We start from the raw sequence: 55,295 nt of genomic DNA, 5'->3' as shown, positions 1-55,295 counted from the left end.
ATGGGGGACCCCCAGAAGGGCCTGGAGTTCATCCACGTCACCGGCACCAACGGCAAGGGCTCCACCTGTGCCATGATGGCCAGCATCCTCCAGGCGGCGGGCTATCGCACGGGCCTGTACACCTCGCCCTTCCTGATCCGGTTCAACGAGCGCATGCAGGTGGACGGCCGGCAGATCACCGACGACGAGCTGTGCGAAATCACGGCCCAGGTCCGCCCTCTGGCGGACTCCCTGGACCCTCACCCCACGGAGTTTGAGATGGTCACGGCCATCGCCTTCGCCTATTTCGCCCGGCACAACTGCGATATCGTGGTGTGCGAGGTGGGCATGGGCGGCGAATTTGACGCCACCAACGTGATCCCCGCCCCGGAGGCCGCCGTGTTCTGCAACATCGGTCTGGATCACACCCAGTATCTGGGGGACACCATTGAAAAAATCGCCGCCACCAAGGCCGGGATCATCAAGCCCGGCTGTGACGCGGTGCTGTACCGCCAGACGGCCTCTGCGGAGGAGATCATCCGCCAGCGGTGCGAGCGTCTGGGTGTTCCCCTGCACCTGGCGGATTTCGACGGCATCCGTCTGGAAAGCGCCGGGTTGGAGGGCCAGGTTTTCGATTGGGAGGAGCTTACCGGCCTGCGCCTGCCGCTGCTGGGACGGCACCAGCTGTGCAACGCCGCCGTGGCCCTGACGGCCATCCGGGTGCTTCAGGCCCGGGGCTGGGCCATTACCGACTCCCATATCCGCCGGGGGCTGGCCTCCACCGACTGGCCCGGCCGGTTCCAGATCATCGGCCATGATCCTCTGTTCATCATCGACGGCGGCCACAATCCCCAGTGCATCCAGGCCCTGGAGCAGAACATCCGGGACTATCTGCCCGGGCGGCCCCTGACGGTGCTGACCGGGGTCATGCAGGACAAGGACTACCACTGCATGTACCGGGGCGTGGCGCCCTACGCCAACTCCTTCATCACGGTGACGCCGGATAACCCCCGGTCCCTGCCTGCCGGTGAGCTGGCGGCCTATATCCGGGAGCTGGGCTGTTCTGCCACGGCCTGCGGCACCATCCGGGAGGGGGTGGCCCTGGCCCTGGAGCAGGCAGGGCCTGACGGCACGGTGCTGTGCTACGGGTCCTTGTACCTCATCGGAGACGTGGAGCTTCAGCTGCGGGAGCTGAGAAAATAAAGGAAATGAGCGTGCATCCGCCCTCTTTACCCGGATGCACGCTCACTTCATAGGCACGGGAGGTAAGACCCTCTCCACTCATGATTATATTTGATTTTCATATTTTCGTCAAGTGTAAAATTCGAATAATTGTAAGCTATCTACTGATAAGTATTTTTGAGACTGTCAAAAGAAGACTTCATGACAAGCTGGTTATTGACGCAGCACCCCCGATGGACGTATAATCATCCTGACGAAAGGAGGCCCGGCACATGACCCAGTGCGAAGCCTGCTGCTTTTATAACTACGACGAGGAATACGACGAATACATCTGCGACGTGGACCTGGACGAGGACGAGATGGTGCGGTTCCTGTCCGGACGGGGGGACTGCCCCTACTGGCGGCCCGGCGACGAATACCGCACCGCCCGGCGTCAATAGGCGGAAATATAGGTGGATTTTTCCACCGCCCTGTGATACAATGGCCCTGCCGCATACGCGGCGCAAAGGGAGAGTGAGAAAATGGATAAGCTATGCGACCTGCTGGACATCCGGCCCGGCGTCACCGCCCTGATCGGCGGCGGCGGCAAGACCACCCTGATGTATCACCTGGCCCGGGAGCTGCGGGAGCGGGGCACCGTGGCGGTGACCACCACCACCAAGATCTGGCCCCCCACCGGCATCGCCGTGGCCCAGGACCCGGATACCGCCCGGGAAATTCTGGCCCGGGAGGGCCTGGTGTGTCTGGGGGTCCCGTCGGCCCAGGGCAAGCTGGTGTCCCCGGGCTTTGAGGGCTGGGACGCCCTGGCGGACTATACCCTGGTGGAGGCGGACGGCTCCGCCGGAAAGCCCTTCAAGGGCCACGAAAAACACGAGCCGGTGCTGCCGCCCCGGCGCAGCACCACCATTCTGGTGCTGGGAGCCGACGGCTTCGGCCGTCCCATCAGCGTTGCGGCCCATCGTCCGGCCCTGTATGCCCGGCTGGCCGGTGTGCCGGAAAACCGGCCCGTGACCCCGGCCATCGCAGCCCGGGTGGCCGCCCGGGAGGGATTTCATGACCAGGTTTTCGTGAACCAGGTGGACCAGGAGGAGGAGCGTCCCCTGGCCCGGCAGCTGGCGGAGCGGCTGGACTGCCCGGTGGCTGCCGGTTCCCTGCGGTCCGGCTGCTGGGAAAAGATCAAATAACAGGAGGATTCAACTATGGAACGTACCTATGCGGAATATGCCGCCCACCAGGCGGTGGAGCTGCTGGCCATCGACAGCCCCACGGGCTTCACCCGGCAGGCGGCGGAGTGGGTGCTGAACGCCTTCCGGTCCCTGGGCTATGAGGCCCGGACCACCGTCAAGGGCGGCGTTCTTATCGACCTGGGCGGCAGCGACGAGAATGACGGCCTGCTGCTGGAGGCCCATGCCGACACCCTGGGCGGCATGGTGGCGGAGATCAAGGGAAATGGCCGCCTGCAGCTGACGGCTCTGGGCGGTATGCGTCCGGAAAACGGCGAGGCGGAGAACGTCCGGGTCTACACCCGCGGCGGCCGGGTCATCGAGGGCACCTTCCAGCTGTGCAACGCCTCCGTCCACGTCAACGGCGAATATGCCAACGCCAAGCGCAGCTATGACACCTGCGAGGTGGTGCTGGACGAGGACGTGAAGTCCGCCGATGATACCCGCGCTTTGGGTGTGGAGGTGGGCGACATCGTCTGCTTCGAGCCCCGGACCCGGATCACCGGCTCCGGCTATATCAAGAGCCGCTTCCTGGACGACAAGCTGTCCGTGGGCATTCTGCTGGGCCTGGCCAAGTTCATGAAGGACAAGGACCTCACGCCCCGCCGCCGGGTATATGCCCATGTGACGGTGTATGAGGAGGTGGGCCACGGCGGTGCGGCCAACGTGCCCCAGGGCGTTACCGAGGCCATCAGTGTGGATATGGGCTGCGTAGGCGACGGCCTGCGCTGCACCGAGCGCCAGGTGTCCATCTGCGCCAAGGATTCCGGCGGGCCGTACAGCTATGAGGTGGTGGGAAAGCTCATTGACGCTGCCCAGCGGGAAAAGGCCGACTACGCCGTGGATGTATATCCCCACTACGGCTCCGATGTAGAGGCCACCCTGTCTGCCGGAAACGACCTGCGCCACGGGCTTATCGGCGCCGGCGTCTACGCCAGCCACGGCTATGAGCGCAGCCATATCGATGGCGTGTGGAACACCCTGAAGGTGCTCAAGGGATATCTTGAAATTTAAAAACTGCCCCTTATGTTAGACAGCCCCTGCGGGAAAATCCCGCAGGGGCTGTTGTTCGATTTGGGATGCTTTACCGGCCGACAGACTCCTCAGCGATCTTTCTGGCGACTTCCTCGTCAGTCAGATAGGCGCTGGGGGCGGGGGCCACGCCGCGGCCCCACTCGATCCAGTTGACCACAAAGAAGGAGATGGTGCTCACCAGGCATCCGGCCACCACCGGCATCAGGAACATCCAGGTGCCGCCGCCGCCCACGATCTGCCACACCACAAAGGCGATGGTGCCGCAGATGATGGAGATGATACCGGAGTTCTTGGTGGCCTTGGGCACTGCCAGGCCCAGGCCATATGCGGCGAAGGGACCGGCGCAGCGAATGCCGAAGGCGAAGGTGTTCATGGCCACGATAGACACGCCGAACAGAGAGATCAGCATGGCCACAACGGCGGACAGCACGTTGCAGGCCCGGGTATAGAAGATGGTCTGCTTGTCCGTCAGCTGCTTCTTGCCGCCCAGACCGGTGTACAGGTCGTTGATGATCATGGTGGACATGCACAGCAGGTTGGAGTCGGCGGAGGACATGGTGGCGCAGATGATGGCGGCGGAGATCAGGCCCGTCACCACACCGGGGGCATAATGACCGGTGACGATCATCATGGCGTTGCTGCCGTTCTCGGCCAGGCCGGGCAGCTGATCCTGCAGAGCGAAGGCAGCCAGACCCAGCAGGGTGGGGAAGATGGACATGGCGGCCATGAGGATAGCGGAGACAAACGCAGCGTTCTTGGCGGTCTTTTCGTCCTTGGCGGTCTCAAAGCGGGAGACCATCTCGGGACCGGCCAGGAAGGTGCAGAAGTAGTTGAAAATGTAGCCGATGATGGAAGCCCAGCCGATCTGGGTCAGGTTCAGCTTCTCACCGGGCAGAGCCGCAGAGATGGCGCTCCAGCCGCCGGCATGGTTCAGCACGATGGGAGTGGCGATGGCCAGGCCCACCAGGATGATGCCGAACTGCACCAGGTCGGAGATCTGGTCGGCGATCATGCCGCCCATGGTGGTGTACAGAATGATGACGATGCCCGCGAAGATCAGGCACACATTCAGGGGAATGGAGGGGATCAGGGCGTTGATGACGCCGCCGGAGGCGGCGATCTGGGAGGAGGTCAGGCAGAACAGCGACAGCACGGACAGGATACCCGTGAAGTTGCTGGAGAACTTGCCGAACCGGCGGCCCACCACCTCGGGGATGGTCACGGCCATGGTCTTGCGGATCTTGGGAGCGAAGTAGGCCAGGGGGATCATGGCGATGGAAGCCGCCAGGACGTACCACACGGCGCTGAGGCCCCAGTCGCCGAAGGCCTTCTGGGCCAGGCCCGTGGTGCAGCCGCCGCCGATGTTGTTGGCGGACAGGGAGAACGCCACCATGAACAGGCCCATGCGGCGTCCGGCCACCATGTAGTCCTTGGCGTTCTTGATCTGGACCTTGCTGACCACGGCGCCCACGGTCAGCATGCCCACCAGATATGCGACAACGATAATCAGGGGCAGAATTTGAATTTCCATATGCTTTTCTCCTTCTTTTTTTCCCGGATTCCTGCTGGGTACTTCACTACTTTACTCGCAAATATTGCACCATGCAACAAAAATTTGATCAATTTGTTAGCTTTCTGTGAATTCAACAAAACATACCGTTTATAATCGTCTATAATGCATAAAAACGCAGAATTGCGCTAAATTATGTCATTATCGACAAACATCCCTGCCATTTGCTGGAATTATACCGGCATGATGCACTCCTCCGCCGGGCGAAAAAATCCCCCGGTTCAATGTGAACCGGGGGACAGGCAGCTTGTCAAAAAGTCTTTTTGACAAGCTGCTTGCGGTTTTTCAGAACTTAGAAAGTTCTGAAAAACCTGTGATTGCAAGCGAAAGACACCCCTGATGGGTTTCTTTCGTAACTATCTTCCTTTCCGATGGCGAAAGATTTCCGGATTTTTTGACAGTCTCAGGTCTTACTTCTCCTTATAATACAGACGGCAGTGGCAGTACCCCTCAAAGTCGGGGTCTGCGATCTGGTCTTTGAATTCCTTGCACATGCAGCGGGTTTCCTCCGTCCGGGCCAGGCGGCACGGGCAGTACCCGCCGGTGCGCTTTAACCCCTCCCGGATGGCGTCCACCACCTGCCGGTCCTCGTTGAGCCGAACCTTCATGGCGCGCCTCCTTTCTGATTTGTACACTCACTATAACATGTACAGGCCCCGTCCGCAATATGCAAATGCAACACTTTGTCCCGGGCTGATTTTCATGTGCCGAAATTTATTGCATTTATACGAAACAATTTTCGTCACAATCTTGGCAATGGAGTGGGAAACGTTCCCGGTTTTCCGCCGTTTCCGAAGATTTCAAAATTTCAGGCCGCCCTATGGTTCCGTGAATTTTTCTGCAATGTTTTCTCATCAATTATGAAAATTTCTCATCGGATAGACAACTTTTCTGAAACAATTGACTTTTGAAATCAATTGTGGCATTCTGTAGCTGTAACCAATATCAGTCCGTCTGCGGCGCACAGCCAAACGCCGCAAGCGGACGGAAGGAGTGGAACTGTTTTGAGCAGACTTGACATCAAAACCCCCAGCAGGGCTCAGACCGTGGTAGAGGGTCTTTACCGCGATGTGGAGCGCCGGATCGCCGCCAGCCCTCCGGGCCTGTGCCCGGTGGAAATGTCTCTGTCGTTTCTGCAGCTGTGCCACGCCCAGACCTGCGGCAAGTGCGTTCCCTGCCGCATCGGCCTGGGCCAGCTGACCAAACTCATTTCCCAGGTGCTGGACGGCACCGCCAACATGGACACCGTCCGCATCATCGAGAAAACCGCCCGCAGCATCGTGGACACCGCTGACTGCGCCATCGGCCGGGACGCCGCCCGCCTGGTGGTGGATGGCCTGGAGGGCTTCCGGGACGACTATGAGGAGCACGTGCAGCACCACCGGTGCCTGGCAAGCCTCCAGAATCCCGTGCCCTGCGTTGCCCTGTGTCCGGCGGGGGTGGATATCCCGGGCTACATGGCCCTGGTGGGGGTCGGGCGCTACGCCGACGCCGTGCGCCTGATCCGCAAGGACAACCCCATGCCCACCGCCTGCGCCTACATCTGTGAGCATCCCTGCGAGGCCCGCTGCCGCCGGAATATGATCGACGATCCCATCAACATCCGGGGCCTGAAGCGGTATGCCGTGGACCACGCAGGCGTGGTGCCCAATCCCCCCTGCGCCCCGGCCACCGGCAAGACCGTGGCCATCGTGGGCGGCGGCCCCAGCGGCCTCAGCTGCGCCTATTACCTGGCCCTGATGGGCCATAAGGTCACCATTTTCGAGGAGTGCAGCAAGCTGGGCGGCATGCTGCGCTACGGCATCCCCAGCTACCGCTTCCCCCGGGAGAAGCTGGACGCCGAGATCGACTCCATCCTGTCCCTGGGCATCGAGGTCCGCACCAACGTCCGCATCGGCCGGGACATCTGGCTGGAGGAGCTGGAAAAGCAGTTTGACTGCATCTACATCGCCATCGGCGCCCACCAGGACAAGAAAACCGGCATTCCCGGCGAGGACAGCAGGAACGTCATGTCCGCCGTGGAGATGCTCAAGGCCATCGGCGACGACGTGATGCCCGACTTCACCGGCAAGCAGGTGGTGGTCATCGGCGGCGGCAACGTGGCCATGGACGTCACCCGCAGCTCCATCCGCCTGGGGGCCGGCAAGGTCACCTGTGTGTACCGCCGCCGCCTGGAGGATATGACGGCCCTGCCTGACGAGGTGGCAGGAGCCACCGCCGAGGGGGCGGAGATGATGACCCTGGCAGCTCCCGTCCGCATCGAGGCCGACGAGGACGGCGTGGCCCGGGCTCTGTGGGTCCAGCCCCAGATCATCGGCGACGTGGACGGCTCCGGACGTCCCAAGCCCAACAAGGCCGCTCTGGACCAGGTGCGCATCCCGGCGGATATCATCGTGGTGGCCATCGGCCAGGGCATCGAGATCCAGGGCTTTGACCAGGCCGGCGTGCCCATTACCCGCGGCGGACGGCTGGTGGCCGCCCTGTCCGGTCAGGTCAACGATATGGACAACATCTTTGCCGGCGGCGACTGCGTCACCGGCCCCGCCACCGCCATCCGGGCCATTGCCGCCGGAAAGGTGGCTGCCGCCAACATCGACGAGCACCTGGGCTTCCACCATGAGATCCGGGTGGACGTGGACATCCCGGCTCCCCGGCTGAACAACCGCCCGCCCCACGGGCGCATCAACACCACCGAGCGCCAGGCCTGTGAGCGCAAGTGCGACTTTGAGGACATCGAGTGCGGTCTCACCGAGGAGGGCGCCGTCACCGAGGCCTCCCGCTGCCTGCGGTGCGATCACTTTGGCTACGGCATTTTCAGAGGAGGTCGAGATATCAAATGGTAACGCTGACCATCGACAACAGAACCGTCACCGTGCCGGAGGGCACCACCATTTTAGAGGCCGCCCGCTCCGTGCGCCTGGATATTCCCACCCTGTGCTACCTGAAGGACATCAACGAGATCGGCGCCTGCCGCATCTGTATGGTGGAGGTGGAGGGGGAGCAGCGCCTGGTGGCCGCCTGCGACACCCAGGTGGCCGAGGGCATCGTGGTCCACACCAACTCTCCCCGGGTCCGTGAGGCCCGCCGGGTGAATCTGCGGCTGCTGCTGGCCCAGCACGACATCCGCTGTCCCAAGTGCACCCGCAGCGGCAACTGCAAGCTCCAGCAGCTCACCAACGACTATAACCTGCTGGGCAACCACTATATCAAGGACCTGCGGCCCATTGAGCCGGATTTCAGCACCCCCGTGGTGCGGTTTGAAAACCGCTGCATCCGCTGTATGCGCTGCATCCAGGTCTGCGACAAGATCCAGGGTATGCACATCTGGGACCTGATGGGCACCGGTACCCGCACTACCATCGGTGTGTCCGGGGCCAGGACGTTGGCAGACTCCGACTGCACCTTCTGCGGCCAGTGCATGACCCACTGTCCCGTGGGCGGTTTGCAGGAGCACGACGACACCGGCCGGGTGTTCGACGCCCTGGCCAACCCCAAGAAGATCACCGTGGTCCAGATGGCCCCGGCGGTCCGGGCCGCCTGGGCGGAATACTACCACCTGAAGCCCGAGTACGCCACTGCCCAGCGCATGGTCACCGCCCTGAAGCAAATGGGCTTTGACTATGTATTCGACACCAATTTCACCGCCGACCTGACCATCATGGAGGAGGGCAGCGAGTTTGTGGAGCGCTTTACCCACCGGGATCAGTACACCTGGCCTATGTTTACCTCCTGCTGCCCCGGCTGGGTGCGGTTCGTCAAAACCCAGTTCCCCAAGTATGTCAGCCATCTGTCCACTGCCAAGAGTCCCCAGCAGATGTTCGGTGCCGTGGCCAAGAGCTACTTCGCCAAGAAGCTGGGGGTGGACCCCCACGACATCTTCGTGGTGTCCATCATGCCCTGCACCGCCAAAAAGAGCGAGGCGGCCCTGCCCACCATGCGGGACGCCTGCGGCGACCCGGACGTGGACGTGGTGCTGACCACCCGTGAGATCGTCCGGATGTTCCGGGGTGAGCAGATCAACCCCGCCGTCCTGGATGAGACGCCCTTTGACAGCCCTCTGGGCAGCGGCACCGGCGCGGCGGTGATCTTCGGCGCCACCGGCGGCGTCATGGACGCGGCCCTGCGCAGCGCCTACTACCTTGTCACCGGCCAAAATCCCGATCCCGACGCCTTCCGTGACGTCCGGGGCATGGACGGCTGGAAGGAAGCCAAGTTCGATATCCCCGGGGCCGGACCGGTGTCCGTGGCGGTGGCCAGCGGCCTGCTGAACACCCGCAAGCTCATGACCGCCCTGGAGCGGGGCGAGGTGCGCTATGACTTCGTGGAGATCATGGCCTGTCCCGGCGGCTGCGCCGGCGGCGGCGGTCAGCCCATCCACGACGGCGTGGAGCTGGCGGAAAAGCGCGGCAGCGTCCTGTGGAACATCGACAAGGCCGCCCCCTCCCGGTTCTCCCACGAGAACCCCGAGGTCCACGAGCTGTATCGGGAGTTCATGAAAAAGCCCCTCAGCGATGTATCCCACCATCTGCTTCACACCGACCATCAAGCCTGGAAAATGCCCAGCCAAAAGTAATATTCCGTCAAAAGTGACAGCCGCTTGTCTGCAAGTGGCTGTCATTTTATAATTTTTTCATATATTTTTTATGGTTTGTTCTTACATTGTTCACATTTATATATTGTATTTATGGTAATATAATAGCAACATATATCATATGATGGAAAGTATAAAGCATAATGAGCAAGAGGAGGTACCTACCATGAAATGTCCCTGCTGTGGAAACGAGATGCAGTCCGGCTTTGTCCGGGCTATGGGCCGAGGCGGCGTGTGCTGGGTGACGGAGAACCGGCCCATGGGCGCGGCCGTGGGCTGCCCGGGCTTCCTGCTTCTGGGAAAGGCCCCCCACTCGGAAACGGACCACGTTCCGGCCCAGCGGTGCGCCGCCTGCCGGATGGTAACCATTGCCTACGACCCGGAATAACCGGTTTGCTGTACGGATAGCGGCACGGCGTAAGCCGTGCCGCTTTTCTGCAAATTTATGCAAATTCAACGAAGGCTCTTGTATTTTCCGGGAAAATTCGGTAGACTAATAGAAAAAATCAGGAGGTTTTTCATGAAATTGGAAACCAAGCGCAGATTATCCATGCTCCTACTGGCCGTAGCCGTGATCTTCTGGCTGCTGCGGCAGCTGGCGGTGGTGTATATCCCCGGTGTCTCGGCTCTGGCTCTGGCGGGGGCCATGCTCCTGCTGGCCTCCGGCATGGACCGCAGCCGCTCCAGCCAGAAGGCCGCCGTGACCCTGATCTTCGCCTTCGGCCTGCTGAACATCCTTTTCGCCATCATCGAGCTGTACGGCTATTTCCGCGCATGACCCCGGCTTGTCCCGGTTTGTCCCGGCTTGTCTCAGCCTGTCCCAGCCTGTCCCAGTTTGTGACATTTTCATGAATTCACTTGACGGACTCTTTACATAGCCCGGAAAACCCGGTATAATAACTCGGATATGCAGAAAGAGGGTGGACCCTTGCAAGTGAATCAAGTGCGGCTGGGAGCGGTGCTGTCCTATGTGTCCATGGGCCTGAGCACGCTGATCTCGCTGATCTATACGCCCATTATGCTGGGCCGGCTGGGCGAAACGGAATACGGTGTATACGGCGCGGTGGGGCCCATCATCTCCTACCTGCTGCTGCTGAGCATGGGCCTGGGCAGCGCCTATATCCGCTACTATTCCCAGGCCAAGGTGGCCAAGGACCGGCGGGAAATGGCAAAGCTCAACGGCATGTTCCTGGTGACCCTGTCGCTGCTGGGACTGGTGCTGCTGGCCCTGGGCTTCTTTCTGGCCGCCCATCCCCAGATGGTGTTCGGCACCAAGTGGGCCCCGGAGGAACTGGCCCTGGGCGCAAAGCTCCTGCGGATCATGACCCTAAACGCGGCTCTGTCCTTCCCCTTCAGCGTTTTTGAGTCCCATGTGAACATCCACGAGCGGTATCTGTTCCTGAAGGCTGTCACCATGGCCAAATCCGTGCTCAGTCCGCTGATCTCCATTCCCCTGCTGCTGTTGGGCTTCCGCTCCCCGGCCATTGCCACGCTTTCGCTGGTGCTGACCATCGTGTGCGGCCTGACGTATATGGCCTACTGCTTCGCGGTGCTGAAAATGCCGGTGTCCTTCCGGACTTACGACCTGCCGCTGATGAAGAACATGATGGGCTTCACGTTCTACATTTTCCTGGCGGTGGTGGTGGACCAGCTGAACTACGGCATCGGCACCCTGATGACCACCTGGATCCATGGCGCGGAGCTGTCCGGCGTATACTACAGCGCCAACCAGCTGAACGTGTACTATCTGTCCTTTGCCATGGCCATCTCCAATGTGCTGATCCCCCGGGTCCATCGGATGGTGGCGGAGGGCGACTCCAACCGGGAGCTGACCCGGCTGATGACCAAGGCCGGACGCCTGCAGTTCATCATGCTGATGGCGGTGTTCCTGGGCTTTGTGGCGGTGGGCCGTCCCTTTGTGATCCTGTGGGCCGGCGGCAAGGAGCAGTTTGCCGTGGACTATCCCGTGGCCCTGCTGCTGTTTGCCAGCACCATCGTCTCCGCCATCCAGTTTGTGGGGCTGGAGATCCTCCGGGCCAAGAATATGCACCGGTTCCGGGCCTGGGTCTATCTGGCCGCCGCCGCCGTCAATGTGGGGCTGATGATCCCCCTGTGCAAATACGGCGGCCTGGTGGGCGTGGCCGGGTCCATCCTGTTTATCACGGTGGTGGGGAACGTCCTTCCCATCAACTGGTATTTCCGCCGCCATGTGGGCCTGGATGTCCGCTGGTTCTGGGTCCGCATCGCCCGGCTGCTGCCGTCCATGCTGGTACCCGCCATCGTGGCGGTGCTTATCGCCGTGCTGGCCCCGGTGTCCGGGTATCTGGATATTCTCATCTGGGGCTGCGTATTCGTTGCTGTCTACGCCGCCAGCCTGTGGCTGTTCGGCATGAACCGCTACGAGCGGGGCATCGTCACCGGCGTGCTGGACAAGTTCCGCCGCAAGCGCCGCAGAAGGGCATAATATCGTTCAAGCAGCCAAAAGGGCTTGCCGTCTGCAAAGTGCAGGCAGCAGGCCCTTTTGATATTCCTGCGGCAGATGGACTGCCGGGCAGGGCAGGGGAGACGGTATGCGCTACAGCTCCTTCTTGATGGCGCGGATGGCACCCTTTTCCAGGCGGCTCACCTGGGCCTGGGATATGCCGATCTGCGCCGAAACCTCCATCTGGGTCTTTCCCTGGTTGAAGCGCATCATCAGAATGCTGCGCTCCCGGGGCGTCAGGCGGCTGATGGCGTCCTTCAGGGCAATGCGTTGGATCCAGCTCTCGTCGGTGCAGCGGCGGTCGCTGACCTGGTCCATGACGCATACCGTGTCGCCGCCCTCGGAGTATATGGGCTCGTACAGGGACACCGGGTCCACGATGGCATCCATGGCCAGCACCACCTCCTCCCGGGGGATGGCCAGCTCCTGGGCCAGCTGCTCCACGGTAGGCTCCCGCTGACTCTGGCGCAGCAGACGCTCCCGGGCCTGGAGGACCTTATACGCCGTGTCCCGCAGGCTTCGGGACACCCGGATGGCGCTGTTGTCCCGGAGATACCGCCGGATCTCCCCCACGATCATGGGAACGCCGTAGGTAGAAAAGCGCACCGGCTGGTTGATATCGAAGTTGTCAACGGCCTTGATGAGGCCGATACAGCCCACCTGGAACAGGTCGTCCATGTTCTCACCCCGGCTGGCAAATCGCTGGAGCACCGACAGCACCAGCCGCAGGTTGCCCCGGATGAGCTTCTCCCGGGCGGCCATGTCTCCCTCCTTGGTCCGCCGCAGAAGCTCCGTCATTTCGTCATTTTTCAGAACCTCCAGCTTGGCGGTGTTGATGCCGCAGATCTCCACTTTTCCCTGCATTCCACTACTGCCTCCGTCACTTGGATAAAAACAGTATTCCCGGGGAAAAGTTCCTTATACGGCGCCACAGAATCCCATCAGCTTTCGCTGAACAAGCCATCCAAAAAATTTTTTGGATTTTTTGAAAAAAAGACTTGCATTTTCTGGGAGACCGTGGTATTATAGCAAAGTCGTCAAGAGACACGCGCCGTTAGCTCAGCTGGATAGAGCGTCTGGCTACGGACCAGAAGGCCGGGGGTTCGAATCCCTCACGGCGTGCCAAAAGTCCTCGAAATCATCTGATTTCGAGGACTTTTTCTTTTCATAAGTTCCTATTTTTAGATGCCGCTTTTTTCTGACCCAAACGCTGACCCAAACGGGCGTAAACTATACCCCATAAAGCGGACACAGGAATTTGACCCATGTCCCAATAGGATGGATACGCGCATGGCCCAAGGTGTCGAACGAACATGCCCTCTCGTTCCTGAAGGTTTTTGTCCGTTCGGCAAACAGCGTATCTAAATCTTTTTTATCGGATGCCGAATAACCGTTTTCCGTTTTTCTGGAGCGACCTTTCTCGCGTCGGACAGATAGATCTCATGATGTAGTCGTTCCTTATTCAAATCATTCGCATATCCATTCTGCTCCAAATACGCGTCCATAAGCGCGACGGTCGCAGGCTCATCATCAAACGCTCCCAAGTGCATGATTTGAACGCACAAACCTTCATCAATCGTCAAAAACTCCGCCGAGGAGCAATCCAGCTTTTTCTTTTTCGCCGCAGTATCGACCGCCCATTCAAAGTCCTCTTTCGTTATGAAATCAGGCAAGCGGATAACGGAGATCCAGTTGAACGCGGACTTATCGGTGTAATCCACGCCATCTATATGCTCCTGCCACCAGAAGCCTTCCAGCGGAGGAACCACATATTCAAAGAAACCAGCAATTTTATGATCCGTTTTATAGCTCATTTTTAAGGTGTATGCAACAGCATATAACACGCTGATCGCCTGCTGATATGCCCCATCTTCTTCGTTAGGATCCCCTTTTCCTCTGACCGCAATATAATTTGCTTTCGGAACAATTACGATCTCCGGCTTGTTCTTCGGCATATAGAACTCTTTGTATTCTTTCTTGAAATCAAAAGCCATAGCTGCCTCCTCAAGTGATGATCTGCCTCTCTCTTTTTACGTTCAAATGATACCACAAACCTGTAAACAATTCTACCGCAACTTTTGTGAGATATAAGAAAAGTCCGGACAGCTTTCTGCCCTGAGTTCCTCGCTTGATTATAAATCAATTCGCCCTTTACGCTGTCCCCGGTCTGCGTCTTGCCGAGAACGTTTTTGATGATGGCCTTGCCGGTTTCGGGATCGTGACCGACAGTGTACCGGCCCTCCCATCGGCCGTCTTTCCTCTTGCGAATGTTTCCTTCCCCGTTCGCTCGTCTTTTTGGCATGATATCAGCCTCCTTTTCGACAACGAACAATACCGTAATCAAGGGAACAAAGCTACCGGAAAACGGAACTGTTATCAGAAAGTTATCATTTGCCCCTCGGAGCCGCACCGCCTTATCTTTGTCTCTGGCGGCGCAAAATATGTCTGCCTTGCACTGTCGGTCTTGAGAGATGTGATTACCTCAGTTTTCTCCTAAAACGGCCATAAGGCACCACTAAAATTCTTGGGACACCTGCGTTTGCGGGAACTAAGACGCCAACCGCTCCAAAATGTCCCGCAAAAGGCGCCACAACCGACTGCGTTGAAACCCCCGTCAACTGCCCGCACTGCGGGCAGAAGTGATTGGGCAGAGCGTCGGTTCCGACGCCAGCCGTTTATCCTGCTTTCTTTTTCGTCCTCGAAAAAGCTGTGAAAAGCGCAGGAAACGCAGTCATACCAACGTCTCTAACACGTTGGTCACACGGACTTCGACGTCTCTGGCACGAACGGCTCATATTCGCTTTCGCGGATGAAATCGGGTACACACTCGGCTTTCGGAGAAGGATCGCACACAACGGCTTACACGGCGAAACGGGGGGGCATCCTTGCGTAGTTGCGCGGAGTATTTGGTTGCGGCCTCATCACTTAAAAAACAGCCGGAGGAAGCGGTTGCACGCCTATGGCGTGTGTCCGCTTTCCCCGGCACCGCAGCCCCGCTGGGCTGTGGGAACCTATTCTTTTGTTACAGCGTGGTCATTTTTGCACCGCTACCAGTCTGGCCAACAACGGGAATTTTCAATCAAGACTATCAGACGTCCCAACGTCCATTGCAAAACCGAATGTATTCTGCTACAATATTCTGAAAAGTCGTTAGAATGGAGGCGATACATGATATGCCCCTTATCATCGTTCGAAACGACATCACGAAAATGAGTGTGGACGCCATCGTCAACGCGGCGAAGGAATCTCTGCTGGGCGGAGGCGGCGTGGATGGCTGCATCCACCGGGCGGCGGGGCCGGAACTGCTCCGAGAGTGCCGGACGCTGGGCGGCTGCCGGACTGGCGAGGCCAAGATCACCGGCGCATACTGCCTGCCGTGCAAATATGTGATCCACACCGTCGGCCCCGTGTGGAACGGCGGTAAGTACGGCGAGCGGGAACAGCTCGCCTCCTGCTACCGGGCGAGCCTTGCGCTGGCGAAGGAGCATGGCTGCGAGACGGTGGCATTTCCGCTGATCTCCTCCGGCGTTTTCGGCTATCCCAAGGATCAGGCGCTCCGGGTGGCGGTGGACAGCATCAGCGAATTTTTGGCTAAAAACGACATGACGGTGTATCTCGTCATTTTCAGCCGCGCGGCGTACCAGATCGGCAACAAGCTGTTCGCGGACATCGCTACCTACATCGACGACCACTATGTGGACGCCCACACCGACCTCCGCCGGGAGCGGATGCGCCGGATGGGCGTCGTCGAAAGCCGGATGCTGACCGCCTGCGAGGGCGCGCCCATGGCGGCGGGCTGGCTGGACGAGGCGCTTGCGCATCTGGATGCCGGATTTTCGGAGACGCTGTTGAAGCTCATCGACCGCAGCGGCAAAAAGGACGCCGAGGTCTACAAGAAAGCCAACGTGGATCGCAAGCTGTTCTCGAAAATCCGCAACAATCCGGACTACAAGCCCTCCAAGTCCACGGCCATCGCCTTTGCCATCGCACTGGAGCTGGATCTGGACGAGACCCGCGACCTCATCGCCCGTGCGGGCTACGCCCTCAGCGCCAGCAGCAAGTTCGACGTTATTATCGAGTATTTCATCGGGCAGAAAAAGTACGATATCTTTGAGATCAACGAGGCGCTGTTCGCCTTTGATCAGAGTTTGTTGGGGGCGTGAAAATAATGAATAATCAAATGGATTGGGATTTCTTTTTTCGCCAATTGACTGTCGGCATGAACATAGACGAAACCTGCTTTTATTTCAGTGATGACCCCAATGAGGAAGAACATTATCTCGGCTACTTACCACAGTACGACAAGCCGTACTGGGTAGGTTATTGTGATATTGTGGGTGGGTGCGATTTTAAAACTGCGGAGGAGATGGTCAATGCACCAATATTTGACGAGAAAAGTCTTAAGGACCGCTGGCGCTGTGTTGTAATTTGCAGCATTGAGGGCCTCAGCTACGAAGATTGGTTGGAAGATTTTGAGCATGAGCCGGTGAATCCTCAAAGTGATGAAATTATTGAATAGAACAGGAGCGTGAACCATGACTTTTATCTGCTACCCCAAATGCACCACCTGCCAGAAGGCGCAGAAGTGGCTGGACGAGAACGGCATTTCCTATACATTCCGAGACATCAAAATGGAAAATCCTACTTACAACGAGCTGACCGCATGGCATGAGCGTAGCGGTCTGCCGCTCAAGAAATTCTTCAACACCAGTGGCCTCCTCTATAAGTCCATGGTGCTGAAGGAGAAACTCCCCGCCATGAGCGAGGACGAGATGCTGAAGCTCCTTGCAACAGACGGGATGCTGGTCAAGCGCCCGCTGCTGGTGGACGAGGACTTCGTGCTGGTGGGCTTCAAAGAAGCCGAGTGGGAGAGCCGTCTAAAAAAATAAAGAAGAGGGGAAACATCATGGATGTGCAACGGGCAAAAGAACTGCTGACGGTTTTGGCGGACGGCGTTGATCCCTTGACGGGGGAGGTGCTGCCGGATAACCACGTGTGCAACAAAGGAGAGATCGTGCGGGCGCTGCACTGTGCCGTAGAGGAACTATCCCGCAGACGGAAAAAACCGCTGCCCGAAAACAACGGAAAACCTTGGACGGAGGAACTGGACGACGAGCTAAGCCGCTTGTTCGACGGCGGTATGAAAAAGAAAGACCTCTGTACGCACTTTGGCCGCACCTCCGGCGCGATCGAGTCTCGATTGGAGCGGCTGGGAAAGCTGTAAAAATGTAACATAAATGTCGCCCCACAGGCGACCAAACCCTCCTTCGGATGCGCTACGATGTGAGCGTAATCAAACGAAGGAGGGCTTTTTTATGATGGAATTGGTTTTTATTTTGGATCGCAGCGGTTCTATGTCGGGGCTGGAAACGGACACCATCGGTGGCTTCAACTCCATGATCGCACAGCAGAAGAAGGAGGCGGGCGAGGCGGTGGTCTCCACGGTGCTTTTCGCCAACGACAGCACGGTCATCCATGACCGTCTGCCGCTGGGCGAAGTGCCGCCTCTGACAGAGAAGGAGTACTTCACCCGCGGCTGCACGGCGCTGCTGGACGCCGTGGGCGGCGCCATCCACCACATCGGCAACATCCACAAGTACGCCTGCCGGGAGGACGTGCCGGAGAAGACGATGTTCATCATCACCACCGACGGCTACGAAAACGCCAGCCGCCGCTATAACTACGAGACGGTGCGGCGCATGATCGAGCGTCAGAAGGAAAAATACGGCTGGGAGTTTTTGTTCCTGGGCGCCAACATCGACGCCGCCAAGGAGGCAGCTCGCTTCGGCATCGACGCCGACCGGGCGGTGAACTACAAGTGCGACGAGGCGGGCACGGCGCTGAATTACGAGGTCATCAGCGAGGCGGTGTGCAGCGTCCGCGCCGCCCGGCCGCTTAGCGCCGACTGGAAGCGCCGCATCGACGAGGACGTGCAGAAAAGAGGGAGGTAAGCGTATGTACGGAGCGATTTTGAGGACGCGCTGTGCACAGCGGTGTCCCTCGGCGGCGACAGCGACACCCTCGCCGCCATCACCGGCAGCATCGCCGAGGCGTTCTACGGCGTGCCGGAGGATCTGAAACAGGAGTGCCGCAAACGCCTGACACCGGAGCTGGCGGAGATTCTGCGTGAGTGGGAAAGTGCGCTTTACAACGAAAAAATCTGTGGTAGAATTTGAAATAGAGAACAAAATAAGGAGGGGTTTCCATGGCAATTTTGAACTTTTCCGATGTGCTTAAAAATGTGGGGCTTGACCCGAAGCGGGTAAAGCTGATCCGGCATTCGCTGGGTGACAAGGCATTCAAGAAATGCTATGATAAGGGCATGGTGGAAGAATACACCCGCGTACAGAGTGAAACCTTCAGCAACGGGTATGATTATTGGTGCGTATTTATCAGCGACAAGAGTACGACGGCAAAGTTTTTCGCCTGCTACAAGGTAAGCGGCGGCGTTATTGATACGCAGGACACGAAGCCAAAGGGATTCCCACTGGAGGATTGGTTCCAAGGACAGCGAATGTTTTACAATCTGGAACGCATTGACCTGCTGAAGGAGTACGAAGGCAGGCTCTTGATCGAATGGGGTAAAAGCGCGCTTGTCTGGGCGCAGAAAGGCACCAAGGAAAAGCCTATTGTGGCCATTCGGGACAAGAAGATTTTTTCCGGCTACGAAAACGCGATCCTTACCTATGAAGAGCTTCGGGAGATCGTGCAGGATCCTACAGCATACGAATCATGGCACACGGCGCTTTCCACCGTCAACGCGGTCTACCTCATTGTTGACCGGGAAAACGGACGGAAGTATGTTGGCTCCGCTTACGGCAAGGGCGGATTATTGGGGCGCTGGACGCACTATGTGAAGTCACTGCACGGCGACAACAAGCTGATGAAGGAGCTGCTCTGCGACTACCCGGATAGGTATACGCACTTCCAGTTCTCGATTTTGCAGCTCCTGCCAAAGGCCGTGACGCCAGATGAAGTGATCCAAACGGAGACCCTTTGGAAGAAAAAGCTGCTGACCTATGAGCCGCTGGGCATGAATGCGAACTGACTGTTCGAATTCTCCTGCCATACATCTGTCTTTGACCCACTTTTGACCCAGAATCCGAAAAAGCGGGCAGGGCTGGATGGAAACAACGGAAAATCCGCCGAGCGAGCGGTGGTAAAAAGGGCAAATCGGAGCCGAAACGGCTCCGATTTGCCCTTGAGACAACCTACGGACCAGAAGGCCGGGGGTTCGAATCCCTCACGGCGTGCCATAAAAGACCCGAAACCGTAAGGCTTCGGGTCTTTTTGTTTGCATAAGTTGTTGTTTTCTCCCGCTGCTTTTTTCTGACCCAAACGCTGACCCCAACGGGAGCGGATAGCGGAAAGGTCTATACCGCACGGGAGAGGATGCTCCCCATCGTTTGCGCCGCCTTGAGCTGTGCGTCGGTGGTGACGTGGGCGTAGGTGTCCAGCGTGAAGCCTGCGGAGTAGTGACCGAGCATCGAGGACACGGTTTTTACATCCACGCCGTTTTGCAGGGCCATGGTGGCGAAGGTGTGGCGCAGGTCATGAAAGCGTATCCGTGGCAGTCCCGCCCGCTTTAGAACGCGGTGCAGCATATGCAGGACGCTGTCCGGTGACATGGGGCCTCCGGTGGGCGATGGAAATACCCACTCGCTGCTTCCCACCTTGTTTTTCTGCATTTTCAGAACGCTTATCGTGTCTGCCGACAACGGCAGTGTGCGGTAGGCGTTTTTCGTTTTCAGCGGGGCTTCGACTACCTTGCCGTTCTGACGTGAAATTGCCCGTTGGATTTTCAGCACACCACGGACGAGATCAACGTCCGTCCATTTCAGTCCCAACAGTTCGCCGCGCCGAAGTCCGGTGGCGAGGTCGAGGTAGTAGAGTTCGTACACACCGCTGTCCCTGGCCTCCCGGAAGAAGGCGCTGAGCTGGTCGGCGGTCAGGGTTTTCATCTCTTTGTGCTCCTCCTTTGGCAGGGCGCAGCCCTGCGTTGGATTCTTGCTCACCAACTTCTGCTCCAGGGCGAGATTGTACGCCGAGCCGATCATCTGGTGGATGTTGCGGACGGTTTTCGGTGCCAGTCCTTTTGGCTTCTTTTTCGCTTCGATGCGGTCTACCCGGCCGCCGTCCAACAGGTGCTTGTAGAACCGCTGCAAGTCCAGAGAAGTCAAGTCTGCCAGCGGGATGCCGCCGATCTGCGGCTTGATGTGGTTTTTCAGAAAGCCTTGGCTGGTCTTGAACGTGGACGGTCTGAGTTTTACTTTCGCGTAGTTCTCCATCCAGACCTCCAGCCAACTCCCCACCGTGTAGGTCTTGGCCCGTCCGTAGTCGATGCCGACGTTTTCCTCTATGGCTTTCTTCAACTTCTCCTTGACCGCAGCCTGCGTCTTGCCGAGAACATTTTTGATGATGGCTTTTCCGGTTTCCGGATCGTGACCGACAGTGTACCGCCCCTCCCAGCGTCCGTCCTTTCGTTTTCGGATATTGCCCTCACCGTTCGCTCGCCTTTTTGGCATAAAATCGACCTCCTTTGTAACGGTACACAATACCGTAAAAGGCAGAGAAAAGCTATGGGGAAGCCACACTATTATCAGAAAGTTATCAATTCTCAACCGCCGCTTATCTTTGTTTATGGCGTAGCAAGATTTGAGCTGCTACGGAGACTTCCGCCGACTACAACGGTATAAAGCGTACCGATTTTCTATCAAAGCGCCGCCACAAACCGTTGTGACACGGGGCTTTGCGGCGACTTTTCTCAAATTTAGCGCCAAACAGTTCCGGAAGTCTCGAAAAAAGCGTCAATTTCCAAAACCCGCAAACCCTTGCGGCAGCTCGCACTGCGGGCTGCTGTGAATAGGCATTGGCGCGAAAAGCGCCAATGCCTTTCTCCTGCTTTCTTTTTCGTCCTCGAAAAAGCTGTGAAAAGCGCAGGAAACCTCCCCTACAAGACTCCCACACAGTACGCTTCGCTCTACCGTTATACACGCAAGCATTTTCATTCTCACAGTTCCATTTCAGTCTTGCTTTGGACAATCTCCCACAAACGCCGCACATTCGCTTTCACAGGTGAAAGCGGGTACACACTCGGCTTTCGGAGAAGGATCACACACAAGGGCTCACAGGGCGAAACAAGGGGCCTTCCGGACGGGGCTGCTATCACTACCCTCGGACCGTTCCACACGTTTCGGAAACCCTGCGTGGCCGGGTATCAGAACGGCAAACTTTGCCGCTTTTGGGTCTTGGCCGGGTGTGCTCCCGAAGAACGCAGAGAGCCTGCGGGACAGCGATGCGCTCATGTGCGTCGCTGTTCCGAGGCGTCGCGGCCCCGCTGGGCTGCGTAATCTGTTTGCAACTTGGTGATGTCACTGTTTTTTCACTCTGTGCGCAGTACTTTCTGAATGTGCGAGGTGGGGGTGGTATCACTACCCCCGGCGTGCTTTGCGTGCTGCCGAAACGCCGGACGTCCGCTTGTCAAAGCGGCTCATTTGTCGTTTTCTGAGGTTGCCGAGCAGCACTCCCTGCGCGGTCACTTTTTCTGCTAATATACAGATATCCCTGTCGGTAATTTCAGTAGCAAACGCTTTTGTGTTATGGTATGATAAGTCCCACAAATCCGGACTTTTCGGAGATGAGGGTGAGCCAGAATGACAGAAAAGGAAAAAATGCTGAGCAAATGCTTCATGACGCGAATGACGCTAAAGAGCTATCAGATGATCTGGCTCGGACAAAGGATCTTTGTTATGACTACAACCAACTTTGCCCATCTGATGAAGAAGGAAAGCAAAACTGATGAAAAAGTTGGTGGTCGAAGTCAAAGGAGCATTGTGATGAGATTTGTCAAGGGTAAATTACACCAGTAATTTATTGAAATCATTTGTTTTAGAAATTCAAGGGATATATTTTATTCCCCACTGCATAATGGCATAAAATACCGGCAACAAATCTTGCCCTTTCAGTGTTAGGGAGTATTCTACTCGCAACGGCATCTCATTGTACTGGATTCGTTGTATCAAATTATCGGCTTCCAACTCTTTGAGGGCATTTGTCAGCGCCGTATTTGTAATTGGCTTTAGCATCTTTTTCAGTTCCCCAAACCGCATGGGACACTTGATGCATAGTTCATAGAGAATTTGGAGTTTCCATTTGCCCTGCAGCATTTGAACCACCGGCGTGACCGGGCAGTTTCCATCATCGGTTAGAATGACACTGCCAACCTTTTCTTTGAATTCTTCATAAGTCATGATTGGATCTTTCCTCGTCTTTTGCAGCATACTTTTTGATACCAGGTACAAATAATTTGCGTACTTGAACAAGAATTGCTGTCAAGTATAATAAATATATCACTGGTTGGCCATGCAGTCAACGACTGAAATTTCTCAGAAAGGTCTGAATGACATGAAAGAACTGAACATTATGGAGGCTACTGTTCTGACCTCCCCCAATCCGCTGACACTGATCTGCTCTAAAAAGGAGGATGGTTCTACGAACCTGGCTCCCATTTGCTTTGTGTCTTACCTCTCCTTCAATCCGCCCATGGTGGGTTTCGCCACTGGCAAACAGTCCCACACCGGTAAGCAGGTACGGGAGACTGGTAAGGTGATTGTCACCGTTCCTGGCGAGAGTATTGCTCAGGTGGTGATGGCCTGCGGAGCGTCTACCGGTGCCAAGACCGATAAGGTGGTCGCCAATAACATCGAGATGATGGCTGTGGAGGGCAGTGACATCCAGATTCCGGTGGATACTCGTCTGGCAATGGTGGCCACCCTGCAGCAGTCTGTGGAGGTGGGCGACCATATCCTGCACATCTGTCAGGTGGATAAGTTTCTGGGCGATGAGGACAAGAAGGGCCTGTATGCCTGGAACGGCTTCGGGAAAGTTGCACCTGCGGCAGAAGGCTGAATCTTAAAACGGTAAGGAGGCATCAGCGGTGGCTGTTTGTATTAAAGACTGTATTCAGAACATGAATCTGGTGATCGGCTGTACGATCGGCTGCAGCTACTGCTACGCCAGAAATAATGTTCGCCGGTTTCACATGATCGACGACTTTGAAAAGCCGGAGTTTTTTCCAAATAAACTGCGGCTGATGGAGAAAAAGCGCCCACAGAATTTTCTGCTCACCGGCATGAGCGATTTTTCCCACTGGAAGACAGAGTGGCGGGAACAGATATTTGACAAGATGACTGAAAATCCGCAGCACCAATATCTGTTTTTGACCAAGCGACCGGAGGATATTGTGTTTTCCACTACCCTGGAGAATGCTTGGTTTGGTGTAACTGTTACCTCCAGCAAAGAGAAAAACCGTATCCAGACTTTACGGGAGCACATCAGCGGCGGGCATTACTATGTGACCTTTGAACCATGTTTGATGATGTTGGCATGGTAGACCTTACCGGAATTGAGTGGATCGTCATCGGTACTGAGACCGGACGCAGGAAGGGTAAAACCGTATCCGAACCGGAGTGGGTACGGAATTTGACCGATCAGGCTCACACACTGGGCATCCCGGTGTTCACGAAGGAAGATCTGCTTTCCGTCATCGGCGAGGAAAGCATGGTACAAGAGCTGCCCCCGGCTTTCTGCCGGGTATTGGAGGTGCAAAAAACATGGCGGAAGTGAACAACAACGGCATCCTGATCCGGGATGTGGAGACAAAAAATATCATGACAAAATCCACCCTGCCGGTGGGCGGCTATTCGGTCAATCCTTATGTAGGCTGTACCCATGGCTGCAAATACTGCTACGCTTCGTTCATGAAGCGGTTCACCGGCCATACTGAGCCTTGGGGTACTTTTCTGGATGTGAAGCATTGGCCTGCCATCAAAAATCCCCGGAAATACGCCGGACAGCGTGTGGTCATCGGCTCGGTGACGGATGGGTACCTGCCTCAGGAGGAACAGTTCGAAAATACCCGCAAGCTGCTGGAGCAACTGAAAGACAGCAGCGCGGAGATTTTGATCTGCACTAAGTCTGACCTGGTAGTACGGGATATCGACCTTCTGAAAGAGATGGGAAAGGTCACTGTTTCCTGGTCGATCAATACGCTGGACGAGGATTTCAAAAACGATATGGACAATGCCGTCAGCATCAAGCGGCGGCTGGATGCCATGAAACAGGTTTATGACGCAGGTATCCGCACCGTGTGCTTTATCGCTCCGGTTTTTCCCGGTATCACGGATTTCGAGGCCATCTTCCACCGGGTGAAGGACCAGTGCGACCTGGTGTGGCTGGAAAATTTGAATCTGCGGGGCGGTTTCAAAAAAGACATCTTAGACTATATCCAGGAGAAATATCCCCACCTGCTCCCCCTGTACGACACCATCTACAACAAGGGAGACAGAAGCTACTTCCGTGGTCTGGAAGAACAGGCGGAGCACCTTGCAAGAGAATGCGGTTGTCCCTTTGTGGACAACGAACTCCCCTACGGCCGGGCAGAGCCGGGACATCCGGTCATTGTGGATTATTTTTACCACGAGGAAGTACGCGGCTCGGAAAACAGCGGGAAGCGAACTCAAAAAGTATGATCTTAGGGTGCTCTGAAACGTAGTATGGACAATCGACACCCACACTCTAAGTTACGTGTGTAAACGTGATAAAAATTATATTGGACAAACGCTTGACAACTTTTGTTTTGTAATTTCAAAATTTTCTCTGACCCATTTTTGACCCAGAATAGAATTGGAGCGGGCAGAGCTGGACGGAAACAACGGAAAATCCGCCGAGCGAACGGCGGTAAAAAGCACAAATCGGAGCCGAAACGGCTCCGTTTTGCCCTTGAGACAACCTACGGACCAGAAGGCCGGTGGTTCGAATCCCTCACGGCGTGCCAAGAGAAAAGTGCTTGATTCTTTGTGAATTGAGCACTTTCTTTTGTTTTTGTGGGGAAAATATCCTCCCGGGCTACAGACCGGCAGTTCGCAAATCGCTGCTCCGCCGCATTGGCATAAAAGGCGGACTGGCGGCAAGTTGTATAAACTTTTGCAAAAGCGGGAGTCCGGCAGACGCCGGGCTCCCGCTTCGCTTGTCGGTCCTTATTGTATTGCTGCATCCTTTACAGGATAAGCATTGCATCACCAAAGCTGAAGAAATGATAGCGCTCCTTCACCGCCTCCTGATATGCCGCCAGGACGTGCTCCCGGCCCGCCAGGGCGGACACCAGCATAATCAGAGTGGACTCCGGCAGATGGAAGTTTGTAATCAGCCCGTCCAGTACCTTGAACCGATACCCGGGATAGATGAAGATATCCGTCCATCCGGCGCTGGCCGTCATGGTGCCGTCCTCTGCGGCCCAGCTTTCGATGGTGCGGCAGGAGGTGGTGCCCACGCAGATGACCCGGCCGCCGTTTTTCTTGGTCTCATTGATCAGGTCCGCCGTCTCCTGGGGGATCACGCAGTATTCGCTGTGCATCTCGTGGCCCTCGATCTCGTCCTCCTTCACCGGGCGGAAGGTCCCCAAGCCCACATGTAGTGTAACGTATCCCAGCTTTACACCCATTGCGGATACTTGATCCAGCAGCTCCTGGGTGAAGTGCAGGCCCGCCGTGGGGGCGGCTGCGGAGCCGTTGACCTTGGAGTACACCGTCTGATAGCGCTCCTGGTCCTGAAGCTCCTCCTTGATATAGGGGGGCAGGGGCATTTTCCCCAGACGCTCTAGCACCTCCAGGAAAATTCCCTCATAATCGAAGCGCACCAGGCGGTTGCCGCCGGGCAGCTCCTCCACCACCTCCGCCGTCAGCTCCCCGTCGCCGAAGGACAGCTTCGCCCCGGTGCGCATGCGCTTGCCGGGCCGCACCAGGCACTCCCAGGTCTTGTTTCCCCGGTCGATCAGCAGCAGCACCTCGCAGGCCCCGCCGCCGGGCAGCCGGTGGCCCAGCAGACGGGCCGGAAGCACCCGGGAGTTATTGAGAATCAGGCAGTCGCCGGGCCGGAGATACTCCGGCAGGTCGTAAAAATGCCGGTGCTGCCATGCGCCGGTATTCTTGTTCAGTACCAGCAGCCGGGAGGCATCCCGCTGGGGGATGGGCGTCTGGGCGATCAGCTCCGGCGGTAATTCATAGTTAAAGTCGCTTGTTTTCATATCCATCGTCCTGTTTTCGGTAAATTGTGCCAGCGGCACTGTCGAATAAACAGTATAGTATATTTTCGCCGTTACGGCAACTGTTTTCCGAAAAAAGAGAGGACGACGCCGGGAAGCAGTCAGTCCGCAGTCTGCATAGCCTGCACGCCCTGTAAGATCGCGTCGATCTGCCGGGCCTGGGGATGGCTGGGCCAATACAGGCCGTAGTAGGACAGGGTGAAGGGATAGGACCCGTCCGCCAGCGTCGCGTCTGTGGGCCGCACGCCGTCCACGGAGATCACCGACCCGTTGATTCCCGCCTCACCGAATAGCCAGTTATAATGCAGGGGGAACAGCGGCGATCCCACCCGCCCGGTCTGGACAGTGGCCATCACAGGGTTGTCCCATGTCCCCCTCGTGAGGATATCCGGCGCGTCGGCGGTGAAGCCGAACTGCATCGACATCAGCTGCCAGAGGGGGTCCTGGGCATCGTTGGCATAGCCATAGGCGGGAATCAGCGGCTGAGTCTGTGCCTCATCCCAGAAAAGGGGGGCGGTGCCGGCGTATATGCCGCGGAGGGTCTCCGAGGACAGGTTATAGTCCGCATCCTCCTGCCCGATGTTGCCGTGGACAAAGATCACGGCGTCCTTGAGCAGGGGCATGGACTCATAGCCGCCCAGCAGCTGCAGGGCCTTCTGATCGGGGGCGCACACGGCGGCGTCATAGTTCCCCAGCTTCAGCTCCTGGGCGATATCCCGGGGGTCCACCGAGAAAAGCACGTCATTCAGATCTTTGTCCCCGAACAGGGCCTGCCCCTCCTCCGAATAAAACCAGTGGATGACGGCGGAACGGGCCGGATCGCTGTCCACGGCGATCTTCAGCTCCGGGGCAGGCTGGGGGTCCTCCTGCTGGGGCGGGTCCTGTTCCTGCTGGGCGGGCTTCTGGCCGCAGGAAACTGCGGCAGTCACCATCAGGGCGCAAAGAATCAGGGCGCAGAGCATTTTCGGCAGTCTTTTCATCTGATACCTCCGTTTTATGTCCGGTTGGATGGGATGAGCCATGCAGGCCGTCAAAACGGAAAATATTTCCGCTCGAAAGCATTGCATTTTGTCTATTCTGATGACCTGCATCTATCATAGCATACACATTGTCAATCGTCAAGCTATATACAAGCTATATATATATAGAAATTATCTGCATTTCGGATATCGCATTCTTCGTATTCCCCGGGAAATTCCCCGGTTGCAAAAACCCGCGCATTGCGGTACAATATCCGGGAATATACAGCGGCACAGCCGCATGGAGGATCATATGATCGCTATTATCCAAAAAGACACCCAGGAGCCCGCCCTGCGGCAGCTGGCGGTGCGCCTGATGAATCAGGGGGTGCGGATCGGCCGGACCCCGGGCCGGGACTCCGACGTGCTGACCCTGGTGGGAGACACCTGGCGGCTGGACCCGGAGGGTCTGGCGGCCCTGCCCTATGTGCTGGACGTGCGGCGCATCACGCCGCCCTATCGCCTGGCCGGCCGTGCCGCCCACCCGGACAACACCGTGGTGGAGGTGGGCGACGCCCGGATCGGGGCGGAGTTCTGCCTGATCGCCGGACCCTGCGCCGTGGAATCCCAGGTGCAGATGGCCGGGGTCGCCCGGCGGGTCAAGGCCGCCGGAGCGCAGCTGCTGCGGGGCGGGGTATTCAAGCCCCGGACGTCCCCCTATTCCTTCCAGGGACTGGGCCAGCCGGGCATTTCCATGCTGACGGAGGCCGGCCATGAGGCCGGACTGCCGGTGGTGTCGGAGATCACGGACCCCCGCCAGCTGGAGGACCTGGATCAGGTGGATATCCTGCAGGTCGGGGCCCGGAATATGCAGAATTTCGCCCTGCTCCAGGCCCTGGGCCAGGTCAGGAAGCCCGTGCTGCTGAAGCGGGGCATGTCCGCCACCGTGACGGAGCTTCTGCAGGCGGCGGAGTATATCCTGGCCGGGGGCAACCGGCAGGTGATCCTGTGTGAGCGGGGCATCCGGACCTTCGAAACCGACAGCCGGGCCACTCTGGACATTGCCGCCATTCCGGTGCTGAAAAAGCTGACCCACCTGCCGGTGATCGTGGACCCCAGCCACGCCGCCGGACGGGCGGAGCTGGTGGCTCCCCTGGCGCTGGCCGCCGTGGCCGCCGGAGCCGACGGCCTGATGGTGGAGGTGCACGACCGCCCGGCCTGCGCCCTGTCCGACGGGGCACAGGCCCTGTCCTGCGACCAGTTTGACCGGCTGGCCGGGCAGGTGCGGGAGCTGCTGCCCCACGCCTGCCGCTGATGGCGGGCTATTATTACCGCCAGCTGGACCGGGAAAAGCGCGGGGTATACGACGCCATGCTGGCGGGTATGGAGGCCCTGGCCCCGGGGATCCGGGTGCCCCGGCTGGACGGCCCGGAGCTGTCGGACATCTATCTGCGGCTGAAGCTGGACACGCCGCTGCTGTTCTATGTCACCGGGTTTCAGTACCGGTGGATGCCCGGGGCGGACCATGTGGAGCTGCTGCCGGAGTACCTGTTTGACAAGGGGAAGATCCGCCAGCACCGCCAGGCGGTGGCCGCCCGGCTGGACCGCCTGGCCCGGCCCCTGCAGGGAAAAAGCGACCGGGACAAGGAGCTGGCCATCCACGCCTTCATTCTGGAGAACGTCCGGTATGACAAGCTGAAAAAGCCCTATTCCCACGAGATCATCGGCCCCCTGACCCAGGGGGTGGGGGTGTGCGAGGGCATTGCCAAAACGGTGAAGGCCCTGTGCGACGCGGTGCAGCTGCCCTGCATCGTGGCTCTCAGCGAGGCGGCCCCGGAGCGGGGCGTGAAATACCGCCACACCTGGAACGTGATAACGGTGGACGGCCAGCGCTACCACCTGGACGCCACCTTTGACAACTCCCTCCAGCGGGGAACGCCCCGGTACGACTATTTCAACCTGGACGACCGGCACATCTTCCGGGATCACGAGACGCTGGTGCTTCCGCTGCCGCCCTGCACGGCGGACAAGGGGTACTACTACCGCCCCCTGTCCTTCACCAAGCCGGAGGACGTGGAAAACCGTGCCCGCCAGGCCCTGCGGAAAAAGCAGCCCCATTTTGTGTTCCACTGGCGGGGCGGCGGGCTGAACCGGGAAATCCTGACGGACCTTCTGAACCGCTGCGCCGCCGCAGCCGCAGAGCGCGGCAAATGCGTCAGCTGCTCCGTGAACACCGCCCAGGCGGTGGTGCAGCTGGACTTCACCGACGCCCCGGCCGGAGAGACCCTGCTGGTCCAGCAGCCGGACGAGGGAAACGAACTGTAAGCAAAGATAGAGCTTCCGAAAACAATTGCATCGAACCGGAAAACAGAAAAAAACACCCCTCATGCAGGCGTATAAACCTGCATGAGGGGTGTTTTTATAAGCAGCTGCAGGGGATTCCGGACCTGTTACAGACTTGGCGCACCCAGGGCGCTGACGCCGCCCATGATGATACTGCCCGCCAGACGGGCCATCTCATCCGGCGACTCCTGGCCCCCGTCCCGCAGCCAGGACAGCGCCAGATTCAGGTTGCCCGACACGATAAATGAACAGAAGTGGTTCAGCCGCTGCCGGTCCCCGGGATAGAACTGGGACAGGAAGTCATACAGAAAATAATCCCGCAGAATGCAGCAGATGCGGTTGGTATAGGCGATGTCCCCGTTGGGACCCAGCAGCACCCGGCACAGGTCGGCGTTGTCCAGGATAAAGCGGTACAGGTCCCGCAGGAAGGGGAACTGCTCCCCGGTGGAGTCCTCGGGCTTGTGGTCCTTGCACAGAGCCGTCAGCCGATCCGCCATCTCATCCTCCAGCCGCTGCAGAAGGTCCCCTACGTCCCGATAGTGGATATAGAAGGTGCCGCGGTTGATATCCGCCCGCTCGGTCAGCTCCCGCACGGAGATGGACTTGGCGCTTTTTTCCGCCAGCAGCTCCATCAGCGCCAGGCGCAGCTGCTTTTTGGTTTTTCGCACCCGGCGGTCTGTGCTGGACTGTTCCATATGGGCATCCCCCTTTTTGTTGGATTTTTAACGAACCTGTTTGACCTGTATTTTAACACAGGTATTGCCTATTAATCAACATGTTGTCGGCTTTTTCTGTAAAAATTTTCCGTCTATCCCGGCCCGGGGACGCATAGAGTAGCACCAGACAAGATGTTATGGAGCAGGAGGAATGGACCATGAATCAGTCCGCATCCATTTATCAGGATATGGCGGCCCGCACCGGCAGCAGCATTTACATCGGCGTGGTGGGGCCGGTGCGCACCGGAAAATCCACCTTTATCAAGCGCTTTATGGAGACCCAGGTGCTGCCCAATATCCAGGACGGCTACCGCCGGGACCGGGCCCGGGATGAGCTGCCCCAGAGCGGCTCCGGCCGCACCATCATGACCGCCGAACCCAAGTTCGTGCCGGAGGAGGCGGTGGAGGTTCGCATGGAGGAGGGGGTCACGTTCTCCGTAAGGCTCATCGACTGCGTGGGGTATATGGTGCCCGGCGCCGTGGGCCAGTATGAGGACCTGTCTCCCCGGATGGTGATGACCCCCTGGTACGACCACGAGATCCCCATGACCGAGGCGGCGGAGCTGGGCACCCGGAAGGTCATCTGCGACCACTCCACCGTGGGCATCGTGGTCACCACCGACGGCAGCGTCACGGAGATCCCCCGGGAGGACTATCTGGAGGCCGAGGAGCGGGTAATCCGGGAGCTGCAGGAGCTTGGCAAGCCCTTTGTGGTGCTGCTGAACTCCGCCCAGCCCCAGGGCTCCCGGGCCCAGTCCATGGCAGCGGACATCGAGCGGCGGTATGACGTCCGCTGCCTGCCGGTGAACTGCCTGGAGCTGGGGGAGCAGGAGATCACGGAGCTGCTGCAGGGGCTGCTGTATGAATTTCCCCTGCGGGAGCTGGACCTGTTCCTGCCGGCCTGGGTGGAGGCTCTGCCGCCGGACCACCCCATCAAAACCGGCGTATACCAGGCGGTGCGCCGGGAGGCGGCGGACCTGGCCCATGTGCGGCAGCTGCGGGACTGCCTGTCCGCCCTGCAGGGGGAGGGGGATATCTCCGCCGCCTCCATCCGCAGCCTGAACCTGGGGATCGGCATTGCCGAGGCGGACCTGGACCTGCCCCGGAGCCTGTTTTACGACACCCTGAGCCGCCAGTCGGGCCTGTCCGTGACGGACGACGGCGACCTGATGCAGCTTCTGACCAGCCTGGCCGCCATCCGGAAGGAGTATGACCGCCTGGCTCCCGCCATGCAGGCGGCGCTGGACACGGGCTACGGCATTGTGATGCCCAGCGTGGAGGAGCTGAACCTGGAGGACCCGGAGATCGTCCGCCAGGGCGGGCGATACAGCGTCCGCATGAAGGCCAGCGCCCCCTCCATCCACATGATCCGGGCGGACATCGCCACCACGGTCTCGCCCATTGTGGGCAATGAAAAGCAGTCCGAGGACATGGTGAATTACCTGCTCCAGGAGTTCGAGGGAGACACCGGCAAGCTCTGGCAGTCCAACATCTTTGGCCGCAGCTTCCACGAGATCGTGGGAGACGACCTGCAGGCAAAGCTCCGGCGGATGCCGCAGGACTCCCAGAAGAAGCTGCGGGAGGCCCTGGAGCGCATCATCAACGACGGCAGCGGCGGCCTGATCTGCATCATTCTGTGATTTTTCCCGGCAGGGACCGTTTTGCGGCGGTCCCTGCCGCATTTTATACGGAATATATTGCATAAAATGCTTGAATATTTGGAAAAAGTGTGCTAATATACTTAATTACTGAACAGCGGCGCAGTATCCTAGTCGGATCTGCCGTCTTGTAAGAAGGGCCTAAAAATCCTTTAAAGGGCACAACTGTGAAGTCCCTGGTGCCTGCTGCTTACGCCCAGTTTGGGGTGGGTGCTGGGGGGAGACGCGGGAGCCCCCGCGTCTGCGATGGTAGGGCGCCCTCCAATGGCATGGAGGACCCGACCCTGCTACCGTGGAGACCTGCTGTTGTGCACAGGCGTACTCCCCCTGTGGTCAAGCGACCTGTGTACGAGGCAGATGATGAACCTGCAATGCGGTGCTACCCGGCTTTACCGCCGTAACGCTGTGTGCAGAGTAGCCTGCCTTGCGTGGGCAGGGTGGATAGGGAAGTGGAAGCACCGGTCTCCCCGGCCAGGGAGACTGTGTTGATTCCCTTGAAACCCTGGCTGCAAAAGAGGCTAAGAGACGGTCTGACCGCTGTGGAAATCACCTAGGCTGTCCTCACGGGACGCCGGAGGGATTGCAGTGCGGACTAAGTGGCAATCGGGTCCCATGGCCGGCAACACCATGGCGCAGCGCCTAACGGGAAACCACCTGACCGGCGACGGAAGGCGCGCTGCGGGGAAATCCAACCCGCACCTAAGCCGTAAGATTAACCTTCGGCGTTGCCCTGTTCAGTGTACTATAACAACAAAGCGAGGGATCTACTCTTGAGCGATCGCGACAGGAGCAAGGACAAAAACGGCGGGAAAAAGAAAAGCGGCCGGGGCTGGGCCCTGCGGGTGTTTGTGCTGGCGGTGGTGCTGTCGGCGCTGCTGAGCTTTTTCTCCACCACCGCCCTGGAGGGCACGGGATACGTTGTGGCGGCGCTGGTGCTGGCCGTGTTCATCGGCCTGGGCATCGTGTTCGACATGATCGGCGTGGCCGTTACAGCGGCGGACCCCAAGCCCTTCCACTCCATGGCCGCCCACAAGGAAAAGGGCGCCAAGGCGGCCATCCGCCTGCTGCAGAATGCCAACCAGGTGTCCTCCGTGTGCAACGACGTGGTGGGCGACATCTGCGGCATCGTCAGCGGTTCCACCGCGGCGGTGATCGTCACCCACCTGCAAAGGGACCTGAGCACCACCTCGGTGCTGATCTCCATCGGGGCCACGGCGCTGATCTCCGGCATTACCATCGGCGGCAAGGCCCTGGGCAAAACCGTGGCCATCAACCAGTGCACCAGCGTGGTATACCGGGTGGCCCGGATCATGCACGCCCTGCATCTCTCACGCTGAAATGGAGCGATATCGTTGATTTTAGACCATATGGACAGCCCCGCCGATGTGAAGGGGCTCAATGAAAATCAGGCCCGGCAGCTCTGTGCGGAGCTGCGGGATTTCCTGGTGCGGGAGGTATCCCGGACCGGCGGCCACCTGGCCTCCAATCTGGGGGTGGTGGAGCTTACCGTGGCCATCCACCGGGTGTTCGACACCTCCGTGGACCGGCTGGTGTTCGACGTGGGCCACCAGTGCTATGTCCACAAGGCCCTGACCGGGCGGCGGGAGCTGTTCGATACCCTGCGGCAGTTCGGGGGCCTGTCCGGCTTCCCCAAGCCCTGGGAGAGCGTCCACGACGCATTTATCGCCGGTCATGCCTCCAACTCCGTGTCGGTGGCCCTGGGCATGGCCCGGGCCAGGACCCTGCAGGGGAAGGACTATCATGTGCTGGCCCTGATCGGCGACGGCGCCATGGGCGGCGGTCTGAGCTTCGAGGGGCTCAACGACGCCGGAGCCAGCGGCGAGCCGCTGATCGTGATCCTCAACGACAATGGCATGTCCATTGACCCCAACGTGGGCGGCCTGTCCCGGCACCTGTCCCGGCTGCGCAGCACGCCGGAGTATTACGAGTTCAAGCGGCGCTATCGCCAGATGCTCACCGGCAGCCAGACCGGCAAGCGGGTGTACGCCATGAGCCACGATGTGAAAACGGCCCTGAAAAAATCCCTGCTGCCCGGCAGTACGGTGTTTGAAAACATGGGCTTTACCTATATGGGTCCCGTGGACGGCCACGATGTGGAGACCCTGACCCAGATGCTGGTGCTGGCCCGGGATATGCGCCGGCCGGTGCTGCTGCATGTGCATACCGTCAAGGGAAAGGGATACCCCTACGCCCAGCAGGAGCCGGGGAAATACCACGGCGTGGGCCCCTTCGATGTGGAGACCGGAAAGCCCCTGAAATCGTCGGGGGAGAGCTTTTCCACCGTGTTCGGCCATGAGCTGCTGGACCTGGCCCAAAAGGACGACCGGATCTGCGCCGTTACCGCCGCCATGGTGGACGGCACGGGGCTGACGGAGTTTGCCCACGCCCTGCCCAAGCGCTTTTTCGATGTGGGCATTGCCGAGGGCCACGGGGTGGCCATGTGCGCCGGTATGGCCCAGCAGGGCATGGTGCCGGTGTTTGCAGTGTATTCCAGCTTCTTGCAGCGGGGTTATGACATGCTGCTGCACGATGTGGCGCTGAATCATCTCCATGTGGTGCTGGGGGTGGACCGGGCAGGACTGGTAGGAGCCGACGGCGAGACCCACCACGGCTGCTTCGACCCCATGTACCTGTCCCAGGTGCCGGGGATGACGGTGCTGTGTCCCGCCAGCTTTGCTGAGCTGCGGCGGATGCTGCACCGGGCGGTGGAGGAGATCGACGGCCCCGTGGCGGTGCGGTATCCTCGGGGCGGCCAGGGCCGCTACCGGGAGGACGGCGGCGACGGAGCCTTTGCCTGCCTGCGGGAGGGCGAGGACGCCGCGATCCTGACCTACGGCATTCTGGTGAACCAGGCCCTGGACGCGGCGGACCTTCTGGCCCAGAAGGGGATCCGGGTCCGGGTGCTGAAGCTGAACCAGATCTGTCCTCTGGACAGCGGCGCGGTGAAGGAGGCCCTCTCCGGCACGGAGCGCCTGCTGGTGCTGGAGGACTGCATGGCCACCGGCTGCGTGGGTCAGCGCATAGCCGCTATCCTGGCCCAGGAGCGGATGGAGCCCCGCTGTCTGACGCTGAAAAATCTGGGCGGCCGGTTTGCCCCCCAGGGTACGGTGGACCAGTTATACAAAGCCTTCGGTCTGGACGCCCGGAGTGTTGCGGACAGTGTGGAGGAGATGCTGCATGAGCAATAAAACAAGACTGGACGTGCTGCTGGTGGAGCAGGGGCATATGGAAAGCCGCCAGAAGGCCCAGGCCGTCATCATGACCGGCAGCGTGTTTGTGGACGGTCAGCGGGTGGACAAGCCCGGCACGGCGGTGCCCAACACCGCGCAGATCGAGGTGCGGGGACACGCCCTGCCCTACGTCAGCCGGGGCGGCCTGAAGCTGGAAAAGGCCATGAAGACCTTTCCGCTGACCCTTACCGGCAAGGTCTGCGCCGATATCGGGGCCTCCACCGGGGGCTTCACCGACTGTATGCTGCAAAACGGCGCCCAGAAGGTCTACGCCGTAGACGTGGGCTATGGCCAGCTGGACTGGAAGCTCCGGGGGGACCCCCGGGTGGTGTGCATGGAGCGCACCAACGCCCGGTATCTCACCCATGAGCAGATCCCCCAGGAGCTGGACTTTGCCTCCGTGGACGTGTCCTTTATCTCGCTAGGCCTGATTCTTCCGGCCCTGGACGGGCTGCTGTCCCCGGAGGGGGAGGCCGTCTGCCTGGTGAAGCCTCAGTTTGAGGCGGGCCGGGAAAAGGTGGGCAAAAAGGGCGTGGTCCGGGACCCGGCCGTGCACCTGGAGGTGCTGGAGGCGTTTCTGCGCCATGCGAAGGAAAACCACTTTACAGTGCTTGGAATTACTTATTCCCCCATCCGGGGACCGGAGGGGAATATCGAATATCTGGGCTATCTTCGTCACGGGCAGGGAACCCCCGGCGACTTCTCTCTGCCGGAGATCGTGGAGGCGTCCCACAGCCAATTGAAGGACTGAGGTGAGCGGCATGAAACCAAAACGCGTGATACTTTGTCCCAATCCGTACCGGGACAGTGAACTGAAAGTGTGTAGACAATCCCGGGATATGCTGGAAAGCCTGGGGATGCAGACCTCCGTTTGCCTGCCCTTCCAGCGGGAGGGGTACGGCGAGGAGCTGGGCCTGTCCATGCGCCCCTTACAGCAGGAGATCCGCCAGGCGGACCTGCTGATCGCCTTCGGCGGCGATGGCACCATCCTGCACCTGGCCCGTACCGTGGCACTGCACAGCGTGCCGGTGCTGGGGGTGAACCTGGGGAGCCTTGGCTTCATGTCGGAGCTGGAGGTCAACGAGCTGGACCGGCTGCGGGACCTGGCCCAGGGCCGCTTCACCGTGGAATCCCGGATGATGCTGGACGTGTCGGTGCTGCGGGAGGGGCGGCAGGTATATAACAACATCGCCCTGAACGACGCAGTGGTGTCCAAGGGCTCCATCGCCCGGGTGGTGCGGCTGGATATCTTCACGGAGGAGGGCCGCCTGACCAAGGTAGGCGGCGACGGCATCATCGTCTCCACCCCCACCGGCTCCACCGGCTATTCCATGGCCGCCGGAGGGCCTATCGTGGAGCCCACCGCAAAGAACCTGCTGCTGACGCCCATCTGCCCCCATTCCACCCGCTCGTCCTCCTATGTGCTTTCGCCGGAGCATATAATCACCGTGGAGGCGGCGGACGCCAACCGGAAATTCGTCTATCTTTCCGTGGACGGCGGCAAGGCGTTTTCCCTGAAAAACGGAGACCAGGTGCGGGTAAGCACCTCAAAATATACCACCAGGCTGGTGCGGCTCTCCAAAAAGAGCTTTTGCGAAATACTGGACAAAAAAATGGGAACGGAGGCTTCTAAAAAATGAAAAACGACCGCCAGAACCAGCTCCTCCAGATCATCAGCGAGGAGATCATCGAGACCCAGGAGCAGCTGCTGGAGCGGCTCCAGGCCAAGGGGATCAAGAGCACCCAGGCCACTATTTCCCGGGACATCAAGGAACTGCACCTGATCAAGGAGCCCGCCGGGCAGGGCCGGTACCGCTACGCCGTTTCCGCCCACCGCACCAAGCTGAACTTTGCCGACAAGCTGCGCACCATCTTCCGGGAGAGCGTCCTGACGGTGGACAACGCCCAGAATATCGTGGTCATCAAGACCCTGCCGGGCCTGGCCAACGCCGCCGGTTCCGCCGTGGACGGCATGGACGTGCCGTATCTGGTGGGGTCCCTGGCCGGCGATGACACGGCCCTGCTGATCATGCGGGACACGGAGAGCGCCCTGGACTTCACGGAAGAGATCAAGGAAATGCTGCGCTGACGCGGGACATGGCGCAGACATCGGAGGGATACGCAGATGCTGCAATTGCTCCACATTGAGAATATCGCCATCATCGAGTGTGCGGACATCGAGTTCCGGCCCGGCTTCAACGCCCTGACCGGCGAGACCGGCGCCGGTAAGTCCATCGTCATCGACTCCATCAGCGCCGTGCTGGGCCAGCGGACCTCCCGGGACCTGATCCGTACCGGGGCCAATATGGCCTTTGTCAGCGCGTGCTTCACGGACATTCCGCCCCGGCTGGGGGAGGACCTGGGCATTGCCTGGGAGGGGGAGCTGCTTTTGCAGCGGGAGATCCACGGCGACGGCAAGAACGTCTGCCGGGTCAACGGACGCCCCGTCACCGTTACCCAGCTTCGCACCCTGGGCAGCCGCCTGCTGAATATCCACGGTCAGCACGACGGCCAGCAGCTGCTGGACGAGGAGCAGCACCTGCTGTATCTGGACAGCTTTGGCCGGACGGAGCAGCTGTTGGCGGAGTATCGCGAAAAATACCAGGCCATGGCCGCCTTGCGGCGGCAGATGCAGGCCCTGGAAATGGACGAGGCGGAGAAGGCCCGGCGGGTGGATACCCTGACCTATCAGCTCCAGGAGCTGGAGCGGGCCAAGCTGCGCCCCGGCGAGGAGGAGGAGCTGCAAAGCCGCCGGACCCTGCTGCACAACGCGGAGAAGTTCATCTCCGCCGTGTCCGGGGCGGATTTCTGCCTCAACGGCGACGACGGCAGCGACGGTGCCGCCAACCTGGTGCGCCAGGCCCAGGGGGCCCTGGCCCCGGTGCGGGGTCTGGACCCGGAGCTGGGGGAGCTGTATGACCGGCTGGAAGCCGCCTACAGCGAGATTTACGACCTGGCGGACACCATCCGGGACAAGCGGGAGGATTTCGACTTCTCTCCCAAGGAGCTGGACCGGGTGGAGGGACGGCTGGACCAGCTGTACCGCCTGAAAAAGAAATACGGCCCCACGGTGGAGGAGATGCTGGAGTACCAGGCCCGCTGCCGCCGGGAGCTGGACGACATACAGGACGCGGGGGACACCCTGCTGCATCTGGAAAAGCAGCTGAAGAAGGCGGAAAAGGCCGCCCGTCAGGCGGCGGAGAGCCTGTCCCAGGCCCGGCATCAGGCGGCCCAGCGGCTGGAGGAGCAGATCCTCACAGAGCTGCGACAGCTGGACATGGGCAGAATTCGGTTTGCCATCCGCTTTACGGAGCAGGCCCTGGCGGAAAACGGCATGGACCAGGTGCGGTTCCTGATGTCCGCCAACGTGGGCGAGGAGCTGCGCCCCATCCACAAGATCGCCTCCGGCGGCGAGCTGGCCCGCATCATGCTGGCCATGAAGAACGTCCTGTCGGAGCAGGATCAGGTGGGCACCATGGTGTTCGACGAGGTGGACACCGGCGTGTCCGGCCGGGCCGCCCAGAAGGTGGCCGAGAAAATGGCCCGCATCAGCCGCACCAAGCAGGTGCTGTGCGTGACCCATCTGCCCCAGCTGGCCGCCATGGCCGACACCCACTTCTCCGTGGAAAAGGGGGAGCAGGGGGGACGTACCTTTACCCGGGTGGTGCAGCTGGACCGTGCCCGGCGGCAGCAGGAGCTGGCCCGTCTCACCGGCGGGGCCTCCATCTCCGCCACCATGCTGGAGGGGGCCGGGGAGCTGCTGGACCAGGCGGAAAAATTCAAGAAAACCTTGGCCTGACCCGTTGACAACCGGGGACGGAAACGCTATAATGTGCCTAACTTCATATGCAACAGCGATGAAGGGAAGAAGTATCCGGCCAGTCTGCCTGCAAAGAGAGCCCCTGTGCGGTGAAAAGGGGAGAGGCGGCGGCGGGAGAATACATCCCGGAGCAGCCTTCTGAACGGCTCGATGCCTATTAGGAATGTGTCGGGTTCGCCCGTTACAGCGATAGGGTGTTGCTGCACCCGATGAGGCCGCACGCCGCGAGGCGTCGGCGAAGCTGAGGTGGTACCGCGATTTTTGTCGCCCTCTGTCAATCTGACAGGGGGCGTTTTTTTGCCCCCTGTACGCCCAAAATATCGGAAAGGAATCAGAACAACATGGGAATTTATGAAGAACTGGTGGCCCGGGGACTGATCGCCCAGGTCACCAACGAGGATGAGATCCGCGAGATGATCAACAACGGCAAGGCCACGTTCTATATCGGCTTTGACTGCACGGCGGACTCCCTGACGGCGGGCCATTTCATGGCCCTGACCCTGATGAAGCGCCTGCAGATGGCGGGCAACAAGCCCATCGCCCTGATCGGCGGCGGCACCACCATGATCGGCGACCCCTCCGGCCGCACGGACATGCGCAAGATGCTCACCAAGGAGGACATCGACCACAACGCCGCCTGCTTCAAGCGGCAGATGGAGCGGTTCATCGACTTCGGCGAGGGCAAGGCCATCATGCTCAACAACGCCGACTGGCTGCTGAAGCTGAACTATGTGGACCTGCTGCGGGAGGTGGGCGCCTGCTTCTCTGTCAACAATATGCTGCGGGCCGAGTGCTACAAGCAGCGCATGGAGAAGGGCCTGAGCTTCCTGGAGTTCAACTACATGATCATGCAGAGCTACGACTTTTACTACATGTTCCAGCACAACGGCTGCAACATGCAGTTCGGCGGCAACGACCAGTGGAGCAACATGCTGGGCGGCACGGAGCTGATCCGCCGGAAGCTGGGCAAGGACGCCCACGCCATGACCATCACCCTGCTGACGGACTCCCAGGGCAACAAGATGGGCAAGACCGCCGGCAACGCCGTGTGGCTGGATCCCAACAAGACCAGCCCCTTCGAGTTCTATCAGTACTGGCGCAACGTAGACGACGCCGACGTGCTCAAGTGCATCCGGATGCTGACCTTCCTGCCTCTGGAGCAGATCGACCAGATGGCCGACTGGGAGGGGGCAAAGCTCAACGAGGCCAAGGACATCCTGGCCTATGAGCTGACCAAGCTGGTCCACGGCCAGGACGAGGCCGAGAAGGCCCGCCAGGCGGCTCGGGCTCTGTTCGGCGGCGGTGCCAATGCCCAGGATATGCCCACCACTGAGCTTACCGGCGACGACCTGGGCAGCGGCGAGATCAACGTGCTGAACCTGCTGGTCCGGTGCGGCCTGTGCGCCAGCAAGGGCGAGGCCCGGCGGCTGGTGCAGCAGGGCGGCATCACCGTGGGGGACAAGAAGGTGGATTCCATCGACGCATCCTTCGGCTGCCAGGAGTTCACCGGCGACGGCCTGATCATCCGCAAGGGCAAGAAGGTGTTCCACCGGGCCGTGCTGATCTGAGGATAGCCAGCAGAAGCAAGCTATCGCCAGGTGCGTCCAATACGAACGATATATGGGATCATCCCTGCATGTTATAAGCCAAAAAGGGTGCGGACAGCGATGTCCGCACCCTTTTTGTATCTTTCACATCCAGGCGTATGCCGCCCCCACGGGCAGCAGGAGAAGCAGCAGCGACAGCAGCAGGGCCGGAACCATGGCGCACCGGCGGGAGAGCAGCAGTACCGCAGCGGCAGCCGCCGCCAACAGGAGAAACCGGCCTGCCAGCAGCGCCAGCACCACGCCGCCCACCGTCCAGCCGTCCGACAGGATGGACAGGCACTGCACGCTGTTGGCCTGAGCGGCCATGTTCAGCTGGCCGTAGGCTCCCTGCACCGTCAACGGACCCGGAAGCCACAGGGATAGCGTCAGCAGCAGGACATAGCCCCCTGCGATGGCACATTTCCACCGCACCACGCTCCTTCGGCGGGGGCTGGCCGTCAGCAGGGCGTCCACGCCGCTCTCCCGCTCCCCGGCGAAGCTGCTGAACAGCAGCAGTGCTATGACCAAAAACGCGCCGCCCAGCTCCAAAACATCCTGACGCAGGGCATCCGCCCCCAACAGCCGCTGATAGCCGGTCTGATACAGGTACACCTGCCCCGGCCGCAGGGCGCGGTACTGGTTCTGCGCCATGTGGAAGGCGTCCTCTGCGTGGAGCTGATTCCGTATGGGCTCCGTCTCCCGGTCAAAGGTCACAGAGTCGGGATACCGCCGCCCCAGCTCCAGAAGCTGCTCGTTCAGCTCGTCAAACCGTGCCTGCTCCGACGCCAGGTAGGCGTCCTTTTCCTGGCTGGGCGCGCCTGATAAAAACTCGGAATAGTTCCGATAATACACCTCAAATTCACTGCGCTCCGGGGTGAATCGGCCGTACAGCAGGGCGATGACGGCAAAAAATGCTAAAAGGATCCACAGTCCGCACCGGGAGATCAGCGCCTTATACAGTTCGTGTCCCGCCAGGCAGGTATGCCGGGGGCGGGGAAGCGACCGTGTAAAGGCCACCCGCTTGCCGGAACCGCCGGGGGTTTGGGCGTACAGCGCCGCGCCGACGATTCCGGCGGCCAGGGCCAGAACAAGCAGGAATATCGCGCCGCAGAGGACCCGGTCCTGGGGGCTGCCCAGCAGGTTCAGATACACCGCCTCCCGGCACAGGGCTTGCCCGTCCGCCAGCTGCCACAGGCTGAGATTCCGCAGCCATAATTGGGAGCTGCCCGCCATGAGGGCGGCTATGCCCCCGCAGACCGCCGCGCCGCCAACCGCCGCAGCGGCATTGGCCGCCCGGGCGCACAGCAGGAAGATCAGCGCCGCGCAGCACAGCAACCATAGGTATTTCAGCCCCGCCGCCAGAGCCAGCAGTTCGCCCACCGTCATCCGGTAGGGGCAGGCGGCGAAGCCGTACAGGCTCTGCACCGGGGCGTCAAGCTCCGCGAAGCCGTACAGAAGCCCGGCGATCAGGGCGTTGACGCCGTAGAGCAGCACGAAGCCCGCCGTGGAGAGAGTCGCTGCGGCGGCCAGCTTTCGCCCGTAGACCCGGGACCGGCCCAGGCGGGTGGGGCGGGTCAGGTTCACAAGCCCCGATGCCCTCTCATGGGTCAGCAGGGTCAGTCCACCCGCCAGGGGGAACAGCAGCGCCAAAGCGTCCGTCAGATGAAAGAACAGCAGTACCTCCGCACCGCCCAGAAACGCCGCCCGGGGGGTCACGTCCGCCAGGGACTCATAGACCGCCGCGCCCCGCTCTAAGGAGCGGGCGGCAAAGCCGTCAAACAGTCCCATCCGCAGCTTCAGCCGGGATTCCGCCGCCAGGCCCGCCCGGAAGGAGGGATATTCCTCCGCCTGCCGCACCCGCTCACCTGCCGCGTCAGCGGCGGAAAGCTCACGGCGCAGGGCGTCGTATTCGCTGCGTGTGCCGGTGTGTGCGGCCTGCTCCAGCTCCTGCCACAGGCGCTCCTCGTATCCCGGCAGGTCCTTCTGGGCCATGGCCTGATGCAGAGCGGACACGGTATAGCCGCCTGCGTCTCCGGCGGCGTGGAGGGCGAACAGCACCCCATTGCAGAGCACCGCCAGAACCAGTAGCAGGCACAGCCGCCCGCTGCCGCCGATCTTCCGCAGCTCCCAGGTCATAGCGCCGCCCCCTCCCCGAAGTGGAACAGATACACATCCTCCAGGTCGGGCCGGGCCGGAGCGCAGGGAAGGGGCGGCTTTGCTGCGCTGAGCAGACGCACCAAAATGCCCTCCTGCTGCCGGGACACGCCGCACACCGTGCCGTACTGCGCCATGCCGGGGAGCTGCGTCTCCGCTGCGGTCAGCTCCCATACCCGGCCCTCCAGCTCCTGCTCCAGGGCGTGGGGGGAGCCCCGGCGGATAATAAGGCCCTGGTTCATCAGAATCAGCTCCCGGGCGATGAACTCCACGTCCTGCACCACATGGGTACACAGCAGCACGATCTTCTCCCCGGCGATCTCGCCGATGAGATTCCGCACCGCCACCCGCTGGCGGGGGTCAAGGCCCGCCGTGGGTTCGTCCAGCACCAGGATATCCGGGTCGTGGAGCAGGGCCTGGGCCAGCAGCAGCCGCTGCTTCATGCCCCCGGACCAGCCACGGATGGGGCGGCCTGCCGCCTCCGTGAGGTCCAGCCGCGCCAGGGCCCAGTCCATGCGCCCTTTGGCGTCCTCCCGGCTCATGCCCTGAAGGGACGCCATGTAATAGAGAAATTGCTCCCCGGTGAAGCCGGGATATAACGCCTGCTGCTGGGGGCAGTATCCTAGCCGGCGGCGGAAGGCCTCCCCCATGGAGACGGTGTCCTGCCCGTCCAGGGTGACGTGGCCCCGGGTGGGCCGGAGATTCCCGGTGAGGATGTTCATGAGGGTGCTTTTGCCTGCGCCGTTGGGGCCTAACAGGCCGTATACCCCCGGCGTCAGGGTCAGGTCAATGCCTCGCAGGGCCTCCTTTGCGCCGTATCGCTTGGCGACGTCGTGAAATTGCAGCTCCATATCCGTCACCCCACATCCACGGCGTTTTCAAAGCGTACGGCGTAGAAATCTTCTTTGGAGATGATGCATTGGCCATTGTCGCCCAACGCCCGGAAGAAGGAGCCGCCCTCCTGGAAGGGGCTCATGGCTATGCCGTGCTCGTTGGTGGAACCCACCAGCTCCACGGGCTTACCATCCTGCAGATCGGCCATCCAGAACCGATAGCCCGCTTCTGTCTCGGTGATGATAAATGCCTTGCTGTCCATGACCCAGTAGTGGATGATATCCTCCATGGTCAGCAGGGTGCGGCTCTCGCCGCTCTCCAGGTTCAGAAGGCGCAGCTGGTCCCCACACTGGTAGATATGCTCCATGCCGTAGACCTGCGCGGGGTCGACGCTCATAAGATAGCCGTCCTTGTTATGATCGGCCACAACGGTATAGTCTCCGCTCTCCATATCCCACAGCAGAAGCCGCCGCTGGGTGTTTTTGTAGAGATACCGCCCGTAGGAGGCGTCCTCCCCGTACAGGGCCGTGAACTCCTCCGTACTCATCCGGTCCGGCTCCTTCAGCACCTCCACCACGGCGCCCCAGCGGGCGGAAAAGCCCATCAGCGTCCCGGGGACAGACAGCTCCCGATAGCTGCCGGCGGCAAGGTCATATAGCAGGGAGCTGCCCTCGGTTCGGCTCTCGACCCGCCCGTCCGCCTGCTGCTCCGTGATGCGGCATTCCAGATGCAGGGTGGCCTTGCCGCAGGAGAAACGCCCCAGGGCGGCGGTGTAGAAATGATTGTCGGTGTTGTCCCACTGCTCCAGGACGGTGACTTTCCCGCCGGACAGCTCCTTGCGCACCAGGCTTGCGCCGCTGCCCGCGTCATCGAGGGTGGCGTAGAGCACCCCGTCCAAAACGGCGAAGCTGTTGACATTCCCCACCCACGCCTGGCAGCTGGCGTCCCTGTGGGAGCAGCCCGGCTGGGCGCACAGGGCCATGGTCCGGCCGGAGGCATAGTCGTAGTAGCTCACCGCCCCGGCGGCGCAAATATACCAGCCGTTGTCGTCGGTGAACACCGAGCCTGTCCCGGCGGCGTCCCGGTTGTCCTTGGGCAGGGCGTGCCCTTGGGCGACGGGGGTCGGCTCCGGGTCTCCGGAGGGATTCCCGGCAGGGCCTTCAGGCCCGGAGCAGGCGGTCAGCAGCAGGAGCAGCGCAAGAAAGCATGGTACGAAGCGTTTCATTGGATAGTCCCTCCCCGATGGAATCGTAAATTTTGCCCGCCTATCACACTATATATGTAGTAGGCGGGCGGCTTTTGTTGCAAATCAACAGGATAGCTGCAAGCCGGATTGTAGCATATTGTGCAAAATATGTCAATATTCTTGAAAATATCTTCTAAAAAAAAGTATTGCGGGCAGACGCTGCGGCCGCGATAGACAAAGCCCCCGGAAAGCAGGGCTTTCCGGGGGGATTTCCGCCTATTGGCCGTATGGCGAGGGTTCCTCGATGATGCTGGTTTCGCTCCAGCCGTTGTATGCCTGGTGATAGTCATACAGGCTGACGCAGAGGGCCGCCACCCACAGCAGCAGCGCCGTCAGCACCGCCGCGATCAGGATCGTCAGCACCTGACGCCGCCGACGCAGGGCGGCCAGCAGCTCCTGGGTGCTCATGGCGTCCACATATGCCGCGGCCACCTGCTGGGGCGTCCCGAACCGGGCTTCCAGGTCTGCGTCCCGGGTTTCGGCGCAGTAGGCCTCCGCCTCGCTGCGCAGAGCCGTCAGCAGCTGCTTTTTGTGTTTTCCGGCACAGGGCAGATAGCTGCCGACGGCCCGGACATATCGGTTGACCTGCCGCTGTCTTTTCCGCATGGCGGCGCCTCCTCTCGAATGATGGCCGTTACGCCGGTCATCATGGATTCATATTCCCGGATCATTTCCTCCAGCCGGGCTTCTCCGGCGGGCTCCAGGTGGTAGTATACGCGGGTCATCCGCTTGCCCACCAGCACCCGGCGGTCGGAGATCAGTCCCTGCTCCTGCAGCCGGTACAGCACCGGGTACAGGGAGCCCTCCTGGGTTTTCAGCCGTCCGCCGCTGCGCCGTTCCGTCTCCTGCACCAGCTGGTAGCCGTACATATCTTCCCTTCGCAGCAGCGACAGCAGGATCAGCGCCATGACGCCGCGCTGGAATACATTGGGTCCCGAATCGCGTGACATACCGCCGCCTCCTTTGCCAAAGTTCTCCTTCTTTTATACCATCCGTTCCGGAAAAATGCAACATTTTCCTGTTTGAAATGTGCGGCTTGAATGCTGAAGGCCCGTACCGGCGGGTATTGGCCGGTACGGGCCGTTGATCGTTATGAAGGCTTATCCGGTGATTTTCCGGCTGCTCAGCATGTACCCCAGCGCACCCAGGAGCAGCAGCCCGCCGCACAGACTCATGCCGTCATAGGCGTCCATTTTCCGGAGGCCATTCGGTGCCTTTCCGGCGCCCCTTCATTTTCCGGTGGCACCCCGTTTTTTCACAAAAAGCACCACGGCGGCGATCAATGCCAGCCCCGCGGCGAGCAGCAAAAGATTCTTATTCATTGTATATCTCCTTATATTTTCGTATTCTTTCGCTGGGAGGCCTGATACCTTCGCACTCCCAAAACCGGATTCTACATGATCACTTCTCCTGTTATATTGATTTTGTGCATCGTTCCGGATGCCTAACTAACATTCATTAGCTTTACTATGATCCGCTGGCTGCGTCTTGTCAAGAGGGCCGCGCATTTTTTTGCCGATTCTCTCCCAAAAACCAGGGGAGTTGAAATACTCTGCCGGATTTGCTATAATAGGCCCCGTGAAATAAGAAGCATCCGGCAAAACGGATGTCTGTCTGTTTAAGGAGAAGCTATGTTCAAAGTAATCAAAAAAGAGGGCCGGGCCCGGCGGGGCGAGTTCTGCTGCGCCCACGGCGGCACGGTGCAGACGCCGGTATTCATGAACGTGGGCACCCAGGCTGCCATCAAGGGCGGCGTGGACGCCTTCGATCTTCACGATCTGGGCTGTCAGATCGAGCTGTCCAACACCTATCACCTGCATCTGCGCCCCGGCGACGACGTGGTGCGGCAGATGGGCGGCCTGCACCGGTTCATGAACTGGGACGGCCCCATTCTCACGGACTCCGGCGGCTTCCAGGTGTTCTCCCTGGCCAGCCTGCGGAAGATCACCGAGGAGGGCGTCACCTTTGCCAGCCATCTGGACGGCCACCGCATCTTCATGGGGCCGGAGGAGAGTATGCGCATCCAGTCCAACCTTGGCTCCGATATCGCCATGGCCTTTGACGAGTGCGTGGAAAACCCGGCGCAGTACGACTATGCCAAGGCCAGCTGTGAGCGCACCCTCCGGTGGCTGCAGCGGTGCAAGGCGGAACATGACCGGCTCAACGCCCTGCCGGACGCCGTGAACCCCCATCAGATGCTGTTCGGCATCAACCAGGGGGCCACCTATGAGGACCTGCGGATCTGGCACATGCAGCAGATCGCCAAAATCGACTGCGACGGCTTCGCCATCGGCGGCCTGGCGGTGGGGGAGCCCACCGAGGTCATGTACCGCATCATTGAGGCGGTGGAGCCCCATATGCCCGCCCACAAGCCCCGGTATCTCATGGGCGTGGGCACGCCCAGCAACATCATCGAGGGGGTGGCCCGGGGCGTGGACTTCTTCGACTGCGTTATGCCCGCCCGCAACGCCCGCCACGGCAAGCTCTTTACCTGGCAGGGGGCCATGAACATCAAAAACGCCAAGTACAAGCTGGACGACCGGCCCATCGACCCGGAGTGCGACTGCCCGGTGTGCCGCCGGTTCAGCCGGGCCTATGTCCGCCACCTGTTTGCGGCGGAGGAGATCCTGGCCCTGCGCCTGGCGGTGATGCACAATCTGTATTTTTACAACAAGCTGGCCCAGCGCATCCGCGACAGCCTGGACGCCGGCTGCTTTGAGGACTTCCGCCGGGAGTACAGCGAGAAGCTCAGCCGCCGTATCTGACGGCTTCAGCTTGTCAAAAAAGTCTTTTTGACAAGCTGTGTGCGGTTTTTCAGAACTTTTTAAGTTCTGAAAAACCTGTGATTGCAAACGAAAGACACCCCTGATGGGTTTCTTTCGTAACTATCTTCCTTTCCGATGGCGGAAGTTTTTCGGGTTTTTCGACAGTCTTGGCTTTTCCGCGGTTTTCTGAAAAAACTTGCCTGTCCCCCTTGCCAAACAGGGAGAAGTTATTGTATAATAACGCTATATTCGTGAAAAAGGAGTTTTTGTCCCATGATTGAATTTGCCTATGCCGCCACCACGTCCGGCAATACTCCCGCTGCTGGTGGCGGTATGTCTTCTATCGTGCTGATCGTCCTGATGGTGGCCATTTTCTACTTCATGCTCATCCGTCCCGAGAGCAAGCGGAAAAAGCAGGCCGAGGAAATGCGCAGCTCCCTGCAGAAGGGCGACTGGCTGACCACCATCGGCGGCGTGTATGGCCGCGTCGTGGCCATCACCGACCGCACCGTGGTCATTGAGACCAGCGAGGACCGGGTCCGCATCGAGTTCCTGAAGTCCGCCATCGGCTCCGTGGGTACCCTGGATGAGCAGGCCGCCGCCGCGCAGCGGGGCAGCCGCAAGGCCAAGAAGGGCGCCGAGGCCGAGAAGCCTGTCGAGGCTCCCGTGGAGGCTCCCGCCGAGGAGACCCCCGCCGAGACCGAGAAGGCCGAGGATCAGGAGTAATTTTCCTTCATAAAAAAACCTCCCCTGCATACGCTTAGAAAAAAGCGCCAAGGGGAGGTCTTTTTATGTCTGCACTGGGGGCTGTTCTGGGAAAGCGGACCTGGCTGGGGGCGGGCGCTATCCTGCTGGCGGCGGCCGGGGGCTGCGCCCTGGGGGCGCTGCTGGTGGTGAAGGGCGTCCTGCCGGAGGGCGGCGCTCTGGCCTGGGGCTGCGGCTGCTGGGCGTTAGCTGCCTTTGCCGGAGGGCGGGTGGCCGTCTGGGGCAGGGGAGAGGGGACACTGACGGCGGCTCTGACCGCCGGTGCGGCGGCGTACCTGCTGGCCTGGCTGGCGGGTGCGGCCATAGGCGACCCGACCTTCCGTACCGGCGGGCTGTACCTGACAGCCGCCATCTTCGGCGGCGCCGGTGCGGCGGGGCTGCTGGGGAGCAGACCCCGAAAAAAGCGCCGGGACGCCAGACCGCCGATCCGAAAGCCTGTCCGGCGGAAATAGGCCCGCCGGAGCAGCGTGGTGAAAATCACGAAAATGCCGCTGCGGCAAAAATTTCCTTGACAGGGGACTATACGAATCGTAATCACGCGTACAGGCAAGATATGGGGCCAAAGCCGGACCGTCCGGACCCATATCTTGCTCTTTTCGACCCGAAAAGAGACGACCTGATCCGGCGGTCTACAAGGTTAACATAACGCGGTTTACATAACAATTTAACATAACTCACAAATTTGCCGCCACCGCCGAAATAATCCTTGCGCCGGCGGCCGTTTTGGCCTATATTAGAGGACGTCCCTTTTGTTTGGCTTATGGCTTCTATTTGCCCCGCTTGTCTCATAGGATCAGATGAGGTGAGTGTGCAAATGAAGCTGTTTCCCGTAAGGACCCAAGCCCTGCGGCTTCCGGCGCTGGTACTGGTATGCCTGCTGTTGGTGCTGGGGGCAGTGCTGGGCTTTGCCGTCTGCCGGGCCGTGCCCCAGCAGGACCGGCAGGAGCTCAGCGACTATCTGCATCAATATGCCCAGGCCACGGCAGACGGCCGGGGGCCTTCGGCCTCGGCCCTCAGCGTGGCCGCCGCCTATTTCCGCTATCCGCTGGCAGCGGCGCTGCTGGGGCTGACGGCGGCGGGACTGGTGCTGCTGCCGGTTCTGTCGGTGGCCCAGGGCTTTTTTCTGTCGTTTTCCGTCGGCTGCTTTGCCCGGGCTCTGGGCCGGGGCGGCGTATACCTGGCCCTGGCGGCCTTCGGGCCCCGATGTCTGTTTGTTCTGCCCTGCACCCTGCTTCTGACGGTGCAGGGTTTATCCGCCGCCGCCCGCCGCCGGGACGGACAGAAGGTCCGCCTGACGGAGGGGGCCTACTGGCGCCGGGTGGGGCTGTGCGGCCTGATTCTGCTGATAGGGGCCGCTCTGGAGCTGACCTTCGGCCCCCGGCTGCTGCAATGGGTCATCGCCCGCACACTGTAGAAAGAGAGGAGGAGACGTGTATGCCCGACTATATCGCCCTGTACCGCGCCTATCTGGAGCAGGAGAAGCACGCCTCCCCCAACACCGTCAGCTCCTACGTCCGGGACCTGACCCAGTTCCGGGTCTGGCTGCCTCAGGGCAGCGACCTGCGCCGGGTCAAGCCCGCCGCCGTGGAGGAGTATCTGGCCCACCTGACGGACCAGGGCCGCTCGGCGGCCACCGTCACCCGCAGCGCCGCCTCCATCAAGTCCTTTTACCATTACCTGGTGCTCTCCGGAGCCATGAAGGCCAGCCCCGCCAAGGGCGTGGCCGCCGCCAAGGTGGAGCGCAAATGCCCGGAGATTCTGACCGGCCGGGAGGTGGAGCTGTTTCTGGAGCAGCCCAAGTGCGTGGACGAGAAGGGCTATCGGGACCACGCCATGCTGGAGCTGATGTACGCCACCGGCGTCCGGGTGTCGGAGCTGATTGCCCTGAACGTGGAGGACGTGAATCTTCCGGCGGCGTTCCTGCGCTGCGGCGACGAAAAGCGGGAGCGCATCATTCCTCTGTACCCCCGGGCGGTGAAGGCCCTGCGGGACTATATCCAGGTCATCCGTCCCCGCCTGGCGGACCAGGAGGAGGCGGCGCTGTTTGTCAACATGAACGGCCAGCGCATGACCCGCCAGGGCTTCTGGAAGCTGGTGAAGCACTACCAGGCCAAGGCCGAGATCACCAAGGACATCACCCCCCACACCCTGCGACACTCCTTTGCGGTGCATCTGCTGGAGAACGGGGCGGACCTGCGCTCCATCCAGGAGATGCTGGGCCACGCGGACATCTCCTCCACACAGATCTACGCCCACATCATCAAGCAGCACCTGCAGGACGTGTACCGCAAGGCGCACCCCCTGGCCTGATAGGATTGAACCACAGCGCAGCAAAAAACTGCTGCGCTGTGTTGCATTTCACCCGAACATTTGTTATAATAAGATGATATCTCGGTGGAGGATCAGCCATGCGCATTTTAGGGATCGACCCCGGCGTGGCCACCGTGGGCTTCGGCGTGATCGAGGCCCAGGCAGGCCGCCAGCAAATGATACAATACGGGGCCATCACCACCCCGGCCGGTCAGCCGCTGGCCGCCCGCCTGGTGCAGATCGCCCAGGACATGGAGACCCTCATCACCCAGTTTCAGCCCGATGAAATGTCCATCGAGGAGCTGTTTTTCAGCAAGAACATCACCACCGGCATCGCCGTGGCCCATGCCCGGGGCGTCATTCTGTACACCGCTGAGCGCCTGCACCTGCCGGTGTATGAATACACCCCCATGCAGATCAAGCAGGCGGTAGTGGGCTATGGCCTGGCCGACAAGCACCAGGTCATGGACATGACCCGGCGGCTTTTGAAGCTCAAGTCCATTCCCCGGCCCGACGACGCCGCCGATGCGCTGGCCATCGCCATGTGCCGCGCCCGCAGCGCCACCAGCCTGCTGCGGCGGAAGGATCCGGATGTAAAGGAGACCGTCTGATATGTTTTACTATGTAAACGGCACCGTGGCCGAAACCGGCCCCAATCTGGCCGTCATCGACTGCGGCGGCGTGGGCTATGCCTGCGCCACCACCAACTATACCCTGTCCCAGCTGAAAAAGGGTGAGCGCGCCAAGCTGTATACCTATCTTTATGTCCGGGAGGATATTTTCGAGCTGTATGGCTTTTCCTCCCAGGCGGAACTCAATAGCTTCAAGATGCTCATCGGCGTCTCCGGCGTAGGCCCCAAGGCGGCGCTGGCGGTGCTGTCGTCCACGTCGCCCCAGAATCTGGCCCTGTCCATCGTTACCGGCGACGAAAAGGCCCTGACCGCCGCCCCGGGCATCGGAAAAAAGATCGCCCAGCGCATCATTCTGGAGCTGAAGGACAAGCTGGCCAAGGATCAGAGCAGCTTCTCCGCCCAGAGCGGCGGCGCGATTCCCGTGGTCCTTCCCGGCGACAAGGGCGGCGAGGCCGCCGCCGCGCTGGCGGTGCTGGGCTACGGCTCTCAGGAGATCGGCCTGGCCCTGAAGGGCATCGACATGGATGCCCTGCCCCTGGAGGAGATCATCCGTCAGGCGCTGAAGAAAATGGTACGGTAAGGAGGCAGGCCCATGAGCATCGACTTCGGAACGGATATTTACGAGGAGCCCCTTGTTTCCAAGAGCTTCCTGCCGGAGGACAGCGGCGAGCTGTCCCTGCGCCCCCACACCCTGCGGGAATACATCGGCCAGCAGAAGGCCAAGGAGAATCTGTCCGTTTTCATCGAGGCGGCCCGCCGCCGGACGGAGCCTCTGGACCATGTGCTGCTCCACGGCCCCCCGGGCCTGGGCAAAACCACCCTGGCCGGCATCATCGCCGCCGAGATGGGGGTGAACATCCGCATCACCTCCGGCCCCGCCATTGAAAAGCCCGGCGACCTGGCGGCGCTGCTGACCAACCTCAGTGAAAACGACATTCTGTTTGTGGACGAAATCCACCGTCTGAACCGCTCCGTGGAGGAGATCCTGTACCCCGCCATGGAGGACTACGCCATCGACATCATCATCGGCAAGGGCCCCTCCGCCAATTCCATCCGGCTGGACCTGCCGAAGTTTACCCTCATCGGGGCCACCACCCGGGCCGGGCAGCTGTCCGCCCCTCTGCGGGACCGTTTCGGCGTCACCCTGCGGCTGGAGCTGTACACCCCGGAGGAGCTGGCCCTGATCGTCACCCGCAGCGCCGGGATCCTGAACGTCCCCATCCAGCCGGAGGGGGCCATGGAGATCGCCCGCCGCTCCCGGGGCACCCCCCGCATCGCCAACCGTATGCTGCGCCGGGTCCGGGACTTTGCCCAGGTCAAGGGCGACGGCACCATTACCCGGGAAATGGCGGACCACGCCCTTCAGGCTCTGGAGATCGACTATCTGGGCCTGGACCCGGTGGACCGCCGGATGCTCCGGGCCATCATCGAGAATTACGGCGGCGGCCCCGTGGGCCTGGATACCCTGGCCGCCACCATCGGCGAGGAGTCCGTGACCCTGGAGGACGTGTACGAGCCGTATCTGATGCAGCTGGGCTTCCTGACCCGGACCCCCCGGGGCCGCTGCGTTACCCGTAAGGCATACGAGCACCTGCACATGGACTTTATGGGCCAGGAACAGCTGGAATTATAACGAATAGGAGAATCGGAATATGGGAAAACTCTTTGGCACCGACGGCATCCGCGGCATAGCGGGGCAGACCCTGACGGCGGAGCTGGCATTTCATGTGGGACAGGCGGTGGCCGCCGTCCTGACGGAGGAGAAGGGCAACCGTCCCCTCATCACCATCGGCAAGGACACCCGCATTTCCTCCGATATGCTGGAAGCGGCCCTGATGGCCGGTATCTGCTCCGTAGGCGGCGACGTGATGCCCCTGGGCACCATCCCCACCCCGGCGGTGGCCTTTCTGACGGTGCAGCAGCAGGCGGACGCCGGTATCGTCATCTCCGCCTCCCACAACCCCTATGCCTACAACGGCATCAAGGTCTTCAACGCCCAGGGCTACAAGCTCTCCGATGAGATGGAGGGGCGTGTGGAGGACCTGATCCTGAACCATGCGAAGCTTCCGGCCGCCGTGGACGGCGCCGTGGGCCGCCGCCACCACGGTATGCACGCCCTGCACAGCGCCTATGTGCAGCATCTGCTGGGCAGCATCGACTGCGACCTGACCGGCCTGCGGGTGCTGGTGGACTGCGCCAACGGCGCGGCCAGCGCCACCGCGCCGGACCTGTTCCGGGCGCTCCCGCTTCAGGCGGACTTCATCCACACGGAGCCTGACGGCGTCAACATCAACAACGGCTGCGGCTCCACCCATCTGGAGTCCCTGGCCCGGGGAGTCGTCTCCGGCGGGTATGATCTGGGCATCGCCTTCGACGGCGACGCCGACCGCTGCCTGCTGGTGGACGAGCAGGGGAATACCATCGACGGCGACAAGGTCATGGCCGTCTGCGCCTCCGAGCTCAAGCGCCAGGGGAAGCTCTCCGGCAACACCGTGGTGGCCACCGTTATGTCCAACCTTGGCCTGCATGAGTACTGCCAGGAAAACGGCCTGGACCTGGTGTGCACCGCCGTAGGCGACCGCCATGTGCTGGAGCGGATGCTGGCCGACGGCTTCGCCATCGGCGGCGAGCAGTCGGGCCACACCATCTTCCGGGCGTATGCCACCACCGGCGACGGCGAGCTGACGGCCCTGCAATTCCTGCAGACCCTGCGCCGCAGCGGCGTCCCCGCCTCTCAGCTGGCCGCCCGATGCCCCCAGTATCCCCAGGAGCTCATCAACGTGGAGGTCCCCCACACCCCCGGGGTCAAGGAGCGCATCATGGCCGATGAATCCCTGCGGCAGGAGACCCGCCGCTGGGAGGAAAAACTGGGCGGCCAGGGCCGCATTCTCATCCGTCCCTCCGGCACCGAGGCCCTGATCCGGGTGATGGTGGAGGCGAAAACCACGGAAATTGCCCATCAGGTGGCCTCTGTTTTGGCTGATTTCATAAAAAAACTGTGATTTTCATCACAGGATACACAAATTTCCCAAGAAGGCTTGACAAATTATTTAGTGAAAAGGTATAATGTCTATGGTTTTGGATACTGGACTTCGCTATGACCAATTAGAAAACCTGTCCGACGAGGAACTTTGTTTCTTGAGTCGTGCAGGGCAGCGTCAGGCGGAGGACGTTTTAGCCACCCGGTATCATTGGCTGGTCCGTTCCTGCGCCCGCCCGTATTTTCTCATCGGCGGCGACAGCGAGGACCTGATGCAGGAGGGGATGTTCGGCCTGATCAAGGCCATGCGGGAGTTTGATCCCCAGCGCTCCCCACTGTTCCGGCCCTTCGCCGGGCTCTGCATCCATCAGCAGGTGTGTTCCGCGCTCCGGCGGGATGCCAGCCAGAAGAACGCACCGCTTAACCAATCCGTCCCCTTGAATCCCTCGCTTCTGAACGCAAATTCCGTCTTCGTGCAGGTCGATCCCGAGCGTTTGCTGATCGACAGAGAAAAGGCTGCCAGTCTGCTGGAGAATACCCGCAAACAGTTGTCCGCTTTCGAGGAAAAGATTTTAGGGTTATTTTTGGACGGTCTTGCTTATGGCGAGATCGCGGAAACCGTTGGCAAGCCCATCAAATCGGTGGACAACGCCGTGCAGCGGATTCGCCGCAAAGTGGCGCGGCAGCTTTCATCCGGCGATATCAGCAACAGCTGAACGCAATATATTTCATCTCAAAGAGAGGGTAAAATCATGTACGAAGACAAGACTTTGGTTTGCAAGGAGTGCGGTAAGGAGTTCGTGTTCACCGCCGGTGAGCAGGAGTTCTATGCTGAGCGCGGCTTCCAGAACGAGCCCCAGCGCTGCAAGGCCTGCCGCGACGCTCGCAAGAACGCCGCCCGCGGCCCCCGGGAGTTCTTCACCGCCACCTGCGCTGCCTGCGGCGGCGAGGCCCGCGTGCCCTTCGAGCCCAAGAGCGACCGTCCTGTTTATTGCAGCGACTGCTTCGCCAAGATGCGCGAGAACGGCTAATCGCTGATTCAGTAAATTGTAAAAGCGGCTGTCCTGATCTGCCACACGCCGCCAGGAGCTCAGACCCGCGGTGGGATCGGAG

General features: G+C 60.3%; 55 protein-coding genes, 1 tRNA gene, 2 pseudogenes and 1 other annotated feature (1 of these 59 running past the window's edge). Of the genes and pseudogenes, 42 read left to right on the top strand and 16 right to left on the bottom strand.

Going from position 1 to position 55,295, the window contains the following annotated elements; translation table 11 throughout:
* From LKD37_RS05650 to LKD37_RS05635, 4 genes are all read left to right on the top strand, one after another.
* A protein-coding gene (locus LKD37_RS05650; protein WP_302928303.1) for a bifunctional folylpolyglutamate synthase/dihydrofolate synthase crosses the window boundary here: on the top strand, positions 1–1,182 show its 3' portion. Its footprint begins 93 nt before the window's first position; 1,182 of the gene's 1,275 nt are visible here — the last part of the coding sequence; its start codon lies beyond the left edge, outside the window; it ends in the stop codon at positions 1,180–1,182.
* A gap of 251 nt (positions 1,183–1,433) precedes the next feature.
* Positions 1,434–1,601, top strand: coding sequence for a DUF6472 family protein (locus LKD37_RS05645; protein WP_302928302.1), 168 nt, complete (start codon positions 1,434–1,436; stop codon positions 1,599–1,601).
* 81 nt (positions 1,602–1,682) lie between these two features.
* On the top strand, positions 1,683–2,345 hold the full coding sequence (gene yqeC / locus LKD37_RS05640) for a selenium cofactor biosynthesis protein YqeC (protein WP_302928301.1): 663 nt from the start codon (positions 1,683–1,685) through the stop codon (positions 2,343–2,345).
* 15 nt (positions 2,346–2,360) lie between these two features.
* Positions 2,361–3,398 carry a M42 family metallopeptidase gene (locus tag LKD37_RS05635; protein ID WP_302928300.1) on the top strand — a complete coding sequence of 346 codons (1,038 nt, stop codon included), beginning with the start codon at positions 2,361–2,363 and terminating at the stop codon, positions 3,396–3,398.
* 70 nt (positions 3,399–3,468) lie between these two features.
* Here LKD37_RS05635 and LKD37_RS05630 read toward each other — a convergent pair whose 3' ends face one another.
* A complete protein-coding gene (locus tag LKD37_RS05630; protein WP_302928299.1) occupies positions 3,469–4,950 on the bottom strand; it encodes a sodium:solute symporter family protein in 1,482 nt (493 codons plus the stop codon).
* Positions 4,951–5,399: 449 nt separating this feature from the next.
* Positions 5,400–5,597 (bottom strand): ferredoxin-thioredoxin reductase catalytic domain-containing protein, encoded by a 198-nt coding sequence (locus tag LKD37_RS05625; protein ID WP_302928298.1) that lies wholly within the window; start codon positions 5,595–5,597, stop codon positions 5,400–5,402.
* A gap of 396 nt (positions 5,598–5,993) precedes the next feature.
* On the opposite strand from LKD37_RS05625, the gene LKD37_RS05620 reads away from it, so the two are divergent.
* The 5 genes from LKD37_RS05620 (at position 5,994) to LKD37_RS05600 (ending at position 12,044) form a co-directional block, all read left to right on the top strand.
* Entirely contained in the window at positions 5,994–7,832 is a 1,839-nt protein-coding gene (locus LKD37_RS05620; RefSeq protein WP_302928297.1) for an NAD(P)-binding protein, read from the top strand.
* The gene (locus tag LKD37_RS05615) at positions 7,826–9,562 is read left to right on the top strand and encodes a [FeFe] hydrogenase, group A (RefSeq protein ID WP_302928296.1); all 1,737 of its coding nucleotides are present in this window, start codon (positions 7,826–7,828) and stop codon (positions 9,560–9,562) included. The genes LKD37_RS05620 and LKD37_RS05615 overlap by 7 nt, the downstream gene beginning before the upstream one ends.
* A gap of 184 nt (positions 9,563–9,746) precedes the next feature.
* Positions 9,747–9,968, top strand: a complete 222-nt coding sequence (locus tag LKD37_RS05610) for a PF20097 family protein (protein WP_302928295.1) — start codon at positions 9,747–9,749, stop codon at positions 9,966–9,968.
* Positions 9,969–10,100: 132 nt separating this feature from the next.
* Positions 10,101–10,358, top strand: coding sequence for a hypothetical protein (locus LKD37_RS05605; RefSeq protein WP_302928294.1), 258 nt, complete (start codon positions 10,101–10,103; stop codon positions 10,356–10,358).
* 156 nt (positions 10,359–10,514) lie between these two features.
* A complete protein-coding gene (locus LKD37_RS05600; RefSeq protein WP_302928320.1) occupies positions 10,515–12,044 on the top strand; it encodes a lipopolysaccharide biosynthesis protein in 1,530 nt (509 codons plus the stop codon).
* Between the two features lie 111 nt (positions 12,045–12,155).
* On the opposite strand, the gene sigG is transcribed toward LKD37_RS05600, so the two are convergent.
* Positions 12,156–12,926 (bottom strand): RNA polymerase sporulation sigma factor SigG, encoded by a 771-nt coding sequence (sigG, locus tag LKD37_RS05595; RefSeq protein ID WP_302928293.1) that lies wholly within the window; start codon positions 12,924–12,926, stop codon positions 12,156–12,158.
* Between the two features lie 184 nt (positions 12,927–13,110).
* Here sigG and LKD37_RS05590 point away from each other — a divergent pair.
* A tRNA-Arg gene (locus tag LKD37_RS05590) sits at positions 13,111–13,187 on the top strand.
* A 236-nt stretch (positions 13,188–13,423) separates the two neighbouring features.
* Here the strand turns inward: LKD37_RS05590 and LKD37_RS05585 are convergent.
* Positions 13,424–14,056 carry a GyrI-like domain-containing protein gene (locus tag LKD37_RS05585; protein ID WP_302928292.1) on the bottom strand — a complete coding sequence of 211 codons (633 nt, stop codon included), beginning with the start codon at positions 14,054–14,056 and terminating at the stop codon, positions 13,424–13,426.
* Between the two features lie 146 nt (positions 14,057–14,202).
* Positions 14,203–14,364 (bottom strand): annotated as a pseudogene (locus LKD37_RS05580) (tyrosine-type recombinase/integrase); the annotation flags it as partial.
* Between the two features lie 871 nt (positions 14,365–15,235).
* Between LKD37_RS05580 and LKD37_RS05575 the strand changes: the two are divergent.
* From LKD37_RS05575 to LKD37_RS05545, 7 genes are all read left to right on the top strand, one after another.
* The gene (locus LKD37_RS05575) at positions 15,236–16,225 is read left to right on the top strand and encodes an O-acetyl-ADP-ribose deacetylase (protein WP_302928291.1); all 990 of its coding nucleotides are present in this window, start codon (positions 15,236–15,238) and stop codon (positions 16,223–16,225) included.
* Between the two features lie 5 nt (positions 16,226–16,230).
* Positions 16,231–16,581, top strand: coding sequence for a hypothetical protein (locus tag LKD37_RS05570; protein ID WP_302928290.1), 351 nt, complete (start codon positions 16,231–16,233; stop codon positions 16,579–16,581).
* 16 nt (positions 16,582–16,597) lie between these two features.
* Positions 16,598–16,951: an arsenate reductase family protein gene (locus LKD37_RS05565; RefSeq protein ID WP_302928289.1), complete on the top strand. Its 354-nt coding sequence runs from the start codon at positions 16,598–16,600 to the stop codon at positions 16,949–16,951.
* A gap of 17 nt (positions 16,952–16,968) precedes the next feature.
* On the top strand, positions 16,969–17,286 hold the full coding sequence (locus LKD37_RS05560) for a hypothetical protein (protein WP_302928288.1): 318 nt from the start codon (positions 16,969–16,971) through the stop codon (positions 17,284–17,286).
* Positions 17,287–17,377: 91 nt separating this feature from the next.
* Entirely contained in the window at positions 17,378–18,013 is a 636-nt protein-coding gene (locus tag LKD37_RS05555) for a vWA domain-containing protein (protein ID WP_302928287.1), read from the top strand.
* A 42-nt stretch (positions 18,014–18,055) separates the two neighbouring features.
* On the top strand, positions 18,056–18,238 hold the full coding sequence (locus LKD37_RS05550; RefSeq protein ID WP_370686856.1) for an ADP-ribosylglycohydrolase family protein: 183 nt from the start codon (positions 18,056–18,058) through the stop codon (positions 18,236–18,238).
* A gap of 29 nt (positions 18,239–18,267) precedes the next feature.
* Entirely contained in the window at positions 18,268–19,110 is an 843-nt protein-coding gene (locus LKD37_RS05545; protein ID WP_302928286.1) for a GIY-YIG nuclease family protein, read from the top strand.
* 325 nt (positions 19,111–19,435) lie between these two features.
* On the opposite strand, the gene LKD37_RS05540 is transcribed toward LKD37_RS05545, so the two are convergent.
* Positions 19,436–20,587 carry a tyrosine-type recombinase/integrase gene (locus tag LKD37_RS05540; RefSeq protein WP_302928285.1) on the bottom strand — a complete coding sequence of 384 codons (1,152 nt, stop codon included), beginning with the start codon at positions 20,585–20,587 and terminating at the stop codon, positions 19,436–19,438.
* Between the two features lie 1,118 nt (positions 20,588–21,705).
* Here LKD37_RS05540 and LKD37_RS05535 point away from each other — a divergent pair.
* The gene (locus LKD37_RS05535) at positions 21,706–21,861 is read left to right on the top strand and encodes a maltose acetyltransferase domain-containing protein (protein ID WP_228298395.1); all 156 of its coding nucleotides are present in this window, start codon (positions 21,706–21,708) and stop codon (positions 21,859–21,861) included.
* Positions 21,862–21,958: 97 nt separating this feature from the next.
* On the opposite strand, the gene LKD37_RS05530 is transcribed toward LKD37_RS05535, so the two are convergent.
* A complete protein-coding gene (locus LKD37_RS05530) occupies positions 21,959–22,312 on the bottom strand; it encodes a winged helix-turn-helix transcriptional regulator (protein ID WP_302928284.1) in 354 nt (117 codons plus the stop codon).
* A 154-nt stretch (positions 22,313–22,466) separates the two neighbouring features.
* Between LKD37_RS05530 and LKD37_RS05525 the strand changes: the two genes are divergently transcribed.
* The 3 genes and pseudogenes from LKD37_RS05525 to LKD37_RS05515 all read left to right on the top strand — a co-directional run bounded on the left by LKD37_RS05525 (position 22,467) and on the right by LKD37_RS05515 (position 24,592).
* Positions 22,467–22,970, top strand: coding sequence for a flavin reductase family protein (locus LKD37_RS05525; protein ID WP_302928283.1), 504 nt, complete (start codon positions 22,467–22,469; stop codon positions 22,968–22,970).
* Positions 22,971–22,998: 28 nt separating this feature from the next.
* A pseudogene (locus tag LKD37_RS05520) lies at positions 22,999–23,687 on the top strand (radical SAM mobile pair protein A).
* Positions 23,675–24,592: a radical SAM mobile pair protein B gene (locus LKD37_RS05515; RefSeq protein ID WP_302928282.1), complete on the top strand. Its 918-nt coding sequence runs from the start codon at positions 23,675–23,677 to the stop codon at positions 24,590–24,592. The pseudogene LKD37_RS05520 and the gene LKD37_RS05515 overlap by 13 nt, the downstream one beginning before the upstream one ends.
* Before the next feature lie 527 nt (positions 24,593–25,119).
* On the opposite strand, the gene queA is transcribed toward LKD37_RS05515, so the two are convergent.
* Together queA and LKD37_RS05505 are read right to left on the bottom strand one after the other, a co-directional pair.
* Positions 25,120–26,145: a tRNA preQ1(34) S-adenosylmethionine ribosyltransferase-isomerase QueA gene (gene queA, locus LKD37_RS05510; protein ID WP_302928280.1), complete on the bottom strand. Its 1,026-nt coding sequence runs from the start codon at positions 26,143–26,145 to the stop codon at positions 25,120–25,122.
* 119 nt (positions 26,146–26,264) lie between these two features.
* Positions 26,265–27,143 carry a type 2 periplasmic-binding domain-containing protein gene (locus LKD37_RS05505; RefSeq protein ID WP_302928279.1) on the bottom strand — a complete coding sequence of 293 codons (879 nt, stop codon included), beginning with the start codon at positions 27,141–27,143 and terminating at the stop codon, positions 26,265–26,267.
* Positions 27,144–27,435: 292 nt separating this feature from the next.
* Here LKD37_RS05505 and aroF point away from each other — a divergent pair, with 292 nt between their 5' ends.
* Positions 27,436–28,437 carry a 3-deoxy-7-phosphoheptulonate synthase gene (gene aroF / locus LKD37_RS05500; protein WP_302928278.1) on the top strand — a complete coding sequence of 334 codons (1,002 nt, stop codon included), beginning with the start codon at positions 27,436–27,438 and terminating at the stop codon, positions 28,435–28,437.
* Positions 28,437–29,447, top strand: a complete 1,011-nt coding sequence (locus tag LKD37_RS05495) for a transglutaminase domain-containing protein (protein ID WP_349048725.1) — start codon at positions 28,437–28,439, stop codon at positions 29,445–29,447. Before aroF ends, LKD37_RS05495 begins: the two co-directional genes overlap by 1 nt.
* A gap of 125 nt (positions 29,448–29,572) precedes the next feature.
* On the opposite strand, the gene LKD37_RS05490 is transcribed toward LKD37_RS05495, so the two are convergent.
* Positions 29,573–30,160, bottom strand: coding sequence for a TetR/AcrR family transcriptional regulator (locus LKD37_RS05490; RefSeq protein ID WP_302928277.1), 588 nt, complete (start codon positions 30,158–30,160; stop codon positions 29,573–29,575).
* Positions 30,161–30,339: 179 nt separating this feature from the next.
* Between LKD37_RS05490 and spoIVA the strand changes: the two genes are divergently transcribed.
* The 8 genes from spoIVA (at position 30,340) to tyrS (ending at position 40,478) form a co-directional block, all read left to right on the top strand.
* Entirely contained in the window at positions 30,340–31,821 is a 1,482-nt protein-coding gene (gene spoIVA, locus LKD37_RS05485; RefSeq protein WP_302928276.1) for a stage IV sporulation protein A, read from the top strand.
* 788 nt (positions 31,822–32,609) lie between these two features.
* On the top strand, positions 32,610–33,176 hold the full coding sequence (locus LKD37_RS05480) for a DUF21 domain-containing protein (RefSeq protein WP_302928275.1): 567 nt from the start codon (positions 32,610–32,612) through the stop codon (positions 33,174–33,176).
* 15 nt (positions 33,177–33,191) lie between these two features.
* Positions 33,192–35,048: a 1-deoxy-D-xylulose-5-phosphate synthase gene (gene dxs, locus LKD37_RS05475; protein ID WP_302928274.1), complete on the top strand. Its 1,857-nt coding sequence runs from the start codon at positions 33,192–33,194 to the stop codon at positions 35,046–35,048.
* On the top strand, positions 35,038–35,841 hold the full coding sequence (locus LKD37_RS05470; protein ID WP_302928273.1) for a TlyA family RNA methyltransferase: 804 nt from the start codon (positions 35,038–35,040) through the stop codon (positions 35,839–35,841). Before dxs ends, LKD37_RS05470 begins: the two co-directional genes overlap by 11 nt.
* An 88-nt stretch (positions 35,842–35,929) precedes the next feature.
* Entirely contained in the window at positions 35,930–36,730 is an 801-nt protein-coding gene (locus LKD37_RS05465; protein ID WP_302928272.1) for an NAD(+)/NADH kinase, read from the top strand.
* Positions 36,727–37,179 (top strand): arginine repressor, encoded by a 453-nt coding sequence (gene argR / locus LKD37_RS05460; protein WP_296836268.1) that lies wholly within the window; start codon positions 36,727–36,729, stop codon positions 37,177–37,179. The genes LKD37_RS05465 and argR overlap by 4 nt, the downstream gene beginning before the upstream one ends.
* Positions 37,180–37,215: 36 nt before the next feature.
* On the top strand, positions 37,216–38,889 hold the full coding sequence (recN, locus tag LKD37_RS05455; RefSeq protein WP_302928271.1) for a DNA repair protein RecN: 1,674 nt from the start codon (positions 37,216–37,218) through the stop codon (positions 38,887–38,889).
* A gap of 49 nt (positions 38,890–38,938) precedes the next feature.
* Positions 38,939–39,185: a binding site (T-box leader), on the top strand.
* 66 nt (positions 39,186–39,251) lie between these two features.
* The gene (gene tyrS / locus LKD37_RS05450) at positions 39,252–40,478 is read left to right on the top strand and encodes a tyrosine--tRNA ligase (protein ID WP_302928270.1); all 1,227 of its coding nucleotides are present in this window, start codon (positions 39,252–39,254) and stop codon (positions 40,476–40,478) included.
* A gap of 123 nt (positions 40,479–40,601) precedes the next feature.
* Here tyrS and LKD37_RS05445 read toward each other — a convergent pair whose 3' ends face one another.
* The 6 genes from LKD37_RS05445 to LKD37_RS05420 form a co-directional block, all read right to left on the bottom strand.
* Positions 40,602–42,632 carry a hypothetical protein gene (locus LKD37_RS05445; RefSeq protein ID WP_302928269.1) on the bottom strand — a complete coding sequence of 677 codons (2,031 nt, stop codon included), beginning with the start codon at positions 42,630–42,632 and terminating at the stop codon, positions 40,602–40,604.
* Positions 42,629–43,501, bottom strand: a complete 873-nt coding sequence (locus LKD37_RS05440; RefSeq protein WP_302928268.1) for an ATP-binding cassette domain-containing protein — start codon at positions 43,499–43,501, stop codon at positions 42,629–42,631. The genes LKD37_RS05445 and LKD37_RS05440 overlap by 4 nt, the downstream gene beginning before the upstream one ends.
* 5 nt (positions 43,502–43,506) lie before the next feature.
* Positions 43,507–44,709 (bottom strand): hypothetical protein, encoded by a 1,203-nt coding sequence (locus LKD37_RS05435; protein WP_302928267.1) that lies wholly within the window; start codon positions 44,707–44,709, stop codon positions 43,507–43,509.
* Between the two features lie 237 nt (positions 44,710–44,946).
* Positions 44,947–45,336 carry a DUF6120 family protein gene (locus LKD37_RS05430; protein WP_302928266.1) on the bottom strand — a complete coding sequence of 130 codons (390 nt, stop codon included), beginning with the start codon at positions 45,334–45,336 and terminating at the stop codon, positions 44,947–44,949.
* Complete coding sequence (locus tag LKD37_RS05425) at positions 45,246–45,680, bottom strand: PadR family transcriptional regulator (RefSeq protein ID WP_302928265.1); 435 nt, start codon at positions 45,678–45,680, stop codon at positions 45,246–45,248. The genes LKD37_RS05430 and LKD37_RS05425 overlap by 91 nt, the downstream gene beginning before the upstream one ends.
* Before the next feature lie 279 nt (positions 45,681–45,959).
* Positions 45,960–46,052 carry an LPXTG cell wall anchor domain-containing protein gene (locus LKD37_RS05420; protein WP_302928264.1) on the bottom strand — a complete coding sequence of 31 codons (93 nt, stop codon included), beginning with the start codon at positions 46,050–46,052 and terminating at the stop codon, positions 45,960–45,962.
* Between the two features lie 309 nt (positions 46,053–46,361).
* Here LKD37_RS05420 and tgt point away from each other — a divergent pair, with 309 nt between their 5' ends.
* The 11 genes from tgt (at position 46,362) to LKD37_RS05365 (ending at position 55,213) form a co-directional block, all read left to right on the top strand.
* Positions 46,362–47,495: a tRNA guanosine(34) transglycosylase Tgt gene (gene tgt / locus LKD37_RS05415; RefSeq protein ID WP_302928263.1), complete on the top strand. Its 1,134-nt coding sequence runs from the start codon at positions 46,362–46,364 to the stop codon at positions 47,493–47,495.
* A 273-nt stretch (positions 47,496–47,768) separates the two neighbouring features.
* The gene (gene yajC, locus LKD37_RS05410) at positions 47,769–48,221 is read left to right on the top strand and encodes a preprotein translocase subunit YajC (protein WP_302928262.1); all 453 of its coding nucleotides are present in this window, start codon (positions 47,769–47,771) and stop codon (positions 48,219–48,221) included.
* 65 nt (positions 48,222–48,286) lie between these two features.
* Entirely contained in the window at positions 48,287–48,712 is a 426-nt protein-coding gene (locus LKD37_RS05405) for a hypothetical protein (RefSeq protein WP_302928261.1), read from the top strand.
* Positions 48,713–49,074: 362 nt separating this feature from the next.
* A complete protein-coding gene (locus LKD37_RS05400; RefSeq protein WP_302928260.1) occupies positions 49,075–49,674 on the top strand; it encodes a stage II sporulation protein M in 600 nt (199 codons plus the stop codon).
* A gap of 20 nt (positions 49,675–49,694) precedes the next feature.
* Complete coding sequence (gene xerD, locus LKD37_RS05395; protein WP_302928259.1) at positions 49,695–50,570, top strand: site-specific tyrosine recombinase XerD; 876 nt, start codon at positions 49,695–49,697, stop codon at positions 50,568–50,570.
* Positions 50,571–50,668: 98 nt separating this feature from the next.
* Positions 50,669–51,181: a crossover junction endodeoxyribonuclease RuvC gene (gene ruvC / locus LKD37_RS05390; RefSeq protein ID WP_302928258.1), complete on the top strand. Its 513-nt coding sequence runs from the start codon at positions 50,669–50,671 to the stop codon at positions 51,179–51,181.
* 1 nt (position 51,182) lies between these two features.
* Entirely contained in the window at positions 51,183–51,782 is a 600-nt protein-coding gene (ruvA, locus tag LKD37_RS05385) for a Holliday junction branch migration protein RuvA (RefSeq protein WP_302928257.1), read from the top strand.
* Between the two features lie 12 nt (positions 51,783–51,794).
* A complete protein-coding gene (ruvB, locus tag LKD37_RS05380; protein WP_302928256.1) occupies positions 51,795–52,835 on the top strand; it encodes a Holliday junction branch migration DNA helicase RuvB in 1,041 nt (346 codons plus the stop codon).
* A 19-nt stretch (positions 52,836–52,854) separates the two neighbouring features.
* Positions 52,855–54,204, top strand: coding sequence for a phosphoglucosamine mutase (gene glmM, locus LKD37_RS05375; RefSeq protein WP_302928255.1), 1,350 nt, complete (start codon positions 52,855–52,857; stop codon positions 54,202–54,204).
* Between the two features lie 70 nt (positions 54,205–54,274).
* A complete protein-coding gene (locus LKD37_RS05370) occupies positions 54,275–54,898 on the top strand; it encodes a sigma-70 family RNA polymerase sigma factor (RefSeq protein ID WP_302928254.1) in 624 nt (207 codons plus the stop codon).
* A gap of 36 nt (positions 54,899–54,934) precedes the next feature.
* The gene (locus LKD37_RS05365) at positions 54,935–55,213 is read left to right on the top strand and encodes a zinc-ribbon domain containing protein (protein WP_022176930.1); all 279 of its coding nucleotides are present in this window, start codon (positions 54,935–54,937) and stop codon (positions 55,211–55,213) included.
* Positions 55,214–55,295: the final 82 nt, after the last annotated feature.

Origin of the sequence: Brotocaccenecus cirricatena (genome assembly GCF_020687045.1) — a bacterium.
GTDB lineage: Bacteria > Bacillota > Clostridia > Oscillospirales > Oscillospiraceae > Vescimonas > Vescimonas cirricatena.
Note: the sequence above shows the minus strand (reverse complement) of the source record. Positions and strands in the feature narration are given on the sequence as shown.

What these genes read in the sequence shown, in the direction of transcription:
- LKD37_RS05645 (WP_302928302.1), top strand. Translation starts at nt 1,434, where the DNA reads ATGACCCAGTGCGAAGCCTGCTGCTTTTATAACTACGACGAGGAATAC.
- yqeC (WP_302928301.1), top strand. Translation starts at nt 1,683, where the DNA reads ATGGATAAGCTATGCGACCTGCTGGACATCCGGCCCGGCGTCACCGCC.
- LKD37_RS05635 (WP_302928300.1), top strand. Translation starts at nt 2,361, where the DNA reads ATGGAACGTACCTATGCGGAATATGCCGCCCACCAGGCGGTGGAGCTG.
- LKD37_RS05630 (WP_302928299.1), bottom strand. Translation starts at nt 4,950, where the DNA reads ATGGAAATTCAAATTCTGCCCCTGATTATCGTTGTCGCATATCTGGTG.
- LKD37_RS05625 (WP_302928298.1), bottom strand. Translation starts at nt 5,597, where the DNA reads ATGAAGGTTCGGCTCAACGAGGACCGGCAGGTGGTGGACGCCATCCGG.
- LKD37_RS05615 (WP_302928296.1), top strand. Translation starts at nt 7,826, where the DNA reads ATGGTAACGCTGACCATCGACAACAGAACCGTCACCGTGCCGGAGGGC.
- LKD37_RS05610 (WP_302928295.1), top strand. Translation starts at nt 9,747, where the DNA reads ATGAAATGTCCCTGCTGTGGAAACGAGATGCAGTCCGGCTTTGTCCGG.
- LKD37_RS05605 (WP_302928294.1), top strand. Translation starts at nt 10,101, where the DNA reads ATGAAATTGGAAACCAAGCGCAGATTATCCATGCTCCTACTGGCCGTA.
- sigG (WP_302928293.1), bottom strand. Translation starts at nt 12,926, where the DNA reads ATGCAGGGAAAAGTGGAGATCTGCGGCATCAACACCGCCAAGCTGGAG.
- LKD37_RS05585 (WP_302928292.1), bottom strand. Translation starts at nt 14,056, where the DNA reads ATGGCTTTTGATTTCAAGAAAGAATACAAAGAGTTCTATATGCCGAAG.
- LKD37_RS05575 (WP_302928291.1), top strand. Translation starts at nt 15,236, where the DNA reads ATGCCCCTTATCATCGTTCGAAACGACATCACGAAAATGAGTGTGGAC.
- LKD37_RS05570 (WP_302928290.1), top strand. Translation starts at nt 16,231, where the DNA reads ATGAATAATCAAATGGATTGGGATTTCTTTTTTCGCCAATTGACTGTC.
- LKD37_RS05565 (WP_302928289.1), top strand. Translation starts at nt 16,598, where the DNA reads ATGACTTTTATCTGCTACCCCAAATGCACCACCTGCCAGAAGGCGCAG.
- LKD37_RS05560 (WP_302928288.1), top strand. Translation starts at nt 16,969, where the DNA reads ATGGATGTGCAACGGGCAAAAGAACTGCTGACGGTTTTGGCGGACGGC.
- LKD37_RS05555 (WP_302928287.1), top strand. Translation starts at nt 17,378, where the DNA reads ATGATGGAATTGGTTTTTATTTTGGATCGCAGCGGTTCTATGTCGGGG.
- LKD37_RS05545 (WP_302928286.1), top strand. Translation starts at nt 18,268, where the DNA reads ATGGCAATTTTGAACTTTTCCGATGTGCTTAAAAATGTGGGGCTTGAC.
- LKD37_RS05540 (WP_302928285.1), bottom strand. Translation starts at nt 20,587, where the DNA reads ATGCCAAAAAGGCGAGCGAACGGTGAGGGCAATATCCGAAAACGAAAG.
- LKD37_RS05530 (WP_302928284.1), bottom strand. Translation starts at nt 22,312, where the DNA reads ATGACTTATGAAGAATTCAAAGAAAAGGTTGGCAGTGTCATTCTAACC.
- LKD37_RS05525 (WP_302928283.1), top strand. Translation starts at nt 22,467, where the DNA reads ATGAAAGAACTGAACATTATGGAGGCTACTGTTCTGACCTCCCCCAAT.
- LKD37_RS05515 (WP_302928282.1), top strand. Translation starts at nt 23,675, where the DNA reads ATGGCGGAAGTGAACAACAACGGCATCCTGATCCGGGATGTGGAGACA.
- queA (WP_302928280.1), bottom strand. Translation starts at nt 26,145, where the DNA reads ATGAAAACAAGCGACTTTAACTATGAATTACCGCCGGAGCTGATCGCC.
- LKD37_RS05505 (WP_302928279.1), bottom strand. Translation starts at nt 27,143, where the DNA reads ATGAAAAGACTGCCGAAAATGCTCTGCGCCCTGATTCTTTGCGCCCTG.
- aroF (WP_302928278.1), top strand. Translation starts at nt 27,436, where the DNA reads ATGATCGCTATTATCCAAAAAGACACCCAGGAGCCCGCCCTGCGGCAG.
- LKD37_RS05495 (WP_349048725.1), top strand. Translation starts at nt 28,437, where the DNA reads ATGGCGGGCTATTATTACCGCCAGCTGGACCGGGAAAAGCGCGGGGTA.
- LKD37_RS05490 (WP_302928277.1), bottom strand. Translation starts at nt 30,160, where the DNA reads ATGGAACAGTCCAGCACAGACCGCCGGGTGCGAAAAACCAAAAAGCAG.
- spoIVA (WP_302928276.1), top strand. Translation starts at nt 30,340, where the DNA reads ATGAATCAGTCCGCATCCATTTATCAGGATATGGCGGCCCGCACCGGC.
- LKD37_RS05470 (WP_302928273.1), top strand. Translation starts at nt 35,038, where the DNA reads ATGAGCAATAAAACAAGACTGGACGTGCTGCTGGTGGAGCAGGGGCAT.
- LKD37_RS05465 (WP_302928272.1), top strand. Translation starts at nt 35,930, where the DNA reads ATGCTGGAAAGCCTGGGGATGCAGACCTCCGTTTGCCTGCCCTTCCAG.
- argR (WP_296836268.1), top strand. Translation starts at nt 36,727, where the DNA reads ATGAAAAACGACCGCCAGAACCAGCTCCTCCAGATCATCAGCGAGGAG.
- recN (WP_302928271.1), top strand. Translation starts at nt 37,216, where the DNA reads ATGCTGCAATTGCTCCACATTGAGAATATCGCCATCATCGAGTGTGCG.
- tyrS (WP_302928270.1), top strand. Translation starts at nt 39,252, where the DNA reads ATGGGAATTTATGAAGAACTGGTGGCCCGGGGACTGATCGCCCAGGTC.
- LKD37_RS05445 (WP_302928269.1), bottom strand. Translation starts at nt 42,632, where the DNA reads ATGACCTGGGAGCTGCGGAAGATCGGCGGCAGCGGGCGGCTGTGCCTG.
- LKD37_RS05440 (WP_302928268.1), bottom strand. Translation starts at nt 43,501, where the DNA reads ATGGAGCTGCAATTTCACGACGTCGCCAAGCGATACGGCGCAAAGGAG.
- LKD37_RS05435 (WP_302928267.1), bottom strand. Translation starts at nt 44,709, where the DNA reads ATGAAACGCTTCGTACCATGCTTTCTTGCGCTGCTCCTGCTGCTGACC.
- LKD37_RS05430 (WP_302928266.1), bottom strand. Translation starts at nt 45,336, where the DNA reads ATGCGGAAAAGACAGCGGCAGGTCAACCGATATGTCCGGGCCGTCGGC.
- LKD37_RS05425 (WP_302928265.1), bottom strand. Translation starts at nt 45,680, where the DNA reads ATGTCACGCGATTCGGGACCCAATGTATTCCAGCGCGGCGTCATGGCG.
- LKD37_RS05420 (WP_302928264.1), bottom strand. Translation starts at nt 46,052, where the DNA reads ATGAATAAGAATCTTTTGCTGCTCGCCGCGGGGCTGGCATTGATCGCC.
- tgt (WP_302928263.1), top strand. Translation starts at nt 46,362, where the DNA reads ATGTTCAAAGTAATCAAAAAAGAGGGCCGGGCCCGGCGGGGCGAGTTC.
- yajC (WP_302928262.1), top strand. Translation starts at nt 47,769, where the DNA reads ATGATTGAATTTGCCTATGCCGCCACCACGTCCGGCAATACTCCCGCT.
- LKD37_RS05405 (WP_302928261.1), top strand. Translation starts at nt 48,287, where the DNA reads ATGTCTGCACTGGGGGCTGTTCTGGGAAAGCGGACCTGGCTGGGGGCG.
- LKD37_RS05400 (WP_302928260.1), top strand. Translation starts at nt 49,075, where the DNA reads ATGAAGCTGTTTCCCGTAAGGACCCAAGCCCTGCGGCTTCCGGCGCTG.
- xerD (WP_302928259.1), top strand. Translation starts at nt 49,695, where the DNA reads ATGCCCGACTATATCGCCCTGTACCGCGCCTATCTGGAGCAGGAGAAG.
- ruvC (WP_302928258.1), top strand. Translation starts at nt 50,669, where the DNA reads ATGCGCATTTTAGGGATCGACCCCGGCGTGGCCACCGTGGGCTTCGGC.
- ruvA (WP_302928257.1), top strand. Translation starts at nt 51,183, where the DNA reads ATGTTTTACTATGTAAACGGCACCGTGGCCGAAACCGGCCCCAATCTG.
- ruvB (WP_302928256.1), top strand. Translation starts at nt 51,795, where the DNA reads ATGAGCATCGACTTCGGAACGGATATTTACGAGGAGCCCCTTGTTTCC.
- glmM (WP_302928255.1), top strand. Translation starts at nt 52,855, where the DNA reads ATGGGAAAACTCTTTGGCACCGACGGCATCCGCGGCATAGCGGGGCAG.
- LKD37_RS05370 (WP_302928254.1), top strand. Translation starts at nt 54,275, where the DNA reads ATGGTTTTGGATACTGGACTTCGCTATGACCAATTAGAAAACCTGTCC.
- LKD37_RS05365 (WP_022176930.1), top strand. Translation starts at nt 54,935, where the DNA reads ATGTACGAAGACAAGACTTTGGTTTGCAAGGAGTGCGGTAAGGAGTTC.